At 71.9% G+C, this 55975-nt stretch carries 55 protein-coding genes and 1 pseudogene (2 of these 56 cut by a window edge); 38 read left to right on the top strand and 18 right to left on the bottom strand.

Features of this window, described 5'->3' with window-relative positions; translation table 11 throughout:
* A protein-coding gene (locus tag QE370_RS06290) for a sensor histidine kinase (protein WP_309633823.1) crosses the window boundary here: on the bottom strand, positions 1 to 156 show its 5' portion. The gene continues 1038 nt to the left of window position 1, outside the view; 156 of the gene's 1194 nt are visible here — the first part of the coding sequence; the start codon lies at positions 154 to 156; its stop codon lies beyond the left edge, outside the window.
* Between the two features lie 103 nt (positions 157 to 259).
* Between QE370_RS06290 and QE370_RS06295 the strand changes: the two genes are divergently transcribed.
* Positions 260 to 817, top strand: coding sequence for an isochorismatase family protein (locus QE370_RS06295; RefSeq protein WP_309633824.1), 558 nt, complete (start codon positions 260 to 262; stop codon positions 815 to 817).
* A gap of 42 nt (positions 818 to 859) precedes the next feature.
* Here QE370_RS06295 and QE370_RS06300 read toward each other — a convergent pair whose 3' ends face one another.
* Positions 860 to 2209 carry a DUF222 domain-containing protein gene (locus QE370_RS06300; RefSeq protein WP_309633825.1) on the bottom strand — a complete coding sequence of 450 codons (1350 nt, stop codon included), beginning with the start codon at positions 2207 to 2209 and terminating at the stop codon, positions 860 to 862.
* Between the two features lie 229 nt (positions 2210 to 2438).
* On the opposite strand from QE370_RS06300, the gene dnaK reads away from it, so the two are divergent.
* From dnaK to QE370_RS06320, 4 genes are all read left to right on the top strand, one after another.
* Complete coding sequence (gene dnaK / locus QE370_RS06305) at positions 2439 to 4280, top strand: molecular chaperone DnaK (protein WP_309633826.1); 1842 nt, start codon at positions 2439 to 2441, stop codon at positions 4278 to 4280.
* On the top strand, positions 4277 to 4882 hold the full coding sequence (locus QE370_RS06310; RefSeq protein WP_309633827.1) for a nucleotide exchange factor GrpE: 606 nt from the start codon (positions 4277 to 4279) through the stop codon (positions 4880 to 4882). Before dnaK ends, QE370_RS06310 begins: the two co-directional genes overlap by 4 nt.
* 80 nt (positions 4883 to 4962) lie before the next feature.
* Positions 4963 to 6117, top strand: coding sequence for a molecular chaperone DnaJ (gene dnaJ, locus QE370_RS06315; RefSeq protein ID WP_309633828.1), 1155 nt, complete (start codon positions 4963 to 4965; stop codon positions 6115 to 6117).
* Entirely contained in the window at positions 6114 to 6509 is a 396-nt protein-coding gene (locus QE370_RS06320) for a heat shock protein transcriptional repressor HspR (RefSeq protein ID WP_396127807.1), read from the top strand. Before dnaJ ends, QE370_RS06320 begins: the two co-directional genes overlap by 4 nt.
* Before the next feature lie 10 nt (positions 6510 to 6519).
* Here the strand turns inward: QE370_RS06320 and QE370_RS06325 are convergent, their stop codons facing one another.
* The 3 genes from QE370_RS06325 to QE370_RS06335 all read right to left on the bottom strand — a co-directional run bounded on the left by QE370_RS06325 (position 6520) and on the right by QE370_RS06335 (position 10371).
* Complete coding sequence (locus tag QE370_RS06325) at positions 6520 to 7656, bottom strand: helix-turn-helix domain-containing protein (protein ID WP_309633829.1); 1137 nt, start codon at positions 7654 to 7656, stop codon at positions 6520 to 6522.
* Positions 7657 to 7747: 91 nt separating this feature from the next.
* Positions 7748 to 9187: an HAD family hydrolase gene (locus tag QE370_RS06330; RefSeq protein ID WP_309633830.1), complete on the bottom strand. Its 1440-nt coding sequence runs from the start codon at positions 9185 to 9187 to the stop codon at positions 7748 to 7750.
* The gene (locus tag QE370_RS06335; protein ID WP_309633831.1) at positions 9184 to 10371 is read right to left on the bottom strand and encodes a helix-turn-helix domain-containing protein; all 1188 of its coding nucleotides are present in this window, start codon (positions 10369 to 10371) and stop codon (positions 9184 to 9186) included. The genes QE370_RS06330 and QE370_RS06335 overlap by 4 nt, the downstream gene beginning before the upstream one ends.
* Positions 10372 to 10814: 443 nt before the next feature.
* On the opposite strand from QE370_RS06335, the gene QE370_RS06340 reads away from it, so the two are divergent.
* Positions 10815 to 14633 (top strand): LPXTG cell wall anchor domain-containing protein, encoded by a 3819-nt coding sequence (locus QE370_RS06340; protein WP_309633832.1) that lies wholly within the window; start codon positions 10815 to 10817, stop codon positions 14631 to 14633.
* A gap of 270 nt (positions 14634 to 14903) precedes the next feature.
* Positions 14904 to 15440 (top strand): hypothetical protein, encoded by a 537-nt coding sequence (locus QE370_RS06345; RefSeq protein ID WP_309633833.1) that lies wholly within the window; start codon positions 14904 to 14906, stop codon positions 15438 to 15440.
* Positions 15441 to 15479: 39 nt separating this feature from the next.
* Here QE370_RS06345 and QE370_RS06350 read toward each other — a convergent pair whose 3' ends face one another.
* The gene (locus QE370_RS06350; RefSeq protein WP_309633834.1) at positions 15480 to 16523 is read right to left on the bottom strand and encodes a hypothetical protein; all 1044 of its coding nucleotides are present in this window, start codon (positions 16521 to 16523) and stop codon (positions 15480 to 15482) included.
* Positions 16524 to 17129: 606 nt separating this feature from the next.
* Between QE370_RS06350 and QE370_RS06355 the strand changes: the two genes are divergently transcribed.
* The 5 genes from QE370_RS06355 (at position 17130) to QE370_RS06375 (ending at position 20546) form a co-directional block, all read left to right on the top strand.
* Positions 17130 to 17534, top strand: coding sequence for a hypothetical protein (locus QE370_RS06355; protein WP_309633835.1), 405 nt, complete (start codon positions 17130 to 17132; stop codon positions 17532 to 17534).
* Between the two features lie 180 nt (positions 17535 to 17714).
* Positions 17715 to 18350, top strand: coding sequence for a hypothetical protein (locus QE370_RS06360; protein WP_067853491.1), 636 nt, complete (start codon positions 17715 to 17717; stop codon positions 18348 to 18350).
* An 82-nt stretch (positions 18351 to 18432) separates the two neighbouring features.
* A complete protein-coding gene (locus tag QE370_RS06365; RefSeq protein ID WP_309633836.1) occupies positions 18433 to 19080 on the top strand; it encodes a hypothetical protein in 648 nt (215 codons plus the stop codon).
* A gap of 85 nt (positions 19081 to 19165) precedes the next feature.
* Positions 19166 to 19816: a hypothetical protein gene (locus QE370_RS06370; RefSeq protein ID WP_309633837.1), complete on the top strand. Its 651-nt coding sequence runs from the start codon at positions 19166 to 19168 to the stop codon at positions 19814 to 19816.
* A gap of 337 nt (positions 19817 to 20153) precedes the next feature.
* On the top strand, positions 20154 to 20546 hold the full coding sequence (locus tag QE370_RS06375; RefSeq protein ID WP_309633838.1) for a hypothetical protein: 393 nt from the start codon (positions 20154 to 20156) through the stop codon (positions 20544 to 20546).
* A gap of 169 nt (positions 20547 to 20715) precedes the next feature.
* Here the strand turns inward: QE370_RS06375 and QE370_RS06380 are convergent, their stop codons facing one another.
* The 3 genes from QE370_RS06380 to QE370_RS06390 all read right to left on the bottom strand — a co-directional run bounded on the left by QE370_RS06380 (position 20716) and on the right by QE370_RS06390 (position 22773).
* Complete coding sequence (locus QE370_RS06380) at positions 20716 to 21963, bottom strand: helix-turn-helix domain-containing protein (protein WP_309633839.1); 1248 nt, start codon at positions 21961 to 21963, stop codon at positions 20716 to 20718.
* A gap of 172 nt (positions 21964 to 22135) precedes the next feature.
* Positions 22136 to 22348 (bottom strand): helix-turn-helix domain-containing protein, encoded by a 213-nt coding sequence (locus tag QE370_RS06385; protein ID WP_067853505.1) that lies wholly within the window; start codon positions 22346 to 22348, stop codon positions 22136 to 22138.
* 74 nt (positions 22349 to 22422) lie between these two features.
* Positions 22423 to 22773, bottom strand: a complete 351-nt coding sequence (locus QE370_RS06390) for a DUF6907 domain-containing protein (RefSeq protein ID WP_309633840.1) — start codon at positions 22771 to 22773, stop codon at positions 22423 to 22425.
* Positions 22774 to 23082: 309 nt separating this feature from the next.
* On the opposite strand from QE370_RS06390, the pseudogene QE370_RS06395 reads away from it, so the two are divergent.
* The 13 genes and pseudogenes from QE370_RS06395 to QE370_RS06455 form a co-directional block, all read left to right on the top strand.
* Positions 23083 to 23679, top strand: a pseudogene (locus QE370_RS06395) (ABC transporter ATP-binding protein); the annotation flags it as partial.
* A 414-nt stretch (positions 23680 to 24093) separates the two neighbouring features.
* Positions 24094 to 24843: an ABC transporter permease gene (locus QE370_RS06400; RefSeq protein ID WP_236749853.1), complete on the top strand. Its 750-nt coding sequence runs from the start codon at positions 24094 to 24096 to the stop codon at positions 24841 to 24843.
* 1 nt (position 24844) lies between these two features.
* Positions 24845 to 25747: an ABC transporter permease gene (locus QE370_RS06405; protein WP_253024218.1), complete on the top strand. Its 903-nt coding sequence runs from the start codon at positions 24845 to 24847 to the stop codon at positions 25745 to 25747.
* On the top strand, positions 25744 to 27045 hold the full coding sequence (locus QE370_RS06410; protein ID WP_309633841.1) for an MCE family protein: 1302 nt from the start codon (positions 25744 to 25746) through the stop codon (positions 27043 to 27045). The genes QE370_RS06405 and QE370_RS06410 overlap by 4 nt, the downstream gene beginning before the upstream one ends.
* Positions 27042 to 28055 (top strand): MCE family protein, encoded by a 1014-nt coding sequence (locus tag QE370_RS06415; protein ID WP_309633842.1) that lies wholly within the window; start codon positions 27042 to 27044, stop codon positions 28053 to 28055. Before QE370_RS06410 ends, QE370_RS06415 begins: the two co-directional genes overlap by 4 nt.
* Complete coding sequence (locus QE370_RS06420) at positions 28052 to 29089, top strand: MCE family protein (RefSeq protein ID WP_309633843.1); 1038 nt, start codon at positions 28052 to 28054, stop codon at positions 29087 to 29089. Before QE370_RS06415 ends, QE370_RS06420 begins: the two co-directional genes overlap by 4 nt.
* Complete coding sequence (locus QE370_RS06425) at positions 29086 to 30087, top strand: MCE family protein (protein WP_253024210.1); 1002 nt, start codon at positions 29086 to 29088, stop codon at positions 30085 to 30087. Before QE370_RS06420 ends, QE370_RS06425 begins: the two co-directional genes overlap by 4 nt.
* A complete protein-coding gene (locus tag QE370_RS06430; RefSeq protein ID WP_309633844.1) occupies positions 30084 to 31415 on the top strand; it encodes an MCE family protein in 1332 nt (443 codons plus the stop codon). The genes QE370_RS06425 and QE370_RS06430 overlap by 4 nt, the downstream gene beginning before the upstream one ends.
* On the top strand, positions 31415 to 32608 hold the full coding sequence (locus QE370_RS06435; protein WP_253024206.1) for an MlaD family protein: 1194 nt from the start codon (positions 31415 to 31417) through the stop codon (positions 32606 to 32608). Before QE370_RS06430 ends, QE370_RS06435 begins: the two co-directional genes overlap by 1 nt.
* Positions 32605 to 33231: a hypothetical protein gene (locus QE370_RS06440; RefSeq protein ID WP_253024204.1), complete on the top strand. Its 627-nt coding sequence runs from the start codon at positions 32605 to 32607 to the stop codon at positions 33229 to 33231. The genes QE370_RS06435 and QE370_RS06440 overlap by 4 nt, the downstream gene beginning before the upstream one ends.
* Positions 33228 to 33734 carry a hypothetical protein gene (locus QE370_RS06445; RefSeq protein ID WP_253024202.1) on the top strand — a complete coding sequence of 169 codons (507 nt, stop codon included), beginning with the start codon at positions 33228 to 33230 and terminating at the stop codon, positions 33732 to 33734. The genes QE370_RS06440 and QE370_RS06445 overlap by 4 nt, the downstream gene beginning before the upstream one ends.
* A 385-nt stretch (positions 33735 to 34119) precedes the next feature.
* On the top strand, positions 34120 to 35151 hold the full coding sequence (locus QE370_RS06450; RefSeq protein ID WP_253024200.1) for an SPFH domain-containing protein: 1032 nt from the start codon (positions 34120 to 34122) through the stop codon (positions 35149 to 35151).
* Positions 35148 to 36038, top strand: coding sequence for a hypothetical protein (locus QE370_RS06455; RefSeq protein WP_309633845.1), 891 nt, complete (start codon positions 35148 to 35150; stop codon positions 36036 to 36038). The genes QE370_RS06450 and QE370_RS06455 overlap by 4 nt, the downstream gene beginning before the upstream one ends.
* Positions 36039 to 36070: 32 nt before the next feature.
* Here the strand turns inward: QE370_RS06455 and QE370_RS06460 are convergent, their stop codons facing one another.
* The 4 genes from QE370_RS06460 to QE370_RS06475 form a co-directional block, all read right to left on the bottom strand.
* Complete coding sequence (locus QE370_RS06460; protein ID WP_253024196.1) at positions 36071 to 36871, bottom strand: hypothetical protein; 801 nt, start codon at positions 36869 to 36871, stop codon at positions 36071 to 36073.
* A gap of 97 nt (positions 36872 to 36968) precedes the next feature.
* Positions 36969 to 38528 carry an AMP-binding protein gene (locus QE370_RS06465; protein WP_309633846.1) on the bottom strand — a complete coding sequence of 520 codons (1560 nt, stop codon included), beginning with the start codon at positions 38526 to 38528 and terminating at the stop codon, positions 36969 to 36971.
* Positions 38529 to 38708: 180 nt separating this feature from the next.
* Entirely contained in the window at positions 38709 to 39305 is a 597-nt protein-coding gene (locus QE370_RS06470; RefSeq protein ID WP_253024192.1) for a GNAT family N-acetyltransferase, read from the bottom strand.
* On the bottom strand, positions 39306 to 40166 hold the full coding sequence (locus QE370_RS06475) for a 3-hydroxybutyryl-CoA dehydrogenase (RefSeq protein ID WP_253024190.1): 861 nt from the start codon (positions 40164 to 40166) through the stop codon (positions 39306 to 39308).
* Positions 40167 to 40319: 153 nt separating this feature from the next.
* Between QE370_RS06475 and QE370_RS06480 the strand changes: the two genes are divergently transcribed.
* On the top strand, positions 40320 to 40733 hold the full coding sequence (locus QE370_RS06480) for a hypothetical protein (protein WP_309633847.1): 414 nt from the start codon (positions 40320 to 40322) through the stop codon (positions 40731 to 40733).
* An 81-nt stretch (positions 40734 to 40814) separates the two neighbouring features.
* Here the strand turns inward: QE370_RS06480 and QE370_RS06485 are convergent, their stop codons facing one another.
* The gene (locus QE370_RS06485) at positions 40815 to 42188 is read right to left on the bottom strand and encodes an FAD-dependent oxidoreductase (protein ID WP_309633848.1); all 1374 of its coding nucleotides are present in this window, start codon (positions 42186 to 42188) and stop codon (positions 40815 to 40817) included.
* 221 nt (positions 42189 to 42409) lie between these two features.
* Here QE370_RS06485 and QE370_RS06490 point away from each other — a divergent pair, with 221 nt between their 5' ends.
* The 4 genes from QE370_RS06490 to QE370_RS06505 are packed head-to-tail and all read left to right on the top strand — an operon-like array spanning position 42410 to position 45171.
* A complete protein-coding gene (locus tag QE370_RS06490; protein WP_309633849.1) occupies positions 42410 to 43147 on the top strand; it encodes a PH domain-containing protein in 738 nt (245 codons plus the stop codon).
* On the top strand, positions 43144 to 43428 hold the full coding sequence (locus QE370_RS06495) for an SAV_915 family protein (protein WP_253026497.1): 285 nt from the start codon (positions 43144 to 43146) through the stop codon (positions 43426 to 43428). Before QE370_RS06490 ends, QE370_RS06495 begins: the two co-directional genes overlap by 4 nt.
* Positions 43421 to 44011 (top strand): hypothetical protein, encoded by a 591-nt coding sequence (locus tag QE370_RS06500; RefSeq protein ID WP_253026495.1) that lies wholly within the window; start codon positions 43421 to 43423, stop codon positions 44009 to 44011. Before QE370_RS06495 ends, QE370_RS06500 begins: the two co-directional genes overlap by 8 nt.
* A 2-nt stretch (positions 44012 to 44013) precedes the next feature.
* On the top strand, positions 44014 to 45171 hold the full coding sequence (locus tag QE370_RS06505; protein ID WP_309633850.1) for a hypothetical protein: 1158 nt from the start codon (positions 44014 to 44016) through the stop codon (positions 45169 to 45171).
* Here the strand turns inward: QE370_RS06505 and QE370_RS06510 are convergent.
* Genes QE370_RS06510 through QE370_RS06520 form a run of 3 tightly spaced genes read right to left on the bottom strand, consistent with a single transcriptional unit; the run spans position 45125 to position 46178 of the window.
* Positions 45125 to 45265: a hypothetical protein gene (locus QE370_RS06510; RefSeq protein WP_253026491.1), complete on the bottom strand. Its 141-nt coding sequence runs from the start codon at positions 45263 to 45265 to the stop codon at positions 45125 to 45127. The genes QE370_RS06505 and QE370_RS06510 overlap by 47 nt on opposite strands.
* Complete coding sequence (locus QE370_RS06515; RefSeq protein WP_253026489.1) at positions 45262 to 45558, bottom strand: transcriptional regulator; 297 nt, start codon at positions 45556 to 45558, stop codon at positions 45262 to 45264. The genes QE370_RS06510 and QE370_RS06515 overlap by 4 nt, the downstream gene beginning before the upstream one ends.
* Positions 45555 to 46178, bottom strand: coding sequence for a hypothetical protein (locus QE370_RS06520; RefSeq protein ID WP_253026487.1), 624 nt, complete (start codon positions 46176 to 46178; stop codon positions 45555 to 45557). The genes QE370_RS06515 and QE370_RS06520 overlap by 4 nt, the downstream gene beginning before the upstream one ends.
* Positions 46179 to 46341: 163 nt before the next feature.
* Here QE370_RS06520 and QE370_RS06525 point away from each other — a divergent pair, with 163 nt between their 5' ends.
* The 6 genes from QE370_RS06525 to clpB all read left to right on the top strand — a co-directional run bounded on the left by QE370_RS06525 (position 46342) and on the right by clpB (position 53093).
* Positions 46342 to 46812, top strand: a complete 471-nt coding sequence (locus QE370_RS06525; protein ID WP_253026485.1) for a hypothetical protein — start codon at positions 46342 to 46344, stop codon at positions 46810 to 46812.
* Between the two features lie 20 nt (positions 46813 to 46832).
* Positions 46833 to 47567 (top strand): hypothetical protein, encoded by a 735-nt coding sequence (locus tag QE370_RS06530; protein ID WP_309633851.1) that lies wholly within the window; start codon positions 46833 to 46835, stop codon positions 47565 to 47567.
* Between the two features lie 25 nt (positions 47568 to 47592).
* A complete protein-coding gene (locus QE370_RS06535; protein WP_309633852.1) occupies positions 47593 to 47739 on the top strand; it encodes a hypothetical protein in 147 nt (48 codons plus the stop codon).
* On the top strand, positions 47736 to 48644 hold the full coding sequence (locus tag QE370_RS06540; protein ID WP_253026479.1) for an FAD:protein FMN transferase: 909 nt from the start codon (positions 47736 to 47738) through the stop codon (positions 48642 to 48644). The genes QE370_RS06535 and QE370_RS06540 overlap by 4 nt, the downstream gene beginning before the upstream one ends.
* On the top strand, positions 48641 to 50245 hold the full coding sequence (locus tag QE370_RS06545; RefSeq protein ID WP_309633853.1) for an FAD-dependent oxidoreductase: 1605 nt from the start codon (positions 48641 to 48643) through the stop codon (positions 50243 to 50245). The genes QE370_RS06540 and QE370_RS06545 overlap by 4 nt, the downstream gene beginning before the upstream one ends.
* A gap of 232 nt (positions 50246 to 50477) precedes the next feature.
* Positions 50478 to 53093 (top strand): ATP-dependent chaperone ClpB, encoded by a 2616-nt coding sequence (gene clpB, locus QE370_RS06550; RefSeq protein ID WP_309633854.1) that lies wholly within the window; start codon positions 50478 to 50480, stop codon positions 53091 to 53093.
* Positions 53094 to 53184: 91 nt separating this feature from the next.
* On the opposite strand, the gene QE370_RS06555 is transcribed toward clpB, so the two are convergent.
* Positions 53185 to 53730, bottom strand: a complete 546-nt coding sequence (locus tag QE370_RS06555; RefSeq protein ID WP_253026473.1) for a VanZ family protein — start codon at positions 53728 to 53730, stop codon at positions 53185 to 53187.
* 87 nt (positions 53731 to 53817) lie between these two features.
* Here QE370_RS06555 and QE370_RS06560 point away from each other — a divergent pair, with 87 nt between their 5' ends.
* Both QE370_RS06560 and QE370_RS06565 read left to right on the top strand, forming a co-directional pair.
* On the top strand, positions 53818 to 54855 hold the full coding sequence (locus QE370_RS06560; RefSeq protein WP_309633855.1) for a hypothetical protein: 1038 nt from the start codon (positions 53818 to 53820) through the stop codon (positions 54853 to 54855).
* A 63-nt stretch (positions 54856 to 54918) separates the two neighbouring features.
* Positions 54919 to 55975: the 5' portion of an NAD(P)/FAD-dependent oxidoreductase gene (locus QE370_RS06565; protein ID WP_253026544.1), read on the top strand. 323 nt of this gene lie beyond the right edge of the window; 1057 of the gene's 1380 nt are visible here — the first part of the coding sequence; its start codon is at positions 54919 to 54921; its stop codon lies off the right edge, out of view.

Consider the following 55975-nt stretch of genomic DNA (forward strand, 5'->3'; position numbering starts at 1 on the left):
CACCTGCAGGGCGCTGAGCGCGGTGACGTGGAGCGGCTGCCCGACGAGGAACGTCACGGCCGTGAGGCCGAGCAGCCCGACGACGAGCGCGGCGTCGAACCACTGCACCGCCTGTGGTCCAAGCCGCCAGGGGCGTCGTTCCTGCTCCGTCCTCACCCTTGCGACCCTAGGCGCTGGCGACGTTCCCAGCGTCAGTCCCAGGTCTGATCCTCGGCCGAGACGGGTGGGAAACGTCGGCGCGCGGGCGTAGCGTCCGAGCATGAGCCAGTTCCCAGGCCGTCACCGCAGTGCACTGCTGGTCGTCGACGTGCAGGTCGACGTGGTCGCCGAGGCGCACGACCGTGACGGCGTGGTCTCGCGCGTCCGCGATCTCGTGGACGAGGCGCGGACCGCTGACGTTCCCGTCGTGTGGGTGCAGGACACGTTGCGTGGCGGCGGCCCGTCGAGGTCCGGGTCCGCCGGGTGGCAGGTGGTGCCCGAGCTCGAGCCGGGGGAGGGCGAGCCGCGGATCGAGAAGGACTACGGCGACGCCTTCGAGGCCACGGGGCTCGGCGACGTCCTCAGCGACCTCGGTGTCGGGCGCGTCGTGGTGGTCGGGGCCCAGACCGACGCGTGCGTCCGCGCCACCCTGCACGGCGCGTTCGTGCGGGGCTACGACGTCACGCTCGTCTCCGACGCGCACACCACGGAGGACCTCACGGTCTACGGCGCACCCCCGCCGGACCAGGTCGTCGCGCACACGAACCTGTACTGGCAGTTCCAGGGCGGACCCGACCGTACGGCCGACGTGGTCGCCACGGCGGACGTCGTGCTCTGAGCCGCGGGCCGCCGGATCCGACGCGCCGGGAGTGGATGGTGCTCAGGGGCGCCAGCGGGTGTTGCGTTGCCAGGTGGTCGATCCGGGTGGTCGCCACTCGACGTGTCCGTCGGCCGGGTTGATGCGTCCGGCCCAGCCTTGGTCGTGGACGCGGTGGTGGTGGAAGGTGCACAGCAGTGCGCCGTCCCTGATGTCGGTGGTTCTCGACATCGCGTGTGGGGTGAGGTGGTGGCTCTCGCACCACCTCGGGTCCCGGTCACACCCCGGGGCCGTGCAGCCCCCGTCTCTACGTTCCATGGCCCGTCGTGACGACTGGTTGAAGTACCGGTTCGCCGACCCGAGGTCGAGGGGGAGTGACCTGCCGTTGAGGACCATGGGGACGAGCTGGGCGGTGCACGCGAGCCGGCGGGCCTGCTCGGCCGAGATCCTGGTCCCATCACTCAGTCCGGCGGCCTTGAGCCCACCCATCAGCGTGCTCAGGTCGAGGTTGACGGTGACGACGGCGCTGACGCCGCCGTTGGAGGGCAGCCGGTCCGCGGGCAGCAGCTCGACCAACGCGGCGAAGGCATGCCCGAGCCGCTGCGGGTAGGACTGGCCGAATCCCACTTCGTCGTGCTCGCCGGTGGCGGCGTTGACGGTCCCGACCTTCTGGTGGGGTGCGGCGAGGGCGTCGAGGGCGGTCTTGAGCATGACGGCCTGCGCCTCGGGGAGGGTGAAGCGTCCGGTGTGGGTGCCGTCGCGGTTGTCCCACATCGAGAAGCTGGTCTTCGCGCGGGCCTGCTCTTCCTGCTGGCGCAGGAGGGTGTCCTCGTCGGCGTCGACCCCATCCTCAGAGGTCTTGTAGGCGTCGGTGATGCGTCGGGCCCGCGCTCGCAGGTCCTTCAGGGTGAGCTTCTGCGCGTCCTTGAGCAGCGTGCGTTCGCAGGTGTGGCGCTGGGCGTCGAGCACGTCGTCGGGCAGTGAGGCCAACGCGCGAGCGATGACGTCGGCCTGCTTGGTGCTGATCTCGCCGGCCGCGAGGGCGGCTTCGGTGTGGGTGGTCTGCTCCTCGATCCGATTGGCGGTGTTGACCAGGTCGGCCGCGCCGTGCCGGTCGCCGCCGAAGTCGATGCTGATGGTCGAGCCCGTCGAGGTCGTCGTGGCCGGACCCGCGCCATCAGCACCACCGCGTGTGGCGTCCCGCGCTGCTTGCCGGGCCTTCTCGAGCACCCGGGCGGCGGCCATCGTGTGGGCGCTGATCCGCGCCTCGACCCTGGCCAGGCGGGTGAGCAGGTCACGCGCGACCGCGGGGTCCGTGCCGGCCCAGCTCGACGTGGGCGTGGCGTCCAGCGCGCCCTCCAGTGACCGCACGCACGCCTCGACCATCTCGGTCTCTAGTGCGGTGACGGCCATTCTTCCCCCTGGTCTCTCTCGCCATTCTACCGAGCAGAATCGCGAACAAGCAAGAAGGTGTTCGATAAAGAATCGATGTTCTTTTCTTGGGTCCGAAGCCCGCCGCCACCGGAATAGATCGCGCTGAGACCAGGTTGATAAGATCAGACTCAAGTCAGTTGCCAGCGATCCGGCAACGACCCCAGAGCTTCCAGAACCCCGCAGCACCCGATCAGCAGGAGGAACCACCATGGCACGTGCCGTCGGAATCGACCTCGGCACGACGAACTCCGTCGTCGCCGTCCTGGAGGGTGGCGAGCCCACCGTCATCGCGAACGCCGAGGGCGCTCGCACCACCCCGTCCGTCGTCGCCTTCGCGAAGGACGGCGAGGTCCTGGCCGGCGAGGTCGCCAAGCGCCAGGGCGTCACGAACGTCGACCGCACCATCCGCTCCGTCAAGCGCCACATGGGCACCGACTGGAAGACGGAGATCGATGGGAAGTCGTTCAACCCGCAGCAGATCAGCGCCTTCATCCTGCAGAAGCTAAAGCGCGACGCCGAGGCGTACCTGGGCGAGTCGGTCACCGACGCCGTGATCACCGTCCCCGCCTACTTCAACGACCACCAGCGTCAGGCGACGAAGGAGGCCGGCGAGATCGCTGGCCTGAACGTCAGCCGCATCATCAACGAGCCCACCGCGGCCGCGCTCGCGTACGGCCTCGACAAGGGCGACGACCAGACGATCCTCGTCTTCGACCTCGGCGGCGGCACGTTCGACGTGTCCCTGCTCGAGATCGGCGACGGCGTCATCGAGGTCAAGGCCACCAGCGGTGACAACAACCTCGGTGGTGACGACTGGGACAACGCGGTCGTCGACTGGATCGTCAGCACCTTCAAGTCCAAGACGGGCATCGACCTGACCAAGGACAAGATGGCCATGCCCCGTATCCGCGAGGCCGCCGAGCGCGCGAAGATCGAGCTGTCCAGCTCGTCGTCGACGTCGATCAACCTGCCCTACATCACGGTGCAGGACGGCAGCCCCGTCTTCCTCGACGAGACGCTCAGCCGCAGCGAGTTCGAGAAGATCACGAGCGACCTGCTCGAGCGCACCAAGGCGCCGTTCAACAACGTCGTCAAGGACGCCGGCATCTCGGTGGGCGACATCGACCACGTCGTGCTCGTGGGTGGCTCCACCCGCATGCCCGCCGTGAGCGAGCTCGTCAAGAGCCTCACCGGTGGCAAGGAGCCCAACAAGGGCGTCAACCCCGACGAGGTCGTCGCCGTGGGCGCCGCGCTCCAGGCCGGCGTGCTCAAGGGCGAGGTCAAGGACGTGCTCCTGCTCGACGTCACCCCGCTGAGCCTCGGCATCGAGACCAAGGGCGGCGTCATGACCAAGCTCATCGAGCGCAACACGACGATCCCGACCAAGCGCAGCGAGGTCTTCACGACGGCCGACGACAACCAGCCGTCCGTGGCGATCCAGGTGTACCAGGGCGAGCGCGAGATGGCGGCGGGCAACCAGCTGCTGGCCACCTTCGAGCTCACGGGCCTGCCGCCCGCGCCCCGCGGCGTGCCGCAGATCGAGGTCACGTTCGACATCGACGCCAACGGCATCGTGAACGTGTCCGCGAAGGACCGTGGCACCGGCAAGGAGCAGTCGATGACAATCACCGGCGGCAGCGCGCTGTCGAAGGACGACATCGACAAGATGGTCAAGGACGCCGAGCAGTACGCCGAGGAGGACCGCAAGCGTCGCGAGGCCGTCGAGACCCGCAACCAGGCCGAGGCGCTCGCCCACACCACCGAGAAGTTCATCGCCGAGAACGGCGACAAGGTGGGCGACGACGTGAAGGCGCAGGTCCAGGCCGACGTCGACGCGCTGAAGTCGGCGCTCGAGGGTGACGACAACGACGCCGTCCAGGCGGCCGTCACCAAGCTGGGCGAGTCGAGCTCGAAGATGGGCGAGGCGATGTACGCCGCGGCCGCCGCCGAGCAGCAGGCTGCTGGCACCGACGCTCCCGCCGGTGAGTCGACCGACTCCGACGACGACGTCGTCGACGCCGAGATCGTCGACGACGAGGAGAAGAAGTGACGTCCGAGCCCGAGGGCACCACTCCCGACCCGGAGACCTCCGGGTCGGGAGTGGCCGACGAGGCCGTGGAGGTGTCGACGGGCGAGGAGGAGGTCGTCGAGGAGGCTGCGTCGCAGGACGAGCCGACCGAGCCGACCGCCGAGCAGCAGCTCGCGGAGCGCACCGCCGACCTGCAGCGGCTGCAGGCCGAGTACGTCAACTACCGCAAGCGGGTCGAGCGCGACCGTGCGCAGGCTCGCCAGCAGGGCGAGGCCGCGGTGCTGCGCTCGCTGCTGACGGTGCTCGACGACATCGGTCGCGCGGAGCAGCACGGTGAGCTGTCGGGCGGCTTCAAGGCCGTCGCCGACGCGCTCACGCAGGCGCTCAAGGCGCACAAGCTGGAGGCGTTCGGCGCTGAGGGCGACGCGTTCGACCCCCGGCTGCACGAGGCGCTGTTCGCGGCGGGTGAGTCCGCCGAGGTGAGCGTCACGTCGGTCGGCCCGGTCGTGCGCACCGGCTACAAGGTCGGCGACGAGGTCCTGCGGCACGCGCAGGTCGGCGTCGTCGAGCCCGCCGAGGGCGACGCACCGGCCGCGTCGGACGAGACCTCCGACGACGAGTGAGCGGCGGTGGGGCGGCGACCAGGGTCGCCGCCCCACCGCGCCACCAGAGACCATCGCGACACGAGAGGAAGGGGTGAGCCGTGAGCAACCCGAGTGACTGGGCGAGCAAGGACTTCTACAAGACGTTGGGCGTGTCCAAGGACGCGTCGACCGACGAGATCAAGAAGGCCTACCGCAGGCTCGCGCGGGAGAACCACCCCGACTCCAACCCGGGCAACAAGGCCGCGGAGGAGCGCTTCAAGGAGGTCTCCGAGGCGTACGCCGTCCTGTCGAGCGCCGAGAAGCGCAAGCAGTACGACGAGCAGCGCACGCTGTTCGGGCAGTTCAAGGGTGGCTTCGGCGGTGGCGGCTTCGGCCAGCCCGGCGGTGGCTACGGTGGTCAGAACGCGACGGACTTCGACCTGAGCGACCTGCTCGGTGGCATCTTCGGCGGCGGGGGGCGCGGCGGACGTCGTCGCCCGCCGCAGGGACGTCGCGGTGACGACATCGAGACCGAGGCGACGATCACCTTCCAGCAGGCGGTCGAGGGCGCGACCCTCCCGCTGCGGATGACGAGCGACGAGGCGTGCCCGACGTGCCACGGCACGGGCGCCAAGCCCGGCACGGTGCCGAAGGTGTGCACCAAGTGTCAGGGCAGCGGCATGCAGACGAGCGCGTCCGGCGGCGTGTTCGCCATGACCGAGCCGTGCTCGCAGTGCCGCGGTCGCGGTCTGGTCGTGGAGCACGAGTGCGCCACCTGCCGTGGCACGGGCCGCGCCCCGTCGAGTCGCACCCTGCAGGTGCGGGTGCCGGCCGGGGTGAAGGACGGCCAGAAGATCCGGCTCAAGGGCAAGGGCGGACGAGGCGAGGGCGGTGCGCCCGACGGCGACCTGTTCCTGCTCGTCCACGTCGAGCCGCACCCCATGTTCGGCCGCAAGGGCGACCACCTCACCATCACGGTGCCCGTCGCGTTCGACGAGGCCGCTCTCGGCGCGCAGATCAGCGTGCCGACGCTCGACGGCCCCCCGGTGCGGCTGAAGGTCCCGGCGGGCACGCCGTCGGGTCGGACGTTCCGCGCCAAGGGCAAGGGAGCGACCACGAAGGCCGGCACCCGCGGCGACCTCCTGGTCACCGTGGAGGTGCAGGTGCCCACCGACCTCGACGACGCCCAGCGCGCGGCGGTCGAGGCCCTGCGTCAGGCGCGCGGCGCCGCCACACCGCGTGACGGCCTGTTCGAGGAGGTCGGCTCGGCATGACCGACATGCCCTTCACCCCGCCGGGGCCGGACGCGAAGGTGTTCGTCATCAGCGTCGCGGCCGAGCTGTCGGGGCTGCACCCGCAGACGTTGCGCACCTACGACCGGCTCGGCATCGTCGAGGCCGGTCGCACCGGCGGCGGCGGTCGCCGCTACTCGTTGCGCGACGTCGAGCTGCTGCGCACCGTCGCGCGCCTGACCGCCGAGGGCCTGGGCCTCGAGGGCGTGAAGCGCGTGATCGCGCTCGAGAACCAGGTGCTGGCCCTCCAGCAGAAGGTCGCCGAGCTCCAGTCGGAGCTCGCGGCCGCGCACCACGCCCTCGGCACCGTGCAGAACCTGCCGGTGCTGGCCCAGCAGACCCAGCTCACCGTCTGGCGCCGCCCCACCCGCTGAGGCCCGGCGGCTAGGCGCTCCGGACCTCCGCCTCCCAGCCGGGGACGGCGAGACGCAGGGCGACGAGCAGCTCGAGGCGTCGGTCGGGGTCGGTCAACGGGTCGTCGAGCATGCGCTTCGCGGTGGCGAGGCGCGTGTGGATGGTCTGTGCGGGCGTGCCCGTCTGGCGCGCGAGCACGTTGACCGGCGTGCCGTGCTCGAGCCAGTCGAGGACCGTGCGCCCCAGGGCCGCGCGGCGCACGGCGGGCAGCTCGAGGAACGGACCGAGTCGTGAGCCGGTGACCAGGTCGGCGAGCAGGGGCGAGCCGTGCACCATCACCTGCGTCAGGACGTCCCGGGTCTGCGTGACCGGCACGCCCGGCGCGGCGACGGCGGCGGTCGTGCGGGTCAGGCGAGCGGCCTCCGGAAGCTCGACGAGGGGCACGACGGGCCCGCGCGCGACGTCGACCCCGCTGCGTCGGCGCACCTGGTCGTTGGTCCACGTGGCCGGGACGGCGCCCTCGCCGGGTGCCGTCCCCGCGAGCACGTCGTCGCGATCGCGCAGCGCGAGATCGAGGGTCGCGTCCGGGTCGGTCGCCACGACCGGCGTGAGGCGGACGGCCGGGTCGAGCCCGCAGGCCAGGGCGAACCCACGCAGGGTCCGGACGTCTCCTGCGCCGAACGCAGCGCGGGACAAGGCGTGACGACGCCGCTCGGGCGCGAGTGCGTGGAAGCGCTGCATCGTCTGCATGCCCTGGCGGATGTGCCCGAGGATGCGCATCAGGTACTCCTGCACCGACCGGGACAGCGCCTCGGAGTCGAGCTGGTCGAGCTGGCGCAGCAGCACCGGCATGACGTGGCGTCGCAGACCTCGCCCGATGGCGCGCAGAGCGACCGTCAGGTCGTCGTCGGAGAGCCCGTGCACCGTCTGCAGCTCTCCGAAGTGCGTGCACTCGGCGGCCACGGCCTGGGCGGCGGTGCGCGGATCGCCGTCGTGCGCGAGGAAGGCGTCGACGCACGAGCCGGCGAGACGTGCACTGACGACCGCCCCGTTCGGGACGGAGTCGCGGACGAGTCTCTCGACCTGGCCTCGCAACCCCGCCCCGTCAGGGAGGGAGTTCGACGGGTGGTGCGGGAGGGATGGGTGCACCTCTCCCGTCGTCGTCATGGGTGCACGGTCACAGGGGCCGCAGGGTCGAGTCAACGTCGTTCGTCCGACCGACCCGAACCGGGCGGAAACTTGTCACGCGGGTGACAAGTCAGGAGACCGTACGAGACCCCGCGGACAGTGCGGTGACGCCCGCGGAGAGCCCGGCCGCGACGCTCGCGAGACCGGGACCCAGCAGGCCCCCGGCCGCGAGGGCGCCCGCGACCGCGCTGCAGGTCAGCGCCACGACGAGGCCACGTCGCGCCGCCCGGACCGCGGACCGCGACGCGCGCAGCGCGGTGGCGACGCGCAGCACGTCGAGGTCGGGCAGGCCGAGGTCGTCGGCCAACGTCGACGACGCGGCGACGTGCAGCACCCGCTGCCCCTCACGGGAGCGGGTCTCGACGTCGGCCTCCTGGTGGGCCACGTCGACGTCACCCGCAACGTCGACGACGCCCACCTGCAGCCCGACCTCGCGGGTGCGGGCGTCGGTGTCGGCGGAGCGGAGTGCGACGTCGAGGCCGAGGTCGCGCAGGGCCTGCACCCCCTCGGCCGCGTCGGGGCGGACGTCGTCGCCGACGGTGAGCGTGCCGAGCACCCGCGCGTCGACCTCGACGGCGAGCGTCGTCCAGGTGCCGGGGCGGGGCTCGAGACCGAGCCACGTCGGGTCCCCGACGCGCACCGGGTGCCGGTCGACCCGGCCCGACACGCCCGCGTCGCCGTGGCTCTGCACCTCGGTGACCCGGCCGCGGCCGGAGAGCCGGGAGACCGCGCGGGCGACCCGGTCGTCGCGCTCGTGCTGCAGGGCGCCGGCGAACCAGCGCAGGTTGCGGTCGTGGTCGGGCTCGACGGGGTCGACCGAGGTCACCCGGAGGCCCCCGGTGGTGACGGTGCCGTCCTTGTCGAGCAGGACGACGTCGGCGGCAGCGACCTCGGCGACGGCAGTCGGGCTCGGCAGCCCGATGTCGCGGCGGGCGACGCCGGCCCGCGCCGACCGCAGGGCGGCGGGCCCGGCGCAGAGCGCAGCGGCGGGTCCGGCAGCGACGAGCACCGCGGCCGCGACCAGGAGCCCGCGCTCGGGGCTCTCGGCGACGGCCCATCCTGCGCCGGCCGCGACCGCGCCGACGGTGACCACGACGGTGGCCGCGCTGGGCACGTCGACGAGGCTCTGCTGCCCCCGCCAGCGCAGCACGAGGGTGAGCAGGGCCGCGGACGCGACGACGGCGACGGCCATGGTCGGGGTGGCGTCGACGAACGTCTCGACGACGGTGGCGGCGAGGGCGACGACGAGACCGAGGCTGCCGAGCACGCCGGGCCCGAGGCGGTGGCGGGCCAGCTCGTCCGCCGCCTCGCGGTGCACCGGCACGGCCAGCGCGACGGCGAGGACGGCCACACCGAGCAGCACCCACCGCCACCCGTCGAAGTGCAGGTCGGGCACCATCGACACGCTGACGGTCGACGCGGTGAGCAGCGCCCCGAGGACGAAGGTGAGCGCGAGGCCCGGGTGGGTGGCGCGCGGGGAGAGGCCGGTGGCTGCGTGCGCGGCGGTCACGGGGCGTCCTCCGCCCGGAAGCGTTCGAAGTCGCTCTGGTCGCCGGCCTTCCAGAGCGGCACGCTCGCCTTGAGCAGCATCGTCAGCTGCACGAGGAACTCGGTGTCGTGCATCGCCTCGCCGAACAGCTCGTTGATGCGCTTCCAGCGGTAGCGGACCGTCTGCGGGTGCACCCCCAGGCGCGCGGCGATCGCGGGGGCGCTGTCGCGGGTCTCGAGCCAGACGAGCAGCGTCTCGGAGAGGATCTCGCGGGAGTTCGGGGTCTCGGCGAGGAGCGGGCTCAGCAGCTCCTGCCCGAGCTGCTGGCGCAGCGTCGGCTCGGCGTGCAGCCAGATCTGCGTACGGTGCGCCCGGCAGTCGACGACCTGGGCGTCGGGGATGACCCCGCGACGCACCAGCTCGAGCGCCCGCCGCGCCCAGCGGAACGCCGAGGGCACGTCGGCGGGCTCGACGGCCCAGCCGACGGCGGCGCGGGGGACGCCCGCGTCGACGAGCGCCGTCGTCATGCAGTCACGGCTCGCGGCGTCGACCATGACGACGACGGTGTCGTCGTGGCCGACCAGCAGCGCGTCGCGGGAGAGCGCCCCGAGGTCGCGCCGCTCGCCTCCGAGCTCGGCCACGGCGAGCACGATCGAGGACGGGATCCGCCAGACCGTGTCGCTGCCGGGCTCGGCCGTGCCGGTGAGGAGCTGCTCGGCGAGCACGGCGCGGGCGCGGTTCGGGTCGGCCTCGCGCTGACGCACGGTCTCGGTGTGTCCGGCCTCCACCTGCGCGACGAGGTGGTCGACGAACGCGAGCAGGCCGTCGGAGACGACCGCGGGCGTCGTGCCGTCGACGGTGAGGTGCTGGAACCGTGACCACGCCGTGCGCGTGCCGGTGCCGAGCGCCAGGTGGAAGTCGTCGAGGGATCGGCTCGCGCGCGCCTCGCAGCGACCGACCGAGCGGAACATCTCGTCGAGGCCGCGGTCGCGGTGGGGTGCGCCGTCGAGCTCGTCGAGGAAGCGGTGGAGCGCGGTGGTGACCGCCTCGACCACGATCGGGTGGCGGGGCGACTCGCCGTAGTAGGCGATGCGCGCGCAGACGGCGTCGACGATCGAGGCGGCCATCTCGGGCACCTCGCGACGCAGGCGTCGGGCGTGGGAGGCGACGAGGTCGGACGTGGGGCGGTCCGCGGACAGCGTCATGGCGCGGATCCGTGCGGTCCAGGTCCCATCGTCGGCTCCCCGTTCCGATGACTCGTGTGGCTGCACCGAGTTCTACCCCGCCGTCGGGCGCACGTCAACGATGCGCCGACGCTGCGACGCGGTCGGGCCGTGGGCGGACGTGGTGCGCAGGGCCGTGCCCTCCTGTCGTCGCTCGGACGGTCCGCTCCGGACCGCGCCCCCGTCGAGGACTGTGCCCCACGTCGCACGCCAGCGGCGACCGACCGAGCTCTGCCCGACCGGTTCTTGTCATGCGGGTGACAAGAACCGTGCCGATTTGCCGTCACCGGCTCCGAACGCGCGACGTCGACCCGCCGCGTACGACACGGTCTGGCCAGACATGTGACCCAGCGCACTGTGCTGCGTCCGCGTCGTCCCGCACCCAGGGACGTCGTGCCCCCCGATGTCGGTACGGAAGGACACCCATGAGGCTCGGATCTCGACGGACGACCGCCGCGGTCGCTGCAGGTGTGGTGGCGGTGGCGGGCCTGGTGGTCGTGGCGACCCCCAGCCAGGCGGCACTGCCGACCAGCGGCGACCGGATCGCGCACTGGTCGGCGGTGTCCGACTCCGAAGGGGGGAGCAGTGTCGTCCAGCGGGCCGACATCCCCGCGCCGTCGGGCCAGCGCTTCACCGAGGTCCTGCCCGTCACGAACGTGGACAACGTCGTGGCGCTGACGGACCGTCAGGAGGTGCACTTCTACGGGTCGTCGAACCTGCAGGTGCCTGCCGGTCTCGACGGGTCGACGGTCCGTGACGTCGACGTCAGCGGGCCGGTCCTCGGCGTCGTGACGGCGAGCGGCGACGTGACGACGTGGAACCGGTTCGGGGGCGACCAGCCCGCACCGCAGCCGCCCGCTGACCTCTGCCCGGCGACCCAGCTCTCGGTCGGCGGCACCGTCGACTTCGCGGTGGTGCGTTGCGAGGACGGTTCGGTCGAGGCCTTCGGCCGCAGCGGCGTGCGGTGGAGCGTGCCCGCCGACCTGCCCGAGGTCACCGAGGTCCGGGGCGGCTTCCTGTCCGGTGCGGCCGGACCGATCGTCCGCGTGCTGACGAAGGACCAGAAGGTGCTGCAGTGGGCACCGTCCAGCTCGACCGCGCCCGTCACGGCGTCGGAGAACCCGGTGACCCAGGGCAAGCAGGTGGCGAGCCTGACGACGGCGACCGCGCTGACGACGTCGGGCGCGTTCCTCGACCTCGGGATCAACGACCAGCTCGCCCCGACCCGTCCCGTGCGGCGCGGCGGTGCCACGCCGGCGCTGCTGGCCAAGCCGCTCGCGCACGTCGCCGTCGCCGACACCGGCGCGGGGCAGTACCTCACGCGCGACGGGGAGTTCGACGGCTGGAGCCCCGACACCGGCGTCATGATCGAGCTGCGCAAGCTCCCGACGCGACTGTCGGGGGCGAGCCTCGTGTCCGTCGGCACGGCGTCCGGGCACAGCGCGGTCATCGTCGCGGACACGGCGGCACCCGAGGGCCCGAAGGTCACGGCGCCGTCCCAGGTCTCCGGTGCCACCAACGGCGCCGCGCGTCCCGGTGACACGCTCACGGGCAAGGCTGCGACCTTCGACCCGGCCTCCGACGACGTGACCACCCAGTGGCTCGTGGACGGCAAGCCGGTCGCCGGGACGCAGGACCAGCCGACGTTCGCGGTGACCTCCGCCCAGGTGGGCAGCACGATCGCCTTCCGCACTATCGCCGCCTTCCCAGACGCCGGCGACCCCCTGGTCTCGGACTCCTCGACGATCAGCGTGGTGAAGGCCGAGGGCCCGAGCGTGGTGAAGGGGTCGGCGATCGAGGGGTTCGGTGCGCCGGACGTGTCGCTCAAGGGGACGTTCGCGAGCTTCTCGGAGGAGCCTGAGGATCGTGAGGCGTACTGGCTTGTCGATGAGGAGAAGGTCGCGGGTCAGGGGACGCCGGATGCGAAGGAGCTGTTGCTGACCGAGGACATGGTGGGCAAGAAGGTCCGGTTCGTGACGGTGGGCTACTTCGCCGACGACGTGGAGGTGGAGTCGGTCTCGGATCCGTTGACCGTCCGGGTGAAGCTGGCCGAGGTCTCCCCGCCGACGGTCGAGGGGACGCCTGAGGTGGGTGCGACGTTGAAGGTCGCGAAGCCTGCGGTGTTCAACGACGACTCGCCCGACGTGACGATCTCGCACAAGTGGTACCGCGACTTCGTGACGGTGGTCGGTGAGGGAGACACGTACACGCTGACCAAGGACGACGTCGGCTCGACGATCTACTACAGCGCCGAGGCGATCCGTCCGGGTGAGGCGTTCCCGGCGTACTCGTTCGACTTCACCGGCATCGGTCCGGTCACGGCGGCCAAGCCGAGCGTGGTGAAGGGGTCGGCGATCGAGGGGTTCGGTGCGCCGGACGTGTCGCTCAAGGGGACGTTCGCGAGCTTCTCGGAGGAGCCTGAGGATCGTGAGGCGTACTGGCTTGTCGATGAGGAGAAGGTCGCGGGTCAGGGGACGCCGGATGCGAAGGAGCTGTTGCTGACCGAGGACATGGTGGGCAAGAAGGTCCGGTTCGTGACGGTGGGCTACTTCGCCGACGACGTGGAGGTGGAGTCGGTCTCGGATCCGTTGACCGTCCGGGTGAAGCTGGCCGAGGTCTCCCCGCCGACGGTCGAGGGGACGCCTGAGGTGGGTGCGACGTTGAAGGTCGCGAAGCCTGCGGTGTTCAACGACGACTCGCCCGACGTGACGATCTCGCACAAGTGGTACCGCGACTTCGTGACGGTGGTCGGTGAGGGAGACACGTACACGCTGACCAAGGACGACGTCGGCTCGACGATCTACTACAGCGCCGAGGCGATCCGTCCGGGTGAGGCCTTCCCGGCGTACTCCTTCGACTTCACCGGCATCGGCCCGGTCACGAAGGCCGCGCTCACGATCACGGGCCTGCCCGTCATCGAGGGCGACGCCGTGGTCGGCAAGACGCTCACCGCCTCGCCCGCCCCGTCGAGCGACGACGACGCGACGGTCGCGTTCCAGTGGTTCGCCGACGGTCAGCCGATCGACGGTGCGACCGAGAAGACCCTGGTGCTCACCGACGCCCTCGCCGGGAAGCCGGTCACGGTCCGCCAGACGGTGTCGCGCGACGGCGCGACCGAGCCGGGCGCCAACCTCGCGCAGGCGACGTCGGAGCCGCGCACCGTGCGCGCCAAGCCGGTCGACCTGACGGTCACGAAGCCCGCCACCGTCGAGGGCAAGCGGATCGTCGGCCAGACGGTGACCGGGTCGCCGGCCACGTTCAGCGATCCCGAGGCCGGCGTGACCACCTACTGGATGGTCGACGGCAGGCGCACCACGGCGACCGGCGCCACCCTCACGCTCACGTCCGAGCACGTCGGCGCCTCGATCCGGTACGTCAGCGTCGCCGAGCGCGCCGAGGACGACGCCACGGCGGAGTCCGTGAGCGAGGGCCAGGTCGGCCCGGTGCTCGCCCAGGTGGCCGTGAAGACCGCGACAAGGCTGTCGGGCACGGCCAAGGTCGGCAAGACGCTGACGGCCACCCCCGCGACGTTCACCGGTGGTGAGCTGACGGTCGACGGCTCCTGGTGGGCCGACGGGCAGAGGCTCGACCAGGGCGGACTGAAGCTGCCGCTCACCGCCGAACTCGAGGGCGCGGTGATCACGTTCCGTGCCACGGCCAGCCGCTCGGTCGACGGCATCGACGAGCAGAAGTCGTCGGACGCCTCGAGCCGGAAGGTGGCTGCAGCCGACACGTCGACCCCGCCCACGACGCCGCCGACGACTCCGCCGGGTGGCGGCACCGACCCGAAGCCTCCGGCGGCCGGACAGCCGTCGACGGACATCGTGCAGGGCTCGACGACGGTGGAGCGCGGCGACGTGCTCACGCTCCAGCTGAGCCCAAAGCGTGCCGGCGACAAGGTCGTCGTGATGCTGTTCTCGACCCCCACCAACCTCGGCACCCACACGGTGGCGGCCGACGGCACGGTGCGGGTGCGGATCCCGCAGGGCGTCGACCTCGGACGACACCGGATCGCGGTGTACGACGCCGCGTCGGGCTCCCTCCTCGCCTGGCAGGCCATCACGGTCGTCGACGCCGCCGGAGGCACAGGGACCGGCGTCGGCTCCGATGGCGGCGCGAGTCTGCCCGACACGGGCACCTCCGTCGATGCGCAGCTCATCGGCCTCGGTGCAGCCCTGCTGCTCGTCGGTGCCGGCGCGATCGGCTACCGGTCCCGGCGACGCCCGCGGCACCGGGTGCGCTGACGCAAGACGCGGGGGTGGTGGGCCGGACGGTCCTCCACCCCCCCTGCCTTCGCGGGAACCTGTCACCTTCGTGACAGTTCTGGGGCGCTCGAGGGGGACGGGCGATCATGGACTGGACGGCCGCCGTCTCGTCGCCGATCGTGGTCCGACCTGACGAACGTGAGAGGGACGTCCATGAGAGAGCACAGGAGCGGGCTCCTGCCAGTGGCTGTGGTGGTGGCGTCGGTGTGCGTCGCCGCTCCTGCCTGGGCCGGGAGCCATGAGGTAGCCGTGGGAGGAAGCGACTCAGGGTCCGACCACCCTGTCACCGCGACGAGCATCGCGTCGCCACAGTGGGTGTACGAGACGCAGAGCGGTTCCTCCCTGAGCACCGGGTGCTCCAGCACCCAGCTCGACCTGACGGTCCGGTCGGGCGCGAGCTCCGGTGCGTTCGCCGTCGTGCCAGGCGGGTCGAGCACCGGCTGCAGCGGCCCGCTGAGCGTCATCAGCCACGGCCACGTCGGGACGTGGCAGCTCGACCTCACGGGGCCCGCGACCGCGGGTGGTGCCGACGTCGTCGACGGCGTGTTGCGGCACGTGCGGATCGACCAGGCGAACGCGGCCTGCCGGTTCTCGGTCGTCGGCGAGGCTCGTGTGCGCTTCCACGAGGCGACGCAGCGTCTCGAGGTCGTCGAGACTGGACGCTCTGGGCGCCTGCGTCAGAGCGGTGTCGTCGGGTGTCTGGGTCAGATCCGCGACGGTGGGACGGTCGACTGGAAGGCCACCTTCGACCTCGCCTCGCCGGACGGTGTGATCACGGTCAGGTAAGTGTGGCCTGCTTGGATGCGATGGGGCGCACCCTCTGGCTCATGGAGTCCTGTCCGGGAACGGAAGCTCCTCAGGCACGGGCCGGATCCGCGGGTTGTACGGCTGGTTGAGGTCGTCCGGGCACTTCGGGCCCAGGGTCTTGGGCGAGGTGCCGGGAGCCGGCGGGATGACGCGCCCCGTGCCCTCCTCGTAGAACTGGCAGCCGAGCGATCCGATCCTCAACGACAGCGGGTTGCCCACACCGGAGATCGCGGTGGTCAAGAGGGGGGAGATGTCGTCACCCGAGGAGGTTGTGCAACCTTGGAAACGCGGCACGTCGATGGTTCCGTCGAGCTGCCCCCCTTGCAGAGCGACGAAGCTGGTCGACGGATCGAAGTCCGTCACCGACGGCGGCGGCGGTTCCCCGACAGGGAAGCTGACAGGACGGCTCGCTGTCTCGATGCGCGCGTCGGTTGCGAGGCATCCTTCACCAAGGCGGATGTCCTGGCCGTCGACCGTCACCGATCGCACCGCCACGTCGACCGTGGCCGAGAACTCCGTCGACGGGTAGAACTCCGTGGTGCCTCTCGAGGAATTCACGAGATGGAGGTAGAACGGGATGGGCAGGTCGGCGCTGTCCCGCTTCTGGCTGATCTGCAAGACGACCGTGGTCGGAATCGCGCCGAAGGCGACCGTCCGGACGGAGATGCGTGGAGAGAGCCCGTAGTTGTGGCGGGAGCCTCGGGGCGAGACGAAGTGTGCCCAGACGTCAACGGTGGAGTCATTGCCGCCTGCGTCGTTCTGGCTCACGGTGAAGGCCGAGTTGGCGGCCAGGAGGGCGATGGGAACCCGAGCCCATTGCTTCGACGCGGGTGATCCGGTCATGCCCGTCTGCATGACGTTCATGCCCGAGTAGTCCTCCTGCACGTTCGGGGTGCCCTCGCAGGTGCCGGCCGGCCACGCGAAAGGTCGGCACTCGGCGTACGGCAGACCGGGGTACCACGTCCCCGGCCGCTGGGGCTTCTCCTCGGCGGAGGAGGAGCCGCTGATCAGCACAAGGGCCAACGCGCAGCACAGCACGGCGAACGGAAGGCGCACTCTCATCCCGACAGCGTCGGCGTGAGTGGTCCCGCGGGTCAAGCACGAAGGGTCGTATCAGCACTGTGTGGGTGAGGGATTGTCACGTGGATGACAACGTGCTGGCGTTCGTCCAGTCTCGTGCGCGGAATGAAGCGCTATGACACTCCTCGTCGTGATGCCGTCCGAGCCGACATGGTTCTGGGCCGATCCGCTCGTCGGTGACGTCGTCGCGCCCGTAGGAGGCGCGGCCGATTGAAAGAAATTGTCACGCGCATGCCAATCTTTCGACCGATCTGGGTCGCGACGGGGCGGCGGTGTTGCGGACGATGACCGATCTGTGGAGCCATGAGGTCGTGACCACGGTCACATGACCTCATCGGCAGATCGGAAGGAACACTATGAAGATCAAGCACGCAGCCATCGGCACCGCCGCCCTCGCCCTGGCGGGTGTCGCGGCGGCTGGTCCGGCGCTCGCCACGGGCAGCTCCTACACCGTCGCGGTCGGCGGCAGCTCCGCTGCCGGCACCCACAACATCACCGCCGCGTCGACGGGATCGCTCAGCTTCGCGGTCCCCACCCTCAGCATGGGTTGCACCAGCGCGGCCGTACCGTCCCTCGCCCGCGTCGACCGTGTCCTCGGGCACCGGCGTGGTCGACATCGCCGCGATCAACAAGATCAACTTCAGCGGCTGCACGGGCCCCGGCGGAAGCCTCACGGTCACCACCAGCGGCTCGTGGAAGCTGCACGGCACGAGCGCCGCCACCAGCGGCTCGTCCGACGTCGTGAGTGGCCACGTGGAGAACATCACCGCCGTCGTCTCGAACGCCGTCTGCCGCTTCACCGTCACCGGCTCTGCCACCGGCAGCTTCAACGAGGCCAACCAGCAGCTCAACGTCAACGAGACCGGCTTCACGGGCAACCTGAAGGTCTCGAACGTGACCGGCTGCCTCGGCCAGGTGCAGAACGGTCAGTCCGCGAACTTCACCGGCAACTTCCAGGTGACGTCGCCCGACGGCGCCATCAACGTCAGCTGAACCTGACGGACCCGCCAGGGACGCGGGTGGGGTCGAGCGAACCTCGGCCCCGCCCGCATCCCCACCGGGCGTGGAGCACGTGCTCGACGCCCCCTCCAGCACCTCCGAGAACTCACGGCTCGATCTCCGCGTCGCGGTCCGCGCAGCGGCCCAGGGGCGCCCACCTCCCAAGGAGCACACATGACCACCACCCCCACCGCCCGTTGGCGCAAGCGCGCTGCCGTGGCAGCCACCGGCGCAGCCGTCGCGCTCGTCCCGCTGGCGGCGCACGCCGCCACGATCGTCACCATCAACTACGACGCCCAGGGCACGTCGCACATCGCGAAGACCAACTCCGACGTCGCGCTCGGCCCCACCACGCTGCGCACCGACCTCGACATCGACACCGGTGACTTCACCGGCTCGCTGCCCCTGCCCGGCACCTCGACCGAGTTCAAGATCGCCGGGTTCCTTCCCGTCAAGGCGAACGTCGACTTCGTCGAGGCGGCGCCGCTGACGGGCAACATCAACCTGACGCAGACGCAGGCGCAGGTCAGCTCCACCGCGACCTACTACGTGAAGCTGTCGAACATCAAGGTCGCCGGCTTCCCGACGTTCGCCGGTTCGAAGTGCCAGACCAAGGTGCCCGTCACCATCCCCGTCGGCACGCGCCCGGACGAGGGCTTCGACCTCATCAACGGCGGCGAGCTCGTCGGCACCTACACGATCGGCAAGTTCGAGAACTGCGGCATCAACACCCCGCTGATCAACAGCCTGGTGCCCGGCTCGGGCAACACCGTCGACATCACGGTGACGAACGGCGTCATCGCGGAGTAGTCCCGTTCCGTCCAGGTCGGCCCCGCGTCACGTCCGACGCGGGGCCGACCTGCACCGGAACTGCTCGAGAAGGAGAGTCCTCATGGCCGTCCCACGCATCGCACGTCGCACCATCCTGGCTCTTGCCGCCGCCCTCGCCCTCTCCGTCGGGTTCGGCCCGGCAACTGCGGCGGGGAACAGCGTCACCGTCGCTGTCGGCGGGTCCAGCGCCGAGGGGTCGCACGCGGTCACCGCTGCGTCGACCCGCGTCGAGATGGCGACGCAGACCTTCAGGTGGACATGCCAGAAAGCACAAGTTCCCGCGAGTCCGGTGTCCGAGATCAGCTCCGGCACCTCCGTCTTGGACGTGTTCACCGTGCGTGCCATGGCGTTCGTGGGGTGTTCGTGGCCGGGCGGCACGATGCCGACTGCACTGATCTCTCCCGCGACCTTCCGGGTCACGGGGCCGGCTACGTCGGGGAGCAGCGACGTCGTTCACGGCCGTCTCGAGGGTTTTGCGATCAAGGGCAGCTATTCCATCTGTGACTTCACGGCCACCGGTTCTGTGAGAGCGTCGCTCAACGAGGGCACACAACAGCTGACGATCGACGAGTCCGACTTCGCGGGGAACCTGGTGATCTCCCAGGTCCGGGGCTGTCTGCAACTGGTGCAGGTAGGCCAGGCGATGAACCTCAGCATGACCCTGCAGCTCACCTCGCCCGACGGGGCCGTCAACATCAGCGGGTCGTGAGGTCGGTCGGCCGGCTCCTGATGCCTGATGTTCCGCTGATGGCCGCGAAGTGACACCGACCATCCCTTTCAGTCCAGGAGGATTCATGACGATCACGCGTATCTCGCGACGAGCCCTCGGTGCCGCCGCCGCAGCTCTCGCCCTCGCCGCCGGAGTGGGCCCGGCAGTCGCGACCGGTAACGCCTACCGCGTCGCCGTCGGTGGGAACTCAGCGACAGCTGCTCACCCCATCACCGCCACGACGACGATGTCCGTCGGCTGGGCGTCCCCCACACTCACCTGGGGCTGCACCTCGGCGACCGTACGGGCCCCGGCTCTGGCCACGGCGCAGGCCGGGTACCCGGTCACGGACATCCTGCGGTTCCCCACGTTCGACTTCCGGGGCTGCACGTTTCCTGGGGGAGCCATGGCCACCACGACGGCCGGCGAGTGGCAGTTCCATGCCGACGGACCTGCGACGTCCGGAGCGGCGGACGTGGTGGAGGGCCACCTGGACCACCTCAGTCTCACGTGGAGGAACGCCGTCTGCTCGATCACCGTGAGCGGCCGTGCCGCCGCCTCCTTCGATGAAGCGACGCAGCAGCTCGTCATCGAGGAGTCAGGATTCACCGGCAACCTGAAGACGTCAGGTGTCCTGGGGTGCCTGGGACAGGTGCGGAACGGTCAACCCATCAACCTCTCGATGCGGCTCCAGCTCACCTCGCCCGGCGGAGCGATCAACATCAGCGGCTCTTGAAACCGAGCGGCCGCTCCCTGACAAGGAGTGCGCCGCTCGGAACCGCGGAGCGACCTTCATCATCACTCGCAGTCCAGGAGGACTCATGACGTTCACGCGTAACTCGCCACGGGCACTCGCTGTTGCTGGCGCCCTTCTCGCCCTCGCCGTCGGCCCAGCGGCTGCCGCGGGGAACAGTGTCACGGTCGCCGTGGGCGGGTCCTCTGCGCCGGGGTCCCACTCCATCACGGCCGCTACGTCCGAGGTGGTCTCATGGGCATCGCCGATCCTGGCCTGGAGCTGCACCCAGGCGAAGGTCCCGCCGAGCCCGGTGTCGGACGTCAGCTCGGGGTTGGGCGTGACCGACGTCCTGCAGATCCGCGCGCTCCAGTTCGGGGGCTGCGTATGGCCCTATGGTTCGATCTTGATCGAACTCACCACTCCGGCGTCCTTCCGCGTCACGGGTCCGGCCACGTCGGGCAGCAGTGACGTCGTCCAGGGTCGGATCGATGACGTCACCATCAGGGCAAAGAACGCGATCTGCGACTTCACGGTCAGCGGTTCCATGCGAGCGTCGCTGAACGAGGCCACGCAAAAGCTGGCCGTCGACGAGTCCGGCTTCACGGGAAACCTCCTGATCTCCCAGGTCAAGGGCTGTCTCGGCCAGGTGCAGAACGGGCAGGCGATGAACATCACCATGAATCTGCAGCTCACCTCGCCCGACGGAGCCATCAACATCAGCGGCTCGTGAGGCTTGAGGCCAGGCTGAGGCGAGCTGTCGCCTGACGCTAAAGGACGGCTCGTGGACGAAGCCTTTCCAGACTGCTACGCATCGGTATCCTGAAGGTGGCGCGGGCTCGGGAACGCCTTCCGATCTGCCGAGACGACAGCCTCCTGGGCCCGCGCCACCTTCCGCGCGGTCAGACCGCGCGGCGCCACCGCAGCATGCTCGACTCCAGTGCGTTGAGGAGCGTCGCTGTCTGGGTGGGGTCCTCGAGGCGCGAGCCGAAGAGGTCGCGCAGGCGACGCAGGCGGTGACGCACCGTCTGGTCGTGCACGCCCAGCTCGGACGCCAGGGCCGGGGCGCTGTGGTGCGTCTGCAGCCACAGCAGCAGCGTCTCCGCCAGGGCCATGCGGCGCTTCGGGGTCTGGGCGAGCAGCGGCGCGAGCTCGCGCTCGTCGAGCAGACGCCGCAGGGCGGGGTCGGCGTGCGTGCACAGCAGGTCCTGGTGCTGCTCCACCTCCACCAGGCCGTCAGCGGCGGTCGAGATCACGCCCTCCTGCAGGAGCGACAGTCCGCGCGACGCCCAGCGGCACGCCAGGTGGGTCTGGGCCGGGGGGACGCTCCACGCGAGCGACACCGCCTCGCCGGTGCTGTCCGCGACCTCGCGGGCCAGCGCGCGGGTGACGTCCGGCGCGGCGACGACGATGAGTCGGCCGTGCTGCACGCCGGAGAGTGCCCCGGTGCAGGTGCTGGCCAGGCGCGTCGTCTCCTCGGTGTCGCGGGTGACCGCGACGACGACCTCGTCGGGGAGCGTCCAGGAACATCGCTCCGCCAGCATCACCAGCTCCGACGGACAGGTGCCGCGCAGCAGCCCGACGAGCATCGCCGCGCGGCCCTCGTCGTGGTCGCGGCGAGCGCGGGCGCTGGCCCGGGCGAACCCGCGCACGGCGTGCTCGAAGAGCCGCTTCTGGTAGGCGAGCAGGCCCGCGCCGAGGGCGCTGACGACCTCGGCCGACACGCCCAGCTCGCTCGCCGCGAGCTGCAGGTCGGTCCACGACTCCTGCGTCGCGATCTGGTGGGCCGCGCGCATCGCGTCGAGGTTCAGCCCTGCCGTCGACTGGTAGCTGCCGACCCACTGGTAGAAGGTGAACACCTCCGTGCCCTGGGTCGGGGCTCCGGCGATCGTGTCGACGAACAGCTCGACGGCGCGACGGATCGCCTCGTCGATGCCGAGGTGGATCTTCGGGTCGCCCTGCGCGGCGAAGCCGGCCACCTCGGCGCGGATGCGCTCGACGATGCGCCGGGTCAGCTCCACCGAGCGCGGCCGGTAGGCGGCGACGACGTCGGCGGGCAGCAGCGGCAGCCCGAGCGACTCGCGCAGGCTGGTGCGGGTGGACGTACGGGTGGCTTCCCTGTCGGAGCCGTGGTGGGTCAATGCGGTCATGTGTCTCCCCCTCGCTCGTGTCCGGGCGCAGTGCGGGGGCGCTCGGACGTTCCCTCGAGCGTCAGTCAACGGACCGTGCCGGGACGAGTCCAGGGTCGAGGAGGGGGAGGGGACGAATCGATCAGGAAGTTGTGACGCGGGTTACAACTTCCTGAGAGGCCGGCGGGAGGCGTCAGGGCCGGAGCAGGTCGAGCGGGTCGACGCCGAGCCGCTCGGCCAGCTGCTCGAGGCTGACGAGCGTCAGGTTGCGCTCGCCGCGCTCGACCGATCCGAGGTACGTGCGGTGGTAGCCGAGCTGGTCGGCCAGCTTCTCCTGGCTGAGGCCCAGCCGCTGGCGGTGCGCGCGCAGGCGCTGCCCGACGACGTGCTGCAGTGACTCGCTCACGCAGGCAGCGTGTCCTAGTGCGACTCATCGGTCGACAGACGGATGAGTAGCGCTCGTCGGCGTGCGGTCGCGGCTCAGTCGCGCTCGCCCGGCAGTGACGCCTGGCCGGTCGCTGCGAGGAGGGCGGCCGCCAGGCGGCGTGCGCTCGCAGGGTCGAGGACGAGGTGCGCGGTGCCGGACTCCTCGAGGACGACCCAGTCCTCTGGGTCGTGGCAGCGACGGGTGCGGACCACGGAGACCTCGCCCGGTGCGGGCCTCGTCGCGGCGTCGTCGGCGCCGCGACGCAGGAGCACGACGGGGACGTGGACCGGGGCGCTGTCGTGGTGGCGGTCGTCGGGGTGGTCGTCGTCGGCGTGCACGACCGCGCACCAGGAGGGGCAGGGCTCGTGGAGCCAGCGGGGGCGCTCGGGCTGGTGGCCGTGCATGCCGCTCCCTTCGTCGGTCGCGCGGTGGGGACACGAGGAACGCTAGGCGTCGCTGCGGACACCGGACCTGGGTCCGCGACGGGCCCATCCTGCGACTCATGCGTAGCGGAAGCCGCGTGGTCGACAGCGGCGGACGCGGGGCCGATCGAAAGTTGTCATGCACCTGACAAGCAAAGGTTACGAAAAGGTGAAGTTTGCTCCGGGTGGGGTGCGGCCCTGGCGGGGTGGCGCACGACACACCTACGGTCGCCACGGTTGGACGCATCGTGCACGCGTCCCGCGGACGGTCGACGGAGGGACGAGGACACCATGGGCGGAAGCGTCGAGGTACGGGGGCTGACCAAGACCTTCGGCCGCCAGAACATCTGGCACGACGTCACCCTCACGCTGCCGCCGGGGGAGATCACCGCGCTGCTGGGCCCGTCGGGCACGGGCAAGTCGGTCTTCCTCAAGTCCCTCATGGGCATCGTCGACCCCGAGCGGGGCGAGGTGCTCATCGACGGGGTCGACATGGTCTCGGTGAAGGAGGCCCACCGCCTCGAGCTGCGCAAGAAGTTCGGCGTGCTCTTCCAGGACGGCGCCCTGTTCGGCTCGATGAACGTCTACGACAACGTCGCCTTCCCGCTGCGCGAGCACACGCGGATGAGCGAGGACGAGATCCGCCAGGTCGTGCTCGACCGGCTCGACATGGTCGGCCTGCTCGGCACGGAGCACAAGGTGCCCGGCGAGATCTCCGGCGGCATGAAGAAGCGCGCCGGTCTCGCCCGCGCGCTCGTCACCGACCCTGAGATCATCCTCATCGACGAGCCCGACTCCGGCCTCGACCCCGTCCGCACCTCCAACCTCGCGCAGCTGCTCGTCGACGTGAACACCGCGACGGACGCGACGATGCTCGTCGTCACCCACAACATCGAGCTCGCGCGCACCCTGCCCGACAACCTGGGCATGCTCTACCGTCGCGAGCTCGTGATGTTCGGGCCGCGCGAGGAGTTCCTCCTCACCGACCATCCCGTCGTCAGCCAGTTCATGAGCGGCGACCCCGAGGGTCCGATCGGCATGAGCGAGGAGAACGACCACCGCACCATCGACCTCTTCGACGAGCCCGTCGACTACGGGCCGGGCGGGCCGATCCGCGGCGGCGGCGCCCGGGCCATCGAGGTGCTGCCGCGTCAGCTCGAGCCGCGCTCCGGCGTGGCACGACCCAGCTCGGTCCGGCACCGCGAGCGGGTCAGTGCCGGCAACGCGCCTCTCTACGTCGCCGACGACGACGACACCCACCGAGCGGAGGCGAACCCGACGTCGGGGGCGGTCACCCGCTCCCTGACCGCGACCGGCGACGTCTTCGCCCTCGCGCTCGACGCCACCCGCGCGACCTTCCGCCGACCGTTCGCGGCGCGCGAGACGCTCGAGCAGTTCTGGTTCGTCGTGAGCGTCTCCTGGATCCCTGCGATCCTCGTGGCCATCCCGTTCGGTGCCGTCATCGCGCTCCAGCTCGGCACCCTGACCGTCCAGGTCGGCGCCCAGTCCTTCACCGGCGCGGCCAGCGTGCTCGCCGTCGTCCAGCAGGCGGCACCCATCGTCACCAGCCTGGTGATCGCCGGAGCCGGCGGCGCGGCGATCTGCGCCGACCTCGGCTCGCGGCGCATCCGCGACGAGATCGACGCCATGCGGGTCATCGGCGTCGACCCCGTGCAGCGGCTCGTCGTGCCGCGGGTGCTCGCGTGCATCGGCGCCGCCGTCCTGCTGAACGGTCTGGTGTCCGTCGTCGGCGTGGTCGGCGGCTACGTCTTCAACGTCATGGTCCAGGGCGGCACGCCCGGTGCCTACCTGGCCAGCTTCACCGCCCTCGCGCAGATCTCCGACCTGTGGGTCGGTGAGCTCAAGGCCGTGATCTTCGGCTTCATCGCCGGCATCGTCGCCTGCCACCGCGGCCTCAACACCGCTCCCGGGCCGAAGGGCGTCGGCGACGCGGTGAACCAGTCGGTCGTCATCACGTTCCTGCTGCTGTTCTTCGTGAACTTCGTCGTCACGACGCTGTACCTGCAGCTCGTCCCGGGCAAGGGAGCCTGACATGACGCTCACGCCCGCCCAGGGTCCCGGTGCCCGCGCACCGCGTCCCGAGCCGACCCTCGCCGAGCTCGGCGTCGACGACCGGCCGCCGCGCTGGTGGGACCGTCCGCTCGACGCGGTCGCGTCGGCCGGTGCCGAGCTGCGCTTCTACGGTCGCGTGCTCGCCTGGATCCCGGCCACGGTCAAGCGCTACCCGCGCGACGTGCTGCGTCTGCTCTCGGAGGTCAGCTTCGGCTCCGGCGCCCTCGCCGTCATCGGCGGCACCATCGGCGTGATGCTGGGCATGACGCTGTTCGTGGGCAGCGTCGTCGGCATGCAGGGCTACGCCGCGCTCGACCAGATCGGCACGTCGGCGCTCAACGGCTTCATCTCGGCCTACTTCAACACCCGCGAGATCGCCCCGCTCGTCGCGGCGCTCGCGCTGTCGGCCACGGTCGGCTCGGGGTTCACCGCCCAGCTCGGCGCCATGCGCATCAACGAGGAGGTCGACGCGCTCACCGTCATGGCGGTGCCCAGCGTCCCCTACCTCGTGACGACCCGCGTGGTGGCCGGATTCATCGCGATCATCCCGCTGTACGTCATCGGCCTGCTCACCTCCTACTTCGGTGCGCGCATGGTCACGGTGTACCTGCACGGGCAGTCGGCCGGCACGTACGACCACTACTTCTCGCTGTTCCTGCCGCCGATCGACATCCTGCTGTCGTTCGCGAAGGTGCTGGTGTTCGCGGTGCTGATCATCCTCATCCACTGCCGGCTCGGGTTCACCGCGCACGGTGGCCCCGCCGGCGTCGGCATCGCCGTGGGCACGGCGGTGCGTCGCAGCATCGTCACGGTGGCCGTGCTCGACCTGGTCCTCTCCATGGCGCTCTGGGGCACCACCACGACCGTGAGGATCGCCGGATGAGCGCGCGTCGTCGCGAGGCGCCGCGCTGGGTCGACGTGCTGCTCGGGCTCACGTACGGGCTGGTCGTCGTCGCGCTGGTCGGCGGTGCGGTGCTCGCCTACAACCGCGCGTTCGTGCCGCGCTCCGACGTCGAGCTGCGGACCGACTCGGTCGGCAACGCCCTGCAGAAGGGGTCGGACGTGAAGCTGCACGGCGTGCCGGTCGGCGAGGTCGCCAAGATCAGCACCGCTCCCGACGGTGCCGTGCTCACGCTCGCCCTCAAGCCCGACGTGCTGAAGCGGCTGTCGCCCGACACCACGGCCCGGTTGCTGCCCAAGACGCTCTTCGGCGAGCGGTACGTCGACCTGCAGTCGACGTCGGCGTCGGCCGGCGACCACCTCGAGGCCGGTGCCACGATCCACCAGGACGCCTCGTCCGACGCGATCGAGCTGCAGAAGGTGCTCGACGAGCTCCTGCCGCTGCTGAAGTCCATCCAGCCGGAGAAGCTGCAGGCCACGCTCAACGAGCTGGCCACGATGCTGCGCGGTCGCGGCGGCGAGCTCGGCGACACCCTGCAGGCGTGGGGCGAGTACGTCCAGCGGCTGCAGCCGAGCGTCCCCCTGCTCACCGAGGACCTCGGCCGGCTCGCCACCGTCGCCGACACCTACGCCGACGCCGCGCCCGACCTGCTGACCGCGCTCGACGACCTCACCACCACGTCCAGCACCCTCGTCGACAAGGGCTCGGCGCTCACCGAGGTGTACCAGCGGGTCATCGCGTCGGCCGACGAGAGCCGCGGCTGGGTGGCGTCGAACGCCAACACGATCGAGATCCTCTCCGGAGAGAGCCGCAAGGCGCTCGAGGCCGCCGCGCCCTACGCCCGCACCTTCCCGTGCCTGCTGCGCTCGGCGCGCCAGTTCATCCCCCGCATGGACAAGGCGCTCGGCAAGGGCACGAGCAAGCCCGGCCTGAAGGTCGTGCTGAACGTCAGCCCGCCGCGCAGCGGCTACCAGCCGGGCCGCGACACGCCCCGCTTCGGTGGCGGCGGCACGCCGTCGTGCCCCTACGTGCCCACCGGTGCCGGGTCCCGCTCGGCAGGGTCGTCGGCCCAGCCCGCCGCGATCGCGCCGCCGGCCTACGACACCCGCGCTTCCGCGGTCGCGTCGCCGGGCCTGGACGACGCGAACTCCCCGGCCGAGAACCAGCTCATCGCCGAGCTCATGGGACCCAGCCAGGGCATGAGCCCCGACGACTACCCGCGCTGGGCGAGCCTGCTCGTCGGTCCGACGCTGCGCGGCACGGAGGTGGAGCTGCGATGAGGGCGACGATCGTCAAGAGCGTGGTGTTCACCGTCGTCACGGTGCTCGCCACCGTCATGCTCGCGGGCACCATCCGCAACTCCACGCCCGGCTCCACGAGCCGCTACACGGCGCTGTTCTCCGACGCCACCAGCCTGAACCGCGGCGACGACATCCGTATGGCCGGCGTCAAGGTCGGCACCGTCACCGACGTGCGCGTGCACGACAACCGGGTCGCCGGCGTCGAGTTCACCGTGCAGGACGCGGTGCGGCTGCCACGCGGCACGATCGCGCAGCTGCGGTTCCGCAACCTCGTCGGCCAGCGCTACATCTCCCTCGAGCCGCCGGAGACCAGCACGGGCGGCTCGCTGCCCGCCGGTCACACCTTCGGGCTGCGCGAGACCCGCCCCGCGCTCGACCTGACCATGCTGTTCAACGGGTTCCAGCCGCTCATGCAGTTCCTCGACCCGAAGGACGTCAACGCGCTGAGCGGTCAGATCATCGCCGTCTTCCAGGGGGAGGGCGCCACCGTCGAGGGTCTGCTCTCGAGCACCGCGAGCCTCACGTCGACGCTCGCGCAGAAGGACCGGGTCATCGGCGAGCTGATCGACAACCTCAGCCAGGTGCTCGACACCGTGAACGGCCGCACCGACGAGCTCGACCGCACGATCGTCACCCTCCAGCAGCTCGTCTCGGGGCTGGCCGAGGACCGCAAGACGATCGGCGACACCCTCGACGGCATGGGCCGGCTCACGACCAGCGTCTCGAACCTGCTGGAGGAGGGCCGCCAGCCCCTCAAGGCGTCGATCGGGTCCCTCGGTGACCTGTCGGCGCAGCTGGCCGACGCGGAGGACACGCTGAACACGTTCTTCGCGCGGCTGCCCGTCAAGCTCGACCGGATCGGCCGCACCGCGTCGTACGGGTCCTGGATCAACTTCTACGAGTGCGAGATCACCGGCGTCATCCCGCGGCCCGAGGGCTACTTCGGCGACCTCGGCGCCAAGCCGGTCGCGAAGAGGTGCACCGCATGAGCCCGTCCCGCAAGGCCCGCTCCTTCCCGACCGCGTTCGGGGAGCGCAACCGCGTGTGGATCGCGGTCGTCGGGCTCACCGTCATGGCCGTCGTGTTCCTCCTGGCGTTCAACGCGCAGGCGCTCCCCGTCGTCGGCGGTGGCGCCACCCACCAGGCGCGCTTCGCGGAGGCGGGCGGCCTCAAGCCCGGCAACGAGGTGCGCGTGGCCGGCGTCAAGGTCGGCGAGGTCACCGACCTCGACCTCGACGGCGCGTCGGTGCTCGTCACCTTCCGCGCCAAGGGGGTGCGGATCGGCCCGCAGTCGCGCGCCGCGATCAAGGTCAAGACGACGCTGGGCCAGAAGTTCCTGGCGGTCGACCCGCTCGGTGCGGGGGAGCTCGACGGGCCCATCCCGCTGCAGCGCACGAGCACCCCCTACGACGTCAACGCCGCGTTCTCCGACCTGTCCGACACGATCGGCGCCATCGACACCGACCAGCTCGAGACCAGCCTCGACGTCCTGTCCGACGCGTTCCAGGACACGCCGGAGGCCGTCCGCGAGTCGGTCTCGGGCCTCACCGATCTCTCGCGCGTCATCGCCAAGCGCGACGACGAGCTCGCCCGGCTGCTGAAGTCGACCCGTGAGGTCAGCGGCACCCTCAAGGACCGCAACGCCGAGTTCGCGAAGCTGCTGCGGGACGGCAGCGCGCTCCTCGACGAGCTCGCCGCCCGCCGCCAGACCGTCCAGGCCCTGCTCGACGGCACCAAGCGCCTCGGCACCCAGCTCGTCGGTCTGGTCCGCGACAACGAGGCCCAGCTGCGTCCCGCCCTGGCCAAGCTCGACCAGGTCGCGCGGATCCTGCAGGCCAACCAGGGGCAGCTGGAGGCGTCGCTGCGGCGTCTGGCCCCGTACTACCGCACGCTCGCGTCGGCCACCGGCAACGGTCCGTGGATCGACTCCTACATCTGCGGCCTGTTCGACTCCTCCGGCAGCCCCGAGCTGCGCAACGACGTCGTCCGGGACTGCAAGCCGAAGAAGGGAGGGGGCCAGTGAGACGCCGCAGCCTCGTGCTCGCCGTCGTCGTGGCGCTCGCCGTCGTGGCCACCGTCGGCTGGCGGGCCACCGCCGACCGCGACCGCACCACCGTCAAGGCCGTCTTCGAGTCCAGCGTCGGGCTGTACGTCGGCTCCGACGTGCAGATGCTGGGCGTCCCGGTCGGCAAGGTCACGGGGGTCGACCCCGGTCCCGCGGGCGTCACCGTGACGATGCGTCTCGACCACGGTGAGGCGGCCGCCGACGACACCGCCGCGGTCATCGTCGCGCCCACGCTGGTGTCCGACCGGTTCGTGCAGCTGACGAAGCCGTGGGTGTCGGGCCCCGAGCTGCCCGACGGCGCCGTGCTGCCGATCGACCGCACCGCCGTGCCGGTCGAGATCGACGACCTCTACGCCAGCCTCACCGACGTCAGCGAGAAGCTCGGCCCCGACGGCGCGAACCGCGACGGCGCGCTGTCGCGCTTCCTCGACGTCGCCGACCGCAACCTGCGCGGCCAGGGCACCAAGATCAACCAGCTGATCAGCGACTTCGGCGACGCGTCGGGAACGCTGGCCGACTCCAGCGACGACCTCTTCGCGACGATCGGGAACGTCAAGGAGTTCAACGACATGCTGGTGGAGAACGACACGTCGGTCGCCAACGTCAACCGCCAGTTCGCCGAGGTCAACGACTACCTCGCCGACAGCAGCGGCGACCTCGCCGCCGCGATCGACAACCTGGGCCAGGCGCTCGCGATCGTCGACGACTTCATCCGCGACAACCGCGGCGCGCTGCGCACCAGCGTCGAGAACCTGCAGGGCCCGACCCGGGTGCTCGTCAACCAGCGCCAGGCGCTGGAGGAGACGGTGCGGCTCGTGCCGCTGGTCCTGCAGAACTTCCTGCGGGCCTACGACCCCCAGCGCAAGGCCCTCACGGGTCGAGGCAACCTCAACGAGGCGTCGATCTGGGCGCCGGGCGGCGACGCGCCCACCCTCCTGCCGGGGACGAACCGATGAGCCGCCTCACCCGTCGGCTCGCCGTCGCCGTCGCCGCAGCGGGGCTCGCCACGCTGTCCGGCTGCGGGATGCTCAGCGGCGGTGTCTACGACACGCCGCTGCCCGGCGGCGCCGACGTCGGCTCGCGTCCGATGCACATCACCGCCGACTTCGACGACGTCCTCGACCTCGTGCCGCAGTCGAGCGTCAAGGTCGACGACGTCGCCGTGGGACGGGTCGACCGCATCCGGCTCAACCCCGACGGCCGCAGTGCGCGGGTGACCCTGCTGGTCAACCGCGACGCCCAGCTGCCGGCCGGCACCGTCGCCCGGCTCGAGCAGACGTCGCTGCTGGGCGAGAAGTACGTCGCCCTCGTGCGACCCTCGACACCGCAGGCCGGCCGACCCGTCGGCGACGGCACGCGGCTCGGTCTCGCCGACACGTCGCAGGCGGCGGAGGTCGAGCAGGTGCTGGGCTCGCTGTCGATGGTCCTGAACGGCGGCGGCATCGGCCAGTTCCAGGAGATCTCCCGCGAGCTGCAGCAGGTCTCGACCGGCCGGCCCGAGGAGATCAAGGCGTTCCTGCAGCAGATGGACCAGTTCGTCACGACGCTCGACGACCGCAAGGAGTCGATCACCGCGGCGCTCGACGGGCTCAACCGGCTGTCGAAGAACCTGCAGGCCGACCAGGACAAGATCGCGAACGCCCTCGACGGGCTGTCGCCCGGCATGCAGGTGCTCGTGGACCAGCGCAAGGAGCTGGTGGCCATGCTGTCGTCGCTGGACCGGCTCTCGACCGTCACCGTCGACGTGCTCGACAAGAGCCAGGACGACATCGTCGCCGACCTCAAGGCGCTCGACCCGATCCTCGACCAGCTCGCCCGCTCCGGTCGCGACCTGCCCGAGTCGCTCGAGATCCTGCTGACCTACCCGTTCCCCGACTCGGTGCTCGGGGCCATCAAGGGCGACTACCTGAACGTGTTCGTCGAGACCAACTTCCGCACGCTCCCGGCCGGCTGCCAGGCCGCCGGCTGCGCGTGGCCGCAGGTCGAGGACCCGAACTACCCGAAGGGCGGCTCCGTCAGCGGCCAGGGGAAGGCCCTCGACCCGCAGCAGCTCCTCCAGCGTCAGCGCGACGCCGCCGAGGGTGGCGACGGCGACGGCGCGGAGTCCGACGAGGCGCCGCCGAGCCTGCTGCCCCCGACGTCGTCGCCGGCCCCGGGCTCCCCGAGGCCGTCGATGCCGGTCCCGAGCGCCACCGTGCCCACCCCGGACCGCACGCCCACCCCGTCGCCCTCGGCGACGTCGTCGGCCGAGCCGTCCACCAGCCCGCGAGAGGGTGAGCAGTGATGCTGACCGGACGCATCAAGGCGCAGATCGTGGCGTTCGTGGTCCTCGGGCTGCTCGCCACCTCCTACCTCGGCCTCAAGTACGTGGGGCTCGACCCCTTCTCGACCGGCTACACGGTCACGGCCACCCTGCCCGCCGCAGGCGGAGCGTTCGAGAACGGTCAGGTCACCTACCGCGGCGTGCCCGTCGGTCGGATCGACCGGCTCGAGCCCACCGACGACGGCGTACGGATCACGATGTCCATCGAGGGCGGTGCACCGCGCATCCCCGCGGACGCCAGCCCGAAGGTGGTCAACCGCTCCGCGATCGGTGAGCAGTACGTCGACCTGCAGGGCGGCACGGCCGGTGGCGCGGCCCTGAGGGACGGCGACCGGCTGAGCGCGGGCGCCGAGTCGCAGCCGCCCGACATCGACACCCTGCTCCGCTCGGGGGAGAAGTTCGTCGGGTCCGTGCCGAAGGAGGCGCTCACGTCGGTCATCGACGAGGGCTACGACGCCACCCAGGGGGTCGCGCTCGACTTCGGGTCGCTGCTGGAGAGCTCCCAGCGGTTCCAGAAGGCCGCCGACCGCAACTTCGTCGTCACCCGCGGGCTCATCGAGAACTCCGACCGCGTGCTGCGCACCCAGGAGGCGTCGTCGCAGAGCATCCGCTCCTTCAGCGCCGACCTGTCGACCATCGCCGCGACGCTCGAGTCGTCCGACGGGGACCTGCGCACCCTCATCGACAACACGCCGGCGGCGGCCCGCGAGATCGACACCCTCTTCCAGGAGGTCGGCCGCCCCCTCGGGGTCGTGCTCGCCAACCTGGTCACGCCGGCGCAGGTGTTCGGCATCAACGCGAACGGCGTCCAGGACGCGCTGGTCACCGCCCCCCGGGCGTTCAGCATCGGCTGGACCATCACGGGCTCGCGCGGCATCAACCTGGCCCTCTCGCAGTCCTACTTCTCGCCGCTGCCGTGCACGACGGGCTACGGCGGCACCGCACCGCGGCGCGGCACGGACACCTCGTCGGGCCAGTCGTTCAACCGCGACGCGGGCTGCCGGTCCAGCGCCGGCGCCTCCAACGTCCGAGGTCCGAAGAACGTCCCCAGTCGGCTGGGTCCGGCACCCAGCCGCGACGCCGAGGGCCGGCTCGTCCGCGCCGACGTCCGCATGGCCGACTCGCTGGCCGACCTGATGGGTGGTGCACGATGAGCAGGACGACTGCGCTGGCAGAGCGCGGCAGCACGGGGGGAGACGGTGCCATGGAGGCGGCGACGAGCGACGCCGGGGTGTCCGACGGTGACGGCCCGACGACGTCGGACGGGCAGCGTCGAGGTCGCTGGCTGCTCGGCTGGGTCCTGCTCGCCGTGTCACTAGCGGTCGCGGTCAGCGGCTCGGTCGCCTGGTGGAGCGCCGCGCACAGCGACGACCTGCAGCTCGCCCGCACGCGCGACGCCGTGCTCATCCGCGCCACGAGCGACATCGCCACGCTCAACAGCCTCGACTCCGCCGACGTGAAGGCGGGGCTCGACAGCTGGAAGGCCGTGACGACCGGAACGCTGCACGACCAGTTCTCGGGGCTGGACGAGCAGGACCGTCAGCTCCTCGCCGACCAGGGCAAGGAGTCGCGCGGCAAGGTCGTCGACGCCGCCGTCCTCGACGTCGACGGCGACACCGCCGAGGTGATCGCGTCGGTCGAGACGACGGTGCGCGACGCGAAGGACGCCGACGCGGAGCCCGTCGTGAAGCGCAACCGCTTCACGGCCACCCTGGTCCGCTCGGGTGGGACCTGGAAGGTGAGCGACCTCCAGCAGCTCGCGGTGGAGCTGTCGTGAGGGGCGCGAGGCGGGCGGCCGTCGTCGTCGTGTCGTTGCTGGCCCTCGTCGTCGGTGGCGTCGGCTGGTGGCAGTACGCGGACCTCACGTCGGGGCCGGCGGCCGACAACCGTGCCCTCGTCGACGCGAAGGAGACGTCGCAGGTGCAGTCGCAGGTGGCGGTCGCGCTCGAGCGCGTCCTCACCTACGACTACGCGAACCCGACGCCGACGGAGCAGTCCGCGGACGCCCTGCTCGCCGGCAAGGCGCGTCAGGAGTACGACACCCTCTTCGCGGCGCTGCAGAAGCAGGCGCCCGGCCAGAAGCTGGTGCTCACCGCCAAGGTGAGCACGGCGGGCGTGACCGAGCTGGAGGGCGACCACGCCGAGCTGCTCGTGTACGTGGACCAGTCCAGCCGGCGCGCCGGCGAGGACCAGGCCAACGTCTCCGCCGCCCAGCTGTCGGTCACGGCCAGGAAGTCGTCCGCCGGCACCTGGCAGGTCACCGGCCTGCGCCCCCTCTGACCCCGCTGTCGCTGGTCGGGCGCCTCCACGAGCGCCAGCGAGGGGAGGTGCTGGAGCCGTCGCAGGAGGGGCGTAGCCGCGACGGAGCGAGACCACCCCCAGTGGTCCTGGCGGGTTGGGCCGCGCTGGGCCGTTGCCGGGTGGTCTCGATACGCACCGACAAGCTCGCTGGCGCTCGCTGTCGCTGCTACTCGACCAGCGGAAGGTGTCGCTGGTCGAGTGCCTCCACGAGCGCCAGCGAGGGGAGGTGTATCGAGACCACTCCAAGCCGTCGCTGGGACTTGGCCCGCGCTGATCTGTCGCCGGGCGGTCGCGGGGGGTGGGCTCGGCGCTGGGGGCGCGGCGGGTGGGGCAGACTGGGCGTGGTCGAGAAGAGGGAGCACCGATGGCCGACATCACCCGACGTCCGTTCCTGAACCACCTGCGGTCGGACCCGACGTCGTTCGTGCTGAAGCTGAAGGACGGTCAGGTCACGAAGTCCGGGGCGGGGGTGTCGTTCTGGTTCCGACCCAGCACCGCCGCCCTGGCCGAGGTGCCGCTGGAGGACCGTGAGCAGGTGCTCCAGTTCACGGCTCGGACGAGCGACTTCCAGGTGGTGTCGGTGCAGGCCACCGTCACCTACCGGGTCGTCGACCCCGCCGTCGCCGCCACCCGCATCGACTTCGGCATCGACCCGCGCACCGGCGACTGGAACGCCCGACCGCTGGAGCGGCTCGGCGGCCTGCTCACCGAGCTCGCGCAGCAGCCGGCGCTCGACCACCTCGCCGGCACGTCGCTCACCGACGCGCTCGCCCACGGCATCGCGCCCGTGCGTCAGCGGGTCGCCGACGAGCTCGCCGGCGACCAGCGCCTCGTCGAGCGGGGGCTGGCCGTCACCGACGTCCGCGTCGTCGCGATCCGCGCGGAGGCCGACCTGGAGCGTGCGCTGCAGACCCCGACCCGCGAGGCCGTGCAGCAGCAGGCCGACCGTGCGACCTTCGAGCGGCGGGCGGTCGCGGTGGAGAAGGAGCGCGCGATCGCCGAGAACGAGCTGACGAACCAGATCGAGCTGGCGCGCCGCGAGGAGGAGCTCGTCACCCAGCGCGGCCAGAACGAGCGGCGTCGCGCGACCGAGCAGGCCGAGGCCGACCGCATCACGGCGGCGGCGCGTGCCGAGCGGGAGGGTCTGCTGGCGCGGGCCGAGGCCGACCGGGCCCGCACCGTCGGCGAGGCGAAGGCTGCTGCCGAGGCGGCGGCGTTCGCGTCGTACGCCGAGATCGACCAGGGTCGGATCCTCGCGATCGCCGCCCGCGAGCTCGCGGCCAACCTGCCGCCCCTCACGCACCTCTCCCTCACGCCCGACCTGCTCGCGCCGTTGCTGGAGAAGCTCGGCGACACCGGCGCGGCGGCCGACCAGGAGCCCGGTCCGGCGCGATGACGTTGCGGCCGCGGGCCGTCGTCGTCCACCGACGGTCGGAGTACGAGGAGCTGGTCGCCCGGCACGCCACCCGTGACCAGGCCGCCTTCTTCCTGCGCACCCGCGACCGTGACATCGCCGAGGTCGAGCAGCGTCACGAGGCGCTCGCGCGGGCGCGGGCCGTCGTGTCCGCGGCGATCCCGCTGCACTGGCGGCGGGCGGAGGTGGAGCGCTCCGAGCTCGACCGGTTCGTGTTCGGCCCGGAGGACGTGGTCGTCGCGGTCGGTCAGGACGGGCTCGTCGCCAACGTCGCGAAGTACCTGAGCGGCCAGCCCGTGGTCGGGGTCGACCCGGAGCGGGGCCGCAACCCCGGAGTGCTCGTGCCGCACGCGCCGCAGCAGGTGGTCGACGTGCTGGCCGGCGTCGAGCGGGCCGACCGTCCGGTGCAGGAACGCACGATGGTGCAGGCGCGCACCGACGACGGCCAGGAGCTGTCGGCGCTCAACGAGGTGTTCGTCGGCGACCCCGGTCACCAGTCCGCGCGCTACGTGCTGCACGCGGGTGACCGGGTGGAGCGGCACTCGTCGTCGGGGATCCTCGTCGGCACGGGCACAGGTGCGACGGGCTGGCTGCGCTCGGCGTGGGAGGAGCGGCGCAGCGATCTGGTCATGCCCGGCCCGACCGACCCGGGCCTGTGCTGGTTCGTCCGCGAGGCGTGGCCGTCGCCGGCCACGGGCACCGAGGTCACGGAGGGTCTCGTGGGTGCCGACGGCTCGCTCGTGGTGACGGTGGAGTCCGACACGCTCGTCTGCTTCGGCGACGGGATCGAGGCCGACGCGCTGAGCGTGTCGTTCGGGCAGCGGCTGACGGTGGGGCTGGCGCCCCGTCGACTGCGGCTGGTCGGCTGACCCGCCGCGCCGCGCGGCCCGGGACGGGGGCGTCAGGAGCCGACGCGCAGCACCGTCAGGGTGGAGCCGTCGGCGGCGGTCGCCGTCCCGGTGCCCAGCGCGGTCCAGCACCGCAGCGAGAGGTTCTGGTCCTGCGCGACGGCCACGACGGCCTGCACGGGGACGACCGACCTGCCCTCGGCGGGGACGGTCACGGTGCTGCTGGCGAGCGGGGTGCTCTCGCCGGCGCGGACGAGGCCGCACGTCACGTCGGTGCCGAACCTCGAGCCGACGGCCGCAGCGCCGGTGACGAGCACCGTGCCCGCCTGGTCCGCGGGCACCGAGTAGCCACGCATCTCCGTGGAGCTGGCCAGGACGACGCTCGTCGAGAGGGTCTGGCCGACGGTCGCGCCGCCGCTGCCGGTGCCGGGCGCCCGCAGCAGCCGTCCGACGACGTCCGACGTCAGGTCCTGCGTGCCGAGGCTGCCGTCGGCGACCTCGCGGGTGCCGATGCTGCCCTTCGCGAGGTCCTGGCTGCCGATGCTGCCGTCGAGGATGACCTGCGTGGTCACGGCGTCGAGGGCGATCTTGGCGCCGGTGACGGACCGGTTGCGCAGGTCCCCCGAGCGCACCGAGCCGTCGACGAGCGCCTGCGTGCCGACCGAGTCGGGGCGCATCTTCGAGGCGCTGACGGCGCGGTCGGCGAGCTGACGGTTGCCGATGCTGCCCGCCTTGACGGCGGCGTAGGAGGTGCCGCCGAGCGACAGGAAGAGCGCGACGGTGGCCACGACGAGGGCGGCCGACGGTCGACGCCGGCGCCTCTCGGCGCAGTGGCAGGTGCAGGACGACGACATGACGGACCTCGGGCGTGCGGCGGATGGTGCGGCCAGCCTAGGCGAGGTGGTGGCCCGGGCGTGCGGCTACAGCGAGACCGCCCCGTCGACCGGGACGTCAGTTGACCTGGCGCTCGCGACCGTCCCAGAACTCGGCCCTCAGCTTGAACTTCTGCAGCTTCCCGGTGGCCGTGCGGGCGAGCTCGTCGCGGAACTCGACCCGCTTGGGGCACTTGTAGCCGGCCAGCCGTTCCCGGCAGTGCGCGATGAGCGCCGCCTCGTCGACGCCGGAGTCGGGCTCGACGACGACGAGCGCCGTGACCAGCTCGCCCCAGCGCTCGTCGGGGACGCCGATGACGGCGACCTCCCGCACGGCGGGGTGCGACGCGAGCGCGTCCTCCACCTCGATCGACGACACGTTCTCGCCGCCGGAGATGATCACGTCCTTCTTGCGGTCCGCGATCGTGACGTAGCCGTCCTCGAACGATCCGCCGTCGCCCGTGTGGAACCATCCCCCGGCCAGCGACTCGGCGGTGGCGTCGGGGTTGTCCCAGTAGCCCTCGAGCACGGTGTTGCTGCGGGCCAGCACCTCGCCGGTGTCGTCGACGCGGATCGACGTCGACAGCGCGGGAGCGCCCGCGCGACCGAGCCTGCGGGCCTGCTCGGTCGCGTCGAGGTCGTCCCACTCCTCGCGCATGCGGCTCATGGTCAGCAGCGGCGACGTCTCGGTGAGCCCGTAGATCTGGATGAACTCCCACCCCAGCTCCTCGCGGACCCGCTCGATCGTGCGGGTCGGCGGCGGGGCGCCTGCGACGACGCAGCGGACACGGTCGCGCCCGACCGGACCGTCCCAGTCCTTCAGCGCGTCGAGCACGGCCGACAGCACCGCCGGTGCGCAGCAGAGGAAGGTCACCTGGTGCTCCTCGACGCGGCGCAGGATCTCCGCCCCGTCGACCTGCCGCAGCACGACGTGCTTCCCGCCCATGCCGGTGACGCCGTACACCTGGCCCCATCCGTTGCAGTGGAACATCGGCAGCGTGTGCAGGTACACGTCGCGGTCGCTGACCGACGCCTGCCAGCCGAACACCGTCGCGTTGGTCCAGAGGGCGCGGTGCGTCTGCTCGACGCCCTTGGGCCGGGCGGTCGTGCCCGACGTGTAGTTGATGGTGGCCGTCGCGGTCTCGTCGGGCTCCCACGCTCGCGGCTGCGCGCCGTGGGTCGGACGATCGTGGGAGGTCGGCGACCAGCCCCAGACCTCCTCGTCGTCGACGCCGGCGACGAAGACGTGCTTGGCCGCCGAGCAGGCCTCGCGCAGGTGCTCCAGGCCCGGGTCGAGGACGACGACCTCCGCGCCGCTGTGCTGCACGATGTACTCGACCTCCGCCGGCGCGAGCCGGAAGTTCACCGACACGAACACGCGGCCCCAGCCGGAGACGCCGAAGAACGACGTGTAGAGCCGCGCGGCGTTCTGCGAGACCATCGCGACCCGGCCGCCGACCGGCACGTCGAGCCGGTCGAGCCGCTCCGCCTGCGCCTGCGCGAGACGCATCACCTCGGCGTACGTGAGCTCGCCCCACGACGGTGCCGGCTGGTCGGGCTCGTCGACGACGGCCACCCGGTCGGGGTAGACGGTGACGGCGCGGTCGAGGAAGTCGCGGATGCTGAACGGGACGATCACGAGGGCCTCCAGTCGGGTATGACGCGGGTCACCCCATCATGCCCCGCCCCCCGTTGCACCGCCGTCGCAGGTGACTCCGACGCCGCGGTTTACCACGGTCCCGTGGTAAACCCCGTCCTCCCGCGGCAAACTTCCCGTGGGAGGACGACCTCTACCACGGGACCGTGGTAAACCGCGTGGTCAGGCGTGCCGGGAGCGCCACTCGTCGGCGAGGATCGCGTAGGCGAGGCCGTCGACCCAGCCGAGGTCGCGGTGCAGGGCGTCCTGGCGGGTGTGGGCCTCGCGGCGCATGCCGACGCGCTCCATGAGTCGCCAGGAGGGCTCGTTGGTGGCGAAGCATTCGGCGACGACGCGGCGCACCCCGAGCTCCTCGAAGCTGATCCGCAGCAGCTCCTCCACGGCCTCGGTCATGAGGCCTCGCCCGTGGTGGCTGGGCGCGAGCACCCAGGCCAGCACGGCGACCGTGCCGCGCGCCCGCTCGCGGACGTCCTTCTGGCCCCAGGCGTCCCCGACGGTGACCATCGTGTCGCCGACGACCTGCCCGTCGACCTCGACGGCGAGCGCGTCGAGGAGGTCGTCGGCGCCGAAGTGCGAGTCGACGAGCTCCTCACGGGTCCGCGCCGGCCGGCCGAGCCACCGGTCGACGTCGGGGTCGCCCCGGTAGGCGAGCACGGCGTCGACGTCGTCGAGCGTGAGCGGCCGCAGCGTGGTCCGGGCCGTGTGGCGCGGCCACGTCAGGTCCGCGAGCCGCGGTCGTCGAGGGTCGAGGTCGGGCACTCAGCGATCGTAGGGGTAGAACCCGTGGCCGGACTTCTTGCCCAGCAGGCCTGCCTCGACCATGCGGTCGAGCACCGGCGGCGGCGAGTAGAGCGGCTCCTTGAACTCCTCGTACATGGAGACGCCGATGGCGCGGACGGTGTCGAGGCCGATGAGGTCAGCCAGGGCGAGCGGGCCCATCGGGTGCCCGCAGCCCAGCACCATGCCGGAGTCGATGTCGGCGGCCGAGGCGTAGCCCGCCTCGTACATGCGGATGGCCGAGAGCAGGTACGGCACGAGCAGGCTGTTCACGACGAAGCCGGCGCGGTCGGTGGCCTCGATCGGCTCCTTGCCGAGGGTCTCGGAGACGAACGTCTGCATGCGCTGCAGCGTCTCGGGCGACGTGGTGAGCGACGGGATCAGCTCGACCAGCTTCATGACCGGCGCGGGGTTGAAGAAATGCACACCCATGACCCGGTCGGCTCGCCCCGACACGGCGCCGAGCTTCACGATCGGGATCGAGGACGTGTTCGACGCGAGCACGGCGTCGTCGGACTCCAGGATCGAGCCGAGGGTCCGGAACAGGTCGAGCTTCGTCCGCTCGTCCTCGCTCGCGGCCTCGACGACGAGGTCACGGTCGGCGAGCGCCTCGAGGTCGGCCGTGAACGTGACGCGCTCGAGCGTCGCGGTGACGTCGTCGGCGGTCAGCTTCCCGCGCTGCTCGGCCTTGCGCAGCGAGGCCTCGACCCGCTCGGCGGCGCGCTTCGCGGCGTCGTCGTCGACCTCGACGGTCACGACGGACAGACCGGCCCGCGCTCCGACCTCGGTGATGCCCGACCCCATGAGTCCTCCGCCGACCACGCCCAGACGTGCGATCGTCATGGACCTCTCCCTCCCTGATGCTTGGACGTCCTAGCACTTTCAGCCTACGCCACGCGGGCACGACACCAAGGACACCCTCGGGCCGGGAAGGGCCCGGGCGGGACCGCGCGTGGTGCGCCTCGGACGACGGGTCCGACGTGGTGGGATGGACCCATGCGCGCACGACACCTGGCCTCCGCGGTGCTCCTGCCGGTGCTGTCGCTCGGCGCGACGGGCTGCAGCGGCGGGTCGGACCCGGCCGCCCGGCCCGCGCCGTCGGCCTCGCCGACCGCCGAGGGCCTGCCGACCGGTCGTTCCGCGCCGGAGCTGCTGTCGGCGGTCGAGTGCAGCCGCGACGGCGACGGCACCTGGTCGGCGACGGGCCTGGTCTCCAACCCGACGAAGAACAAGGCGAGCTACCAGGTGAGCGCCCAGGTCGGACCGGCCGACGGCACGAGCCCCGCCGCGACCCGTCGACTCGACGACGTCGCGGCCGGCGCGGAGCAGCCGTTCCTCCTCACCGACATCCCGACGTCGTCGCCCGACGGTCCGTGCCACCTTCAGCTGCTGGTGCTGCCGCCCACCTGACCGGTCCGCCCGGACGCGACGACGCCCGGACGCGCCGACGCCCGCACCCCAGCGGGGCACGGGCGTCGGCGGCGGTGCGGGTCAGGACCGCGCGATGCGGACCATGTCCTCGCGGGGCACGACCTTGACGCGCTCCCGCTCGTGCTCGTGGGCCTCGCCGAGGCCGAGCTCGTGGGCGTCGAGCTTCTCCCAGCCTTCCCACGTCGTGTACTCCAGGCCGCGCGACCCGAGGTAGGCGTCGACGGACTCGGGGTCGGGCTGGGCGGCCTGATCGAGACCGGGCGCGTCGTCGAGCAGCATCGAGATGGTCTGGGCGGCGTCGGACTTGGTGTGACCGATCAGGCCGACCGGGCCACGCTTGATCCAGCCGGTCACGTAGACGCCGGGCAGGGCCGAGCCGTCGATCTCGATGACGCGACCGCCGTCGTTGGGCACCACGCCGGCGGTGACGTCGAACGGCAGGCCCGGCAGGTTGTCGGAGTAGTAGCCGATGGCGCGGTAGACGGCCTGGACGGGCCACTCCTGGAACTCGCCGGTGCCACGGACGTTGCCGGTGCCGTCGAGCTCGGTCACCTCGGTGCGCAGGCCCACGACCTTGCCGTCCTCGCCGAGGATCTCGACGGGGTTCTGGCAGAAGTGGATGTGGATGCGGTGCGGGGCCCCGCTCGGCTCCTTGGCCAGGTAGTTCTGCAGCACGTCAACGACGAGCTTCTGGCTCTTGGCGGCGCGGATGGCCTCCAGCGAGCCCTCGTCGAGCTCGAAGCCCTCGGGGTGCACGATGACGTCGATCGTGGGGGAGTGGCTCAGCTCGCGCAGCTCCATCGGCGTGAACTTGACCTGCGCCGGACCGCGACGCGCGAACACGTGCACGTCCTTCGCGGCGTTCTTCTTCAGGCCCTCGTAGACGTTGTCGGGGATCTCGGTGACGAGCAGCTCGTCGGCCGTCTTGGCGAGGATGCGCGAGACGTCGAGGCCGACGTTGCCCACGCCGAGCACGGCCACCGACTCCTGGTGCGGCTGGAACGGCCAGTCACGCTCGACGTCGGGGTGGCCGTCGTACCAGTACACGAAGTCGGCCGCGCCGTGCGAGCCGTCGAGGTCGATGCCGGGGAGGTCGAGGTCGCGGTCGCGGCGGGCGCCCGTGGCGAAGACGACGGCGTCGTAGAACTGACGCAGGTCGTCGAGCTTGAGGTCGTCGCCGAACGAGACGTTGCCGAAGAAGCGGATGTCCTCGTTCGCCATGACCCGCTTGAGCGCCTTGACGATCTCCTTGATGCGCGGGTGGTCGGGGGCCACGCCGTAGCGGATCAGGCCGAACGGCGTCGGGTCGCGCTCGATGAGGTCGACGCTCGCGCCCTCGAAGGGCGCGGGGACCTCGGACTTGGTGAGGATGTCGGCCGCGTAGACGCCGGCCGGGCCGGCGCCGACGATCGCGACCCTGAGCTTCCTGCTCATCAGTGGGACTCCTGGGGGGAACACGGGCACACCGCCAGGATCAGTCGATGTGCGTAAGTCCATCCTAAGTTCTCCGGCCCGACGCCGCGAAGTCGTCCGGTGTGCGAGATCGACCACGTCATGCACGTCTGGTGCGCGGACTCCCGTCACCGCCCCCGAGGGCCTGTGCAGCGGGGCGCCCCGCTTGTAGGGTCGGGCCACCGGGACGGAAGGGGGCGCTCGTGGCAGGGGGCGAGGGCGACGCGGACATCAGCGCGGCCGTGCGCCGCAACCGGGCCGTGCTGACACTCGGCACCGTCGGTCTCGCCGGCCTGGCAGGTGCGCTCCTGCTCGACCCCGAGGCTCTCGACGGGGCCGCGGCTCTCGGGCGCGCCGGTCTGCTGCTCCTCGTCGTCGCGGGCGCGCTCCTGACGGTCGACGCCTGGCTGCCCTTCCCGCGGCCGCCGGTGCGGGTCGACCAGGACCGCACCCGGTACGTGGCGTCCTGGGTCCCGGGGGTCGTCCTCGTGCTCGGGGCGCTCGGGCTGGGGCTCGTCGTCCTGTCGTTCGTGCTCGGCGACGGTCTCCTCGACGCGTCGCGCAGTCGTACGGGCGGCGTGCTGCTGCTCCCCGCCGCCGCGGCGACCCCGATCCTCCTGGCCTGGTCGATCGTCCTGGCGGCCCGGCCCGACCGGCTGGACCTGACGCCGTCGGGGATGGCGGTGCGCCGAGTCGGCCGCACGACCTCCGCGGCGTGGCACGACGTCGCCGAGGTGGAACCGGTCCACGGGGATCCGGGGCTGTCCGTGCGCGTCCGCCGGCGGGCGGGGCGCGCGCTGGTCGTGCCGACCCGACACCTGGCCCTGACGCCGCAGGAGGCGCAGGCACTCCTGGTCCGACGTCGCGACGAGGCCGTGGGGCGTCCCGGTCCTGGCCATCCTCTCGCACCACGTCCCCACCCCTTCCCGGAGGACGCATGACCACCGGGACGCTCGACGTCAGGCGGGTGCTGCCGCCGTACCTGTACCTCCCGTGCCGCCAGGTCGCGGCGGACTCCTTCGACCCCGAGCTCCGCGAGGTCGAGGCGGGGCCCGGCCTGGTGGCGTACACCGCGCTGGACCGGCTCCGGCGCGCGTGGGGGCACGACCAGCCGTGGGTCGTCGTACCGATCACGCTCGTCAAGGAGCTCCAGGAGTCGTTGCACTTCGCGGCGCTGCTGCTGGACGACGGACTGCCGGACGGGGAGCGGGCTCTTGAGTGACTTCGAGGTCGAGCCCGACGAGGTGCTGGCCGTCGGCATGGGGCTGCGCGACGACGTCGACGCGCTCGACGGACCGGCTGGAGCCCTGCCCGAGGCGGACGGCGGTGTGGCGACCCCCCTGGTCGAGAACGCGGTCGGCGCGCTGCTCTCGCAGGTGAAGCACCTCGCCGCGGCGACCTCCGTGATCTCCGAGGACGTCCTCGCGTCCGCCCTGCGCTACCACGAGGCGGACACGCGCTCGAAGGCCGCGATGGTCCGGTTGATGGCGCCTCACCTCGACGACACGGAGGTGGCGGAGGCCGTCGAGCGCGCCCAGCGGTCCGACGAGATCGCCCGCGCGCAGGAACGGCATCCGGACGACCCGCGCGGCGCGGCGCGGCGGGTGCTGGAGTCGCCGTCGGCCTTCGAGGACCTCGCGCAGGAGCAGGACGAGAGGCTGCGGGAGACGGCCCGCTCGTGGCGGGAGCTGTTCGACCCCGACGCCGCCGACGGCGACCCGCGCGGACCGTCGACCCCCGGGGGCGGAGGCACGAGCGACCTGGGCCGTCTGCTCACGGGACCGCTCGACGAGGACGGTGACTGACCGTGCCCCTGCACACCTACGTCGCCGGGTCTCCCGCGTCTCTCATCGCTCTGGCCGCCTCCCTCGAGCAGGGCTTCTCGGACGCGTGCGAGAACCTGGGGACCTCGCTGCTGCGGCACCGACGTCAGGTGCGGGACCACTGGCACGGTGGCGCCGGTCGTGCCGCGGCCGAGGGCGTCCAGGACCTCGCCCGGTCGGCCGACGGCCTGCGCACGGCGGGTCGCAGGATCGCCGCGGGTGTCGAGACGTTCGCGGGGGTGCTCCGTGGTGTCCAGAACCGCATCGAGGACGCGAGGGACGTCGCCCGGTCCGCGGGTCTGGTCGTGACGGAACGGCTGGTCGAGGAACCGCCCGAGCCGGCCGACCCCAGGTGGAAGCTGTCGACGACGATCAGCGTCGACGCCGACGAGCAGGGCGCGTTCCTCGCTTGGAAGGCGAAGGTGTCGGCCTGGAACCACGTCGTCGGCGCGGTCGAGGCCGCGTTCGGCGATCTCGCTGCGGGGTGCCGCGAGCTCAACGAGGCGCTGGGCGACCAGGCTTCCGAGCTCGCCGAGATCGGCGAGAAGCTGAGCGACGCCGCTCCGGGGGCCCTGGACGCCGTCGGGGAGAAGGTGCTGCCGAAGGTGGAGGCACGCATGGGTCGCGCGGCGGTCCACGCCGGATTCCTCGCCTCCCTGTCGCCCGAGCAGTCCACGCTCCTCTACGCCAACCTGTTCACCCAGATGGAGCACCTGGACGACGCCTCGGCCGTGCGACACCTGGCCGAGGTCTCGAAGTACGGGGGCAAGACCGTCGACGGGTTCATGATCGGCTTCAAGGCCATCGAGCGCGACCAGATGGGCCAGGGGATGCGACAGATCGTGCTGGCCGAGGGCGGGGGCTGGGCGGCTGGTGCCCTGGCGACGGGTCTCACGTGGGCCGGCGGCGGGGCCGTCTTCGGCGCCCCGGCGACGCCCGTCGGGTCGGCGGTCCTCGGCGGTGTCGCCCTCGTCGCCGGCGTCGTCGTCGGGGCACTGACCAGCGACGCCGTCGACGACTGGTACGAGGACGAGGCGTTCGAGGACCTGATCCGCAAGGCCTCCAAAGACGATGCGCGACCCGGCCCCGGACCGCTCAGCGGAACCGGCGACCCTCGTGGCCGCGGCATGCCCACACGGTGAGCGCGCCGGCGGCGAGCGTCCAGGCGACGAGGACGAGCAGGCGCGTCGCCTCCACCTCTCCGCCGGTCCGGTGGTCGGGGGCGGTGGTGGTCATGCGTCCCCCTGGAGCAGCGTGCGGAGCGTGCGGGTGTAGGTCTCGAAGGCCTCGCGGCCGGTGTCGGTGAGGCCGACGTGCGTCGTCGGCGTGCGGCCGCTGATCGACTTCGTCTGCACGACGTAGCCGGCGTCCTCGAGCTTGCGCAGGTGCGTGGAGAGGTTGCCGGCGGTCATGCCCAGCTCCTTCTGCAGACGCGGGAAGGTGAGCGTCTCCCCGGGCGCGAGGGCCGCGAGGAAGGCGGTGACGCGCAGGCGCGCCTGGGCGTGGATGACGGGGTCGAGGTCGGTCATCGGCGGCCCTCGAGGTGGGCGTGGACCGCCGCCGCGGCGAACCCGCCGCCACCGAGCAGCGCCATGAGCAGGTACAGCGTGGGCGCCCCGGTGAACGACGCGCCGCCGACGAGCAGCGCGATCCAGGCGCCGAGCACGAACTGACGCCGGTCGTGGAACGCGACGGCGGACCCCATGTAGAGGACGGCGACGACGAGGCACGGGACGGCGTTGTAGACGATCGCGGCGGCCTCGCCCTCCAGGCCGACCCGGCCGAGGGCGCCGGCGACGAGGCAGGCGCCGGCGAAGCCCAGTCCCCAGGCCCAGCCGAGCCATGCGTTGGCCTCGGCGTCGGGCCCGCCGATGCCGCGGGTGCGGCCCTCGATGTGCACGACCGTGGCCACGATCGCGGCGGCGATGAGGACGCCGAAGACGATCGGCCCCGGGAGTCCCGGTTCTCCCTGCGGGCCGGACCACGTCCACATCGCCAGGTAGCCGACGCCCCAGGCGACGGCCCAGACGCCGTAGACGACCCGTTCGTCGACCCGCACGGAGCGGCGGGCCCGGTCGCGCTCGGCCTCGATGATGGCCCAGCTCTCGGAGAGGTCGGGGGTGCGGTCGCGGGTCTGCTCGTCGTCCATGGTCTCTCCCGGAGATAGGTTTGTGATGCAAAGTAGTTTGCACGACGTCGCACCGGAGGTCAAGGTCCGGCGGTCGGTCCGGGAACGTCGTGCAGGATGCGGCCGTTGGAGAAGTTGACGACGCAACCATCCGCGTCCCAGCCCGACTGACTGGAGAAGACCCATGACCCTGCGCCGCCACCAGAAGGCCGTGCTCGCCGCCACCGCCGTCCCGACCCTGCTGCTCGCCGCCGCGTGCGGCCAGGCGTCCACCTCCGACGACGCCGCCGGCAGCACGCCGAGCAGCGCCGCGAGCGAGTCGGCCTCCGCCGACACCGGCTCCTCGGAGGCGTCCGGCGACTACACGCCCGGCACCTACGAGGCGTCCGGCAGCTACTCCAACCCCGGCGGGACCTCGACGATCGACGTCGAGGTGACCCTCGGCGACGTCGGCATCATCGACGCCGTCACGGTGACGCCGAAGGCCTCGGGCACGTCGAAGCAGTACCAGGAGAAGTTCGCCGGCGGCATCGCCGACGAGGTCGTCGGCAAGAACATCGACGACCTCGACGTCTCCAAGGTCGCCGGCTCCTCGCTCACGGCGGGCGGCTTCAACCAGGCGATCGACGAGATCAAGTCCGAGGCGCGAGGCTGACCGGACCTACGATGTCCGTCATGGGCGACGCCGAGACGACCTCCTACGACCGTCGCGCGAGGCGTGCCGACCTCGGCGCCGACCTCGCGATCCTCGTGCTCGGCCTGGCCGGCGCGGCCGTGATCCTGACCCAGGTGCCGGCCGACGTGGTGGCGATGCGGGCGCTGGCCGTCTACGCGCTGTTCGCGGCGCTCGGCGCGGGCGTCCTCGCGGTCGCCCGGCTGCGCACCCGCACACTCCCGGGTCTGCGTGACGCCACCGTCGACGGCAGGCCCGCCCGGGGGGTGCGAGCGTGGTCCGGCCCGTTCGTGCACAGCGTGTCGCTCGACGTCGGGCTCGTCGCGCTCGGTGCGGTGGTGAGCTCGATCGGCGTCGCGTCGGGCTCGGCCTGGGCGGCCCTGTGGGTCCCGGCCCTGGTGGCCACAGCCTGGTTCGCGGTGCGGGTGGTGCTCGTCTTGGTCGGCCGCCGCAGGGTCGACGCGCTCTGGCTGACCGACCAGCACGTGGTCCACGACAGTGCGGCCGGTCCCGCCCGGATCCCCCGGACGGACGTCGAGTCGGTGCGGCCCTGGAGCGGCGGCCTGTTCGTCGACGGACCCACCAGCCGCTCGGGTCCACCGCTCGGCTTCCGAGCAGGGGCGCGCGCCCGACCTGGCGAATTGCGCGTCGACACGTCGCTCATGGGAGTCGGCCCGCACGACCTCGCCGCCTGGTTGCGCGCGCAGCTCGACGACGACGCGCGGCCACGCCGCTGACCCGACTCGACCAGGAGGACGCAGGATGACCCAGCCCTTCGTGCAGGCCGGAACCGGCCGGCCCGCCGGCGAGGCGCTGTCCGAGGGTGTCGAGGCACTCGGCGACACCGCCTCGGCAATCGGCGACGACATCGGCGGTGCCGTCAGTGCCGTGGGCGGCTGGTTCGATTGACCGGGATCGGCCCGCGCGCCACGACCGTGGCGTGGGACTTCGAGGCGATCGGGGCCCCGTGGCAGGTCGAGACCGCGCGGCCGCTCGCCCCCGACGTCCGGCAGGCCGTGCTCGACGTCGTCGACCGTTTCGACCGCACCTGGTCGCGGTTCCGGGACGACTCCGTGGTCACGGCGATGGCCGGCTCGGCGGGCGCGTGGAGCGACGTCGACTCCGCCGGCCTCCTGCTCGACCTCTACGACGGGCTGCACCGCGCGACCGACGGCTCCGTGACGCCGCTCGTGGGGCAGGCGCTCGTCGACCTCGGGTACGACGCCGACTACTCCCTCGTCCAGCGTGCCGAGCCGGCCGTCCCCGACGACTGGGCGGCGCTGCGCAGCAGGGGCGAGGTCGCGGTCGGGCCCGACGGCCAGGTGCGGACGAGCCGGCCGCTGCTGCTCGACGTCGGCGCGGCCGGGAAGGGCCTCCTGGTCGACCTCGTGGTCGACGTGCTCGCCGACCACGGTGTCGACCAGGCGACGGTCGACGGCAGCGGCGACCTGCGCCACGTCGGTGCCGGACCGATCCGTGTCGCCCTCGAGCACCCGGGCGACGCGTCGCGCGCCGTCGGCGTCGTCGAGGTCGCCGACGGGTGGGCGCTCTGCGCGTCGGCCGTCAACCGACGTGCATGGGGCGACGGCCTGCACCACGTCGTCGACGGGCGCACCGGCCACCCGACCCGCGACGTCGTCGCCACCTGGACCCTCGTCGACGGCTCCTGCATGGTCGCCGACGGCCTGGCCACCGCACACTTCTTCGCCGACCCGCAGGCGTTGCTCGACCTCCACCCGCACCACTTCGTCCGGATCCACGCCGACGGCCGCGTGCTGCGGTCGCCCGACCTCCCTGGGGAGCTGTTCACATGAGCACGAGTCGCACGAGCACCGGACCGAGGCCCTCGGTCGACGCGATCCTCGGTCGGGTGAGCATGTACCGCCTCACGACGATCGTGCTGTCGGCGATCGTGGTGGTCTACCTGCTCTTCACGTCCACCGGCGTCATCGACGGGCTCTCGACGCTCGGCAACCTCGCCGCCCTGGCGGTGCTGCTGGTGGCGTCGGTCGCCTCGAACCGGTTGCTCGGTCTCGCGTGGCGTCGCGTCCCGCACGACGAGTCGGCCGTGATCACCGCGCTGCTGCTGTTCTTCCTGTTCGTGCCGCTGCCCGAGGCCGCCGCCGGGTCGGGCTCGGGCGTCGGGGTCGCCAACCTGCTCTGGCTCGCGGCGGCAGCCCTGCTCGCCAACGCGTCGAAGTACGTGCTCGCGTGGCGGGGCCGGCACGTGCTCAACCCGGCGGCGGCCGGGGCGCTGCTCGTCGTGGTCGCGCAGTGGGCGGTCGGGCGGGAGTCGTCGATCAACGCGCTCTGGCAGACGGCGGCCACCCAGGCGCTGCTGCCGTTCGTCGCGGTCGGCGCGCTCCTCGTGCTCTGGCGGACCCGTCGGCTCGACGTGGGCCTCGTGTTCGTCGTCGTCGCGGCCACCCTCGTGCTGGTGGGTCTGACGGTCGGCTTCGGCACGCCGCTGTCGCAGGCGTGGCAGACCGCGTTGTACTCCTACCCGATCGTCTTCATGGCGGGCTTCATGGTCACCGAGCCGCTCACCCTGCCGCCCCGGCGGGCGCAGCAATGGCTCGTCGCCGCGGTCATGGCGGTGCTGCTCGGCTTCCCGACGTTCGCCGACGTGCTCGGCGTGCAGGCGCCGACATGGGGCCCGTTGACGATGACGCCCGAGCTGGCGATCGTCGTCGGCAACCTGGTCGCCCTCGCGCTCTCCCGGCGGACCGGGGTGGTGCTGCGGACCACGGGCTCGCGTCGGCTCGCCGGCGACACCTGGGAGGTCACGTTCCGCCCGACCCGTCCGGTGCGGTTCGTCCCTGGCCAGTACCTCGAGCTCCACCTGCCGCACCGCGGTGTCGACGGACGCGGTGTCCGGCGGGTGTTCAGCATCAGCTCGCCCCCGCAGGCCGACGACCTGAGCGTCGCCGTGCGCGTGCCGGAGCCGTCGTCGTCGTTCAAGCAGGCGCTCGTGGGGCTGCGCGAGGGCGAGCGCGTGCACGCGACCGGCGTGCACGGCGACTTCGTCTGGCCCCGGGGCGGTCGCCCGCTGCTGCTCGTCGCGGGCGGCATCGGTGTGACGCCCTTCCTCAGCCAGCTCCGTGCGGGCGAGGCGCGCGACGTCGTGCTCGTCTACGGCGTGCCCGACGGTGACGTCGTGCCCTACCGTGACGAGCTGGTCGCGAGCGGCGTCCGGGTGGTGCTGGTCTCTCCCGAGGTCCCCGCCGACGTCCCGGCCGGCTGGGTGCACGTGGCGGCGCCGGTGGTCTCGGGCGACGTGGTGGCCGAGGCGGTGCCCGACGCCGCCGACCGGGTCGCCTACGTCTCCGGCCCTCCGGCCATGGTCTCGGCCGTCCGCGGCGACCTGCGACGTCGCTGCGCCAAGGTCCGCACTGACTACTTCTCCGGCTACTGACCTCCCCCACCCCTCCGTCCTGAGCACGTTTGCGTGGGGCCCCACGTGACCGTGCTGATCGGCCGCATGTCTGCGGTGGGGCGAGCCGGTTTGCGTGGGGCCCCACGGAAACCGGCTGGTCGGCGAAGGTTGACGCGTCATCCAGAGTTGAGTGGAATGGACTCAACTCTCATGGTGTTGTTCTGGATGTACGGCGAACTGCGCCGACGGAAGGACGCACCAGGAGCAGCCCATGGACCTCTCGAACCTCACCACCCGCAGCCAGCAGGCGCTGGCTGCCGCCGTGCAGCAGGCGGCTGCAGCCGGCAACCCGGCGATCGAGCCCGCCCACGTGCTCACCGCGCTCCTCGCGCAGGACGGCGGCACGGCCGTCCCGCTGCTGCAGGCCACCGGTGTCGATGCCGGCGCGGTGAGGACCGAGCTGCAGGGCGTGATCGGCGCGCTCCCGTCGGCAGCGGGCAGCAGCGTGCAGAACCCCGGCCTGTCGCGCAGCACCCACGAGGTGCTCCAGCGCGCCGCCGACCTCGCCGGCGAGCTCGGCGACGAGTTCATCTCCACCGAGCACCTCGTCGTCGGCGTCGCGACCGTCGACTCGCCCGCGAAGGACGTGCTGACGTCCCGCGGCGCCACCCCCGACGCCCTGCGTGCCGCGTTCGAGACCGTGCGCGGTGGCGCGCGGGTCACCAGCGCCGACGCGGAGGACACCTACCAGGCGCTCGAGAAGTACGGCGTCGACCTGACCGCGGTCGCCCGCGAGGGCAAGCTCGACCCGGTGATCGGCCGCGACGCCGAGATCCGTCGCGTCGTGCAGGTGCTGAGCCGCCGCACGAAGAACAACCCGGTGCTCATCGGAGAGCCGGGCGTCGGCAAGACCGCCGTCGTCGAGGGGCTGGCCCAGCGCATCGTCGACGGCGACGTGCCCGAGTCGCTGCGTGGCCGCCGGCTGATCAGCCTCGACCTCGGCGCGATGGTCGCCGGCGCGAAGTACCGCGGCGAGTTCGAGGAGCGGCTGAAGGCCGTCCTCGAGGAGATCAAGGCGTCGAACGGTCAGGTCATCACCTTCATCGACGAGCTGCACACGGTCGTGGGGGCGGGCGCCACGGGCGACTCCGCGATGGACGCCGGCAACATGCTCAAGCCGATGCTGGCGCGCGGCGAGCTGCGCATGATCGGCGCGACGACGCTCGACGAGTACCGCGAGAACGTCGAGAAGGACCCCGCGCTGGAGCGTCGGTTCCAGCAGGTGCTGGTCGGCGAGCCGTCGGTCGAGGACACGATCGCGATCCTGCGCGGCCTGAAGGAGCGCTACGAGGCGCACCACAAGGTCGCCATCGCCGACGCCGCGCTCGTCGCGGCAGCCACCCTGTCCGACCGCTACATCCCCGGACGCCAGCTGCCCGACAAGGCGATCGACCTGGTCGACGAGGCGGGGTCGCGGCTGCGGATGGAGATCGACTCCAGCCCCGTCGAGATCGACGAGCTGCGCCGCGCCGTCGACCGGCTCCGGATGGAGGAGCTGCACCTGCAGAACGAGACCGACGACGCGAGCCGCGAGCGGCTCGAGAAGCTCCGCAGCGAGCTCGCCGACCGTCAGGAGACCCTGCGGGCGCTCGAGCAGCGGTGGGAGAGCGAGAAGCAGAGCCTGAACGCGGTCGGTGAGATCAAGGAGCGCATCGACGAGGTGCGCATCGCCGCCGAGCGCGCCCAGCGCGAGGGCGACCTCGAGACCGCGGCGCGGCTGCTCTACAGCGAGATCCCGACGATGGAGGCGCAGCTGGCCGCCGCGCAGGCCGCGGAGTCGGCGCGCGAGGCCGGCGACGGCGCCGACCGGCTGGTCAACGAGGAGGTGACGGCCGACGAGATCGCGGAGGTCGTCGCGTCGTGGACCGGTATCCCCACGGGCCGTCTGCTCGAGGGGGAGACGGGCAAGCTCCTGCGGATGGAGGACGAGCTCGGCAAGCGGCTGGTCGGCCAGCGCGAGGCGGTGACGGCCGTGTCCGACGCGGTGCGTCGCAGCCGCGCCGGCATCGCCGACCCGGACCGCCCGACCGGCTCGTTCCTGTTCCTCGGTCCGACCGGCGTGGGCAAGACGGAGCTGGCGAAGACGCTGGCGGAGTTCCTGTTCGACGACGAGCGCGCGATGGTGCGCATCGACATGAGCGAGTACGCCGAGAAGCACGCGGTGTCGCGGCTCGTCGGTGCCCCTCCGGGCTACGTCGGCTACGACGAGGGCGGCCAGCTGACCGAGGCCGTGCGACGTCGCCCGTACTCGGTGGTGCTGCTCGACGAGGTCGAGAAGGCGCACCCGGAGGTCTTCGACATCCTGCTGCAGGTGCTCGACGACGGTCGCCTGACCGACGGGCAGGGCCGCACGGTCGACTTCCGCAACGTCATCCTCATCCTCACCAGCAACCTGGGCTCGGTGTTCCTGGCCGACCCGTCGCTGGACGAGCAGGCGAAGAAGGACGCGGTCATGGACGTCGTGAAGGCGTCGTTCAAGCCGGAGTTCCTGAACCGGCTCGACGAGATCGTGACGTTCGAGCCGCTCGGCACCGCCGAGCTGACGCACATCGTCGACCTGCAGCTCGCGTCGCTGGGTCGCCGGCTGGCGGCCCGTCGGATCACGCTCGACGTGACCGACGCGGCGAAGGAGTGGCTGGCCCTCACGGGCTGGGACCCCGCCTACGGTGCCCGACCCCTGCGCCGTCTGGTGCAGCAGGCGATCGGCGACCGCCTCGCCAAGGCGCTGCTCGCGGGCGAGGTGCGCGACGGCGACACGGTGCGGGTCGACCGCGAGGTGGGCCCGGACGGCGTCCCGGCCGACTCCCTCACGGTGACCGCCGCCTGACCTGCCCGCGTCGACCGCGACGTCGGTCGGACCGCACGCCCCGCCGCCCTCCATGGGCGGCGGGGCGCTGCTGTGCCGGGTGTGGACGGGTTCAGGACCAGCGGGACCGCTCGACGAGACGTGCCCCGGCCGGCACGCCGGCCAAACCGACCAAGAGCGCGAGCCCGAGCATCCCGCCGGCCACGTTCGAGAGGAGGTCGTCGACGTCGGCCACGTGACCGCCGCCGAGGAACGCGCCCGTGACGAGCTGGGTCAGCTCGATCGCGAGGCTGCTCGCCGCCACGGCCACGAGCACCCGCCACCACGGCGGCGTGCCCAGAGCGAGCGCCAGCAGGATGCCGAGCGGCACGAAGACGGCGACGTTCATCGCCGCGTCGGCCCACTCGTAGTCGGCGAACGGCACGGGCTGCACCGACCAGCGTGTGCTGCGGGCGACCGGGTCGAGGTAGACCGGGAAGACGGTGTTGGCGACCACGCCGGCCGCGTACACGCAGAGGGCGAGCGCGACCGCGGCCCGCGGGGCGGTGAGCAGGGCGCGGCGACGCAGGTGCCGGAGCAGGACGGCGAGCACCACGACGGCCGAGGGCACGACGACCGGCAGCACGGGAACCTGGCGGAACACGGGTCTCCCTCCCACGAGTCGGTCCTCATCCTGCCCGGCCGTACGGGTGGGCGTGCCTGCGGGCTGGTCGGGAGCCAGGTCGGGCTCGTTAGGGTGGTGGACATGGCAGACCGCCCCCCGAGGCCACCGGCGCTCACCCTGACCTGCATCTTCGTCGGGGTCGGGTGCGGGCTGCTGCTCGTGAACCTCGTGTCGGCGCTCTCGTCGTGGGGGTCGATCGAGCTGCAGGACGCCGTCCGCGACGCGCTCGCGCAGGAGCCGGTCAAGGAGCTCGGCCTGAGCATGGACCAGGCGCTCGACTACCTGCGCTACGCCGTCTACGTCGGCATCGTGCTGACGGCCTCGGGCGCCGTGTTCGCCGTCTACGCCGCACGGGGTCACCGCACCTCGCGGGTCATGCTGACGATCCTCTGCGGCATCGCCTTCGTGGTGCTCGCGACCCTCGGGCTGCCCGGCCTGCTCCCGGCGGCCTTCGCCGGGCTGTGCGGCTGGTCGCTGTGGACCCCGGAAGCGCGACGCTGGTTCGACCAGGTCGACGGCCGGCCGGTGGCCGACGTGCCGACGTCGTCGCCGACGGGTGCCGACCCGTTCGCGTCCCGCTCCGCCTCGTCCGGCGGTCGTCCGCTCGACCCGCCTCCCGCGGCGGGCGGGCCCGTCGCGACGGCCACGCCGACGCACCCGTCGGCCCAGCCCGCGCCGGTCGGCCCCGTGGCCCGGCCGCGGTCCGTCACGGTGGCGGTCGTGACGACGTTCGTCGCGTGCGGCGTCGTGGCGCTGCTCGGCCTCCTGCTCCTGCTGGTGACGACGGTCGGCGCCGACGCCTACCGCACCGCGCTCACCGAGCCCGGGATCGCCCGCGACCTGGTGCGCTCCTCGGGCGTCAGCGCCGACGAGATGATCGAGCTCCTGCGGGTCTCCGCGGTCGTCTGGCTCGTGGCCTGCGTCGCCGGCGCCGTGGCGGCCCTCGCCGTCGTCCGCCGGGTGCCGGCGGGCGGGACGGCGCTGGTCGTCGTCGCGGCGGTGACCATCGGCCTGTCGGTCTTCTTCCTCCCACTGGGCGTCGTGACCGGCGCCGCAGCGATCGTCGTCATCGTCCAGCTCCGCCGCCCGGAGTCCCGCGCCTGGCTCTCCGGGGAGTGACCCAGGTCACCGACCCCCTCGCCGAGAGGCGGCCCGACGCCCGGCGCGAGTAGGGTTGGAGCCATGAGCAACAGCGTCGTTCCCGGCTCCAAGCGCCCCCACGTCGTCGTGGTCGGAGGTGGCTTCGGAGGGCTCTCCCTCGTCCGCAAGCTCAAGCGTGCCGACGTCGACATCACGCTCATCGACCGGCACACCTACAACACCTTCCAGCCCCTGCTCTACCAGGTCGCGACGGCCTCGCTGAACCCCGGCGACATCACCTGGTTCCTGCGCGCGGTGCGCGCCGGCCAGAAGAACGTCCGCTTCCTCAAGGGCATCGTCACGAGCATCGACCACCAGGCGAAGGTGCTGAGCCTGCACGGCGAGGTGTCCGTCTCCTACGACTACCTGGTGCTCGCCAACGGGGTGACGACGAACTTCTTCGGCACCCCGGGCGCCGAGGAGTACTCGCTGCCCCTCTACAAGCGCTCGCAGGCGCTGCAGGTGCGCGACCGGCTGTTCGCGAACCTCGAGGAGTTCGCCATCAACGGCCAGGACGAGGACCTGCGCATCATCGTCGTCGGCGGTGGCGCGACGGGTGTCGAGACGGCCGGCGCGTTCGCCGAGTTCCGCAACAACGACATGCCCACGACGTACCCCGAGCTCGACCGGGCCCGCATCCACGTGACGCTGCTGGAGATGGCGCCCCACGTGCTCGGCCCGTTCGACGAGAAGCTGCGCGACTACGCCAAGCGGTCGCTGCTCAAGCGCGACGTCGACCTGCGGCTGAACACGGCCGTCAAGGAGGTCCGCGAGGACGGCGTGCTCGTCGAGGCCGAGGGCCGCACCGAGTTCCTCAAGGCGGGCATCGTCGTGTGGGCCACCGGCGTCACCGCCCACCCGACCGTCCTCGACTGGGACGTGCCCCAGGGGCGCGGCGGCCGCATCGAGGTCGACGACCACCTGCGGGTGAAGGACCGCCCCGACGTGTTCGCGATCGGCGACATCGCCATCGGCCCCGACCCGCTCCCGCAGCTCGCCCAGCCCGCCATCCAGGGCGGCAAGCACGTCGCCAAGCTGATCAAGGCCACCACGAAGGGCAAGGCCGACCGGGTCAAGCCGTTCAAGTACTCCGACAAGG

The organism is Aeromicrobium sp. SORGH_AS_0981 (assembly GCF_031453195.1).
Lineage (GTDB): Bacteria > Actinomycetota > Actinomycetes > Propionibacteriales > Nocardioidaceae > Aeromicrobium.

Coding starts and splice junctions, on each gene's coding strand:
- QE370_RS06485 (WP_309633848.1), bottom strand. CDS start 42,188: ATGAGCAGGAAGCTCAGGGTCGCGATCGTCGGCGCCGGCCCGGCCGGC.
- QE370_RS06405 (WP_253024218.1), top strand. CDS start 24,845: ATGACGCTCACGCCCGCCCAGGGTCCCGGTGCCCGCGCACCGCGTCCC.
- QE370_RS06535 (WP_309633852.1), top strand. CDS start 47,593: ATGACCCAGCCCTTCGTGCAGGCCGGAACCGGCCGGCCCGCCGGCGAG.
- QE370_RS06530 (WP_309633851.1), top strand. CDS start 46,833: ATGGGCGACGCCGAGACGACCTCCTACGACCGTCGCGCGAGGCGTGCC.
- QE370_RS06295 (WP_309633824.1), top strand. CDS start 260: ATGAGCCAGTTCCCAGGCCGTCACCGCAGTGCACTGCTGGTCGTCGAC.
- QE370_RS06415 (WP_309633842.1), top strand. CDS start 27,042: ATGAGGGCGACGATCGTCAAGAGCGTGGTGTTCACCGTCGTCACGGTG.
- QE370_RS06495 (WP_253026497.1), top strand. CDS start 43,144: ATGACCACCGGGACGCTCGACGTCAGGCGGGTGCTGCCGCCGTACCTG.
- QE370_RS06455 (WP_309633845.1), top strand. CDS start 35,148: ATGACGTTGCGGCCGCGGGCCGTCGTCGTCCACCGACGGTCGGAGTAC.
- QE370_RS06320 (WP_396127807.1), top strand. CDS start 6,114: ATGACCGACATGCCCTTCACCCCGCCGGGGCCGGACGCGAAGGTGTTC.
- QE370_RS06510 (WP_253026491.1), bottom strand. CDS start 45,265: ATGACCACCACCGCCCCCGACCACCGGACCGGCGGAGAGGTGGAGGCG.
- QE370_RS06515 (WP_253026489.1), bottom strand. CDS start 45,558: ATGACCGACCTCGACCCCGTCATCCACGCCCAGGCGCGCCTGCGCGTC.
- QE370_RS06380 (WP_309633839.1), bottom strand. CDS start 21,963: ATGACCGCATTGACCCACCACGGCTCCGACAGGGAAGCCACCCGTACG.
- QE370_RS06430 (WP_309633844.1), top strand. CDS start 30,084: ATGAGCCGCCTCACCCGTCGGCTCGCCGTCGCCGTCGCCGCAGCGGGG.
- QE370_RS06460 (WP_253024196.1), bottom strand. CDS start 36,871: ATGTCGTCGTCCTGCACCTGCCACTGCGCCGAGAGGCGCCGGCGTCGA.
- QE370_RS06440 (WP_253024204.1), top strand. CDS start 32,605: ATGAGCAGGACGACTGCGCTGGCAGAGCGCGGCAGCACGGGGGGAGAC.
- QE370_RS06480 (WP_309633847.1), top strand. CDS start 40,320: ATGCGCGCACGACACCTGGCCTCCGCGGTGCTCCTGCCGGTGCTGTCG.
- QE370_RS06520 (WP_253026487.1), bottom strand. CDS start 46,178: ATGGACGACGAGCAGACCCGCGACCGCACCCCCGACCTCTCCGAGAGC.
- QE370_RS06350 (WP_309633834.1), bottom strand. CDS start 16,523: ATGAGAGTGCGCCTTCCGTTCGCCGTGCTGTGCTGCGCGTTGGCCCTT.
- QE370_RS06340 (WP_309633832.1), top strand. CDS start 10,815: ATGAGGCTCGGATCTCGACGGACGACCGCCGCGGTCGCTGCAGGTGTG.
- QE370_RS06370 (WP_309633837.1), top strand. CDS start 19,166: ATGACGATCACGCGTATCTCGCGACGAGCCCTCGGTGCCGCCGCCGCA.
- QE370_RS06475 (WP_253024190.1), bottom strand. CDS start 40,166: ATGACGATCGCACGTCTGGGCGTGGTCGGCGGAGGACTCATGGGGTCG.
- dnaK (WP_309633826.1), top strand. CDS start 2,439: ATGGCACGTGCCGTCGGAATCGACCTCGGCACGACGAACTCCGTCGTC.
- QE370_RS06450 (WP_253024200.1), top strand. CDS start 34,120: ATGGCCGACATCACCCGACGTCCGTTCCTGAACCACCTGCGGTCGGAC.
- QE370_RS06365 (WP_309633836.1), top strand. CDS start 18,433: ATGGCCGTCCCACGCATCGCACGTCGCACCATCCTGGCTCTTGCCGCC.
- QE370_RS06360 (WP_067853491.1), top strand. CDS start 17,715: ATGACCACCACCCCCACCGCCCGTTGGCGCAAGCGCGCTGCCGTGGCA.
- QE370_RS06560 (WP_309633855.1), top strand. CDS start 53,818: ATGGCAGACCGCCCCCCGAGGCCACCGGCGCTCACCCTGACCTGCATC.
- QE370_RS06525 (WP_253026485.1), top strand. CDS start 46,342: ATGACCCTGCGCCGCCACCAGAAGGCCGTGCTCGCCGCCACCGCCGTC.
- QE370_RS06335 (WP_309633831.1), bottom strand. CDS start 10,371: ATGACGCTGTCCGCGGACCGCCCCACGTCCGACCTCGTCGCCTCCCAC.
- QE370_RS06325 (WP_309633829.1), bottom strand. CDS start 7,656: ATGACGACGACGGGAGAGGTGCACCCATCCCTCCCGCACCACCCGTCG.
- QE370_RS06390 (WP_309633840.1), bottom strand. CDS start 22,773: ATGCACGGCCACCAGCCCGAGCGCCCCCGCTGGCTCCACGAGCCCTGC.
- QE370_RS06300 (WP_309633825.1), bottom strand. CDS start 2,209: ATGGCCGTCACCGCACTAGAGACCGAGATGGTCGAGGCGTGCGTGCGG.
- QE370_RS06435 (WP_253024206.1), top strand. CDS start 31,415: ATGCTGACCGGACGCATCAAGGCGCAGATCGTGGCGTTCGTGGTCCTC.
- clpB (WP_309633854.1), top strand. CDS start 50,478: ATGGACCTCTCGAACCTCACCACCCGCAGCCAGCAGGCGCTGGCTGCC.
- QE370_RS06410 (WP_309633841.1), top strand. CDS start 25,744: ATGAGCGCGCGTCGTCGCGAGGCGCCGCGCTGGGTCGACGTGCTGCTC.
- QE370_RS06545 (WP_309633853.1), top strand. CDS start 48,641: ATGAGCACGAGTCGCACGAGCACCGGACCGAGGCCCTCGGTCGACGCG.
- QE370_RS06420 (WP_309633843.1), top strand. CDS start 28,052: ATGAGCCCGTCCCGCAAGGCCCGCTCCTTCCCGACCGCGTTCGGGGAG.